At 72.4% G+C, this 56,156-nt stretch carries 52 protein-coding genes and 5 pseudogenes (2 of these 57 cut by a window edge); 38 read left to right on the top strand and 19 right to left on the bottom strand.

Going from position 1 to position 56,156, the window contains the following annotated elements; translation table 11 throughout:
• From R2740_RS08515 to R2740_RS08495, 5 genes are all read right to left on the bottom strand, one after another.
• On the bottom strand, nt 1-1,325 hold the 5' portion of the coding sequence (locus R2740_RS08515; protein ID WP_371302250.1) for a dihydrolipoamide acetyltransferase family protein. 115 nt of this gene lie to the left of the window's left edge; only the first 1,325 of its 1,440 coding nucleotides appear in the window; it begins with the start codon at nt 1,323-1,325; its stop codon lies beyond the left edge, outside the window.
• On the bottom strand, nt 1,325-2,308 hold the full coding sequence (locus R2740_RS08510; RefSeq protein WP_371302249.1) for an alpha-ketoacid dehydrogenase subunit beta: 984 nt from the start codon (nt 2,306-2,308) through the stop codon (nt 1,325-1,327). The genes R2740_RS08515 and R2740_RS08510 overlap by 1 nt, the downstream gene beginning before the upstream one ends.
• Nucleotides 2,305-3,426: a pyruvate dehydrogenase (acetyl-transferring) E1 component subunit alpha gene (gene pdhA / locus R2740_RS08505; protein ID WP_371302248.1), complete on the bottom strand. Its 1,122-nt coding sequence runs from the start codon at nt 3,424-3,426 to the stop codon at nt 2,305-2,307. Before pdhA ends, R2740_RS08510 begins: the two co-directional genes overlap by 4 nt.
• A gap of 191 nt (nt 3,427-3,617) precedes the next feature.
• Nucleotides 3,618-4,604 (bottom strand): glutathione S-transferase family protein, encoded by a 987-nt coding sequence (locus R2740_RS08500; protein ID WP_371302247.1) that lies wholly within the window; start codon nt 4,602-4,604, stop codon nt 3,618-3,620.
• A 585-nt stretch (nt 4,605-5,189) separates the two neighbouring features.
• Nucleotides 5,190-6,086: a dimethylarginine dimethylaminohydrolase family protein gene (locus R2740_RS08495; protein WP_371302246.1), complete on the bottom strand. Its 897-nt coding sequence runs from the start codon at nt 6,084-6,086 to the stop codon at nt 5,190-5,192.
• A gap of 186 nt (nt 6,087-6,272) precedes the next feature.
• Here R2740_RS08495 and R2740_RS08490 point away from each other — a divergent pair, with 186 nt between their 5' ends.
• Genes R2740_RS08490 through R2740_RS08470 form a run of 5 tightly spaced genes read left to right on the top strand, consistent with a single transcriptional unit; the run spans nt 6,273 to nt 9,324 of the window.
• Nucleotides 6,273-6,977 (top strand): GntR family transcriptional regulator, encoded by a 705-nt coding sequence (locus R2740_RS08490; RefSeq protein WP_371302245.1) that lies wholly within the window; start codon nt 6,273-6,275, stop codon nt 6,975-6,977.
• 10 nt (nt 6,978-6,987) lie between these two features.
• Entirely contained in the window at nt 6,988-7,479 is a 492-nt protein-coding gene (locus R2740_RS08485) for an NUDIX hydrolase (protein WP_371302244.1), read from the top strand.
• Between the two features lie 11 nt (nt 7,480-7,490).
• Nucleotides 7,491-7,883, top strand: coding sequence for a phage holin family protein (locus R2740_RS08480; RefSeq protein WP_371302243.1), 393 nt, complete (start codon nt 7,491-7,493; stop codon nt 7,881-7,883).
• A complete protein-coding gene (locus tag R2740_RS08475) occupies nt 7,880-8,449 on the top strand; it encodes a low molecular weight protein-tyrosine-phosphatase (RefSeq protein ID WP_371302242.1) in 570 nt (189 codons plus the stop codon). The genes R2740_RS08480 and R2740_RS08475 overlap by 4 nt, the downstream gene beginning before the upstream one ends.
• Nucleotides 8,446-9,324 (top strand): fructosamine kinase family protein, encoded by an 879-nt coding sequence (locus R2740_RS08470; protein WP_371302241.1) that lies wholly within the window; start codon nt 8,446-8,448, stop codon nt 9,322-9,324. Before R2740_RS08475 ends, R2740_RS08470 begins: the two co-directional genes overlap by 4 nt.
• Nucleotides 9,325-9,332: 8 nt before the next feature.
• On the opposite strand, the gene R2740_RS08465 is transcribed toward R2740_RS08470, so the two are convergent.
• A complete protein-coding gene (locus tag R2740_RS08465) occupies nt 9,333-11,210 on the bottom strand; it encodes a SulP family inorganic anion transporter (RefSeq protein WP_371302240.1) in 1,878 nt (625 codons plus the stop codon).
• Nucleotides 11,211-11,371: 161 nt separating this feature from the next.
• Here R2740_RS08465 and R2740_RS08460 point away from each other — a divergent pair, with 161 nt between their 5' ends.
• Together R2740_RS08460 and R2740_RS08455 are read left to right on the top strand one after the other, a co-directional pair.
• Nucleotides 11,372-12,073, top strand: a complete 702-nt coding sequence (locus R2740_RS08460; protein ID WP_371302239.1) for a response regulator transcription factor — start codon at nt 11,372-11,374, stop codon at nt 12,071-12,073.
• A gap of 3 nt (nt 12,074-12,076) precedes the next feature.
• Nucleotides 12,077-13,576, top strand: coding sequence for an ATP-binding protein (locus tag R2740_RS08455; protein WP_371302238.1), 1,500 nt, complete (start codon nt 12,077-12,079; stop codon nt 13,574-13,576).
• Here R2740_RS08455 and R2740_RS08450 read toward each other — a convergent pair.
• From R2740_RS08450 to R2740_RS08420, 7 genes are all read right to left on the bottom strand, one after another.
• A complete protein-coding gene (locus tag R2740_RS08450; RefSeq protein ID WP_371302237.1) occupies nt 13,494-14,756 on the bottom strand; it encodes an anthranilate synthase component I family protein in 1,263 nt (420 codons plus the stop codon). The genes R2740_RS08455 and R2740_RS08450 overlap by 83 nt on opposite strands.
• Nucleotides 14,753-15,343, bottom strand: coding sequence for an aminodeoxychorismate/anthranilate synthase component II (locus R2740_RS08445; protein ID WP_371302236.1), 591 nt, complete (start codon nt 15,341-15,343; stop codon nt 14,753-14,755). Before R2740_RS08445 ends, R2740_RS08450 begins: the two co-directional genes overlap by 4 nt.
• Before the next feature lie 92 nt (nt 15,344-15,435).
• Nucleotides 15,436-17,337, bottom strand: coding sequence for an anthranilate synthase family protein (locus R2740_RS08440; RefSeq protein ID WP_371302235.1), 1,902 nt, complete (start codon nt 17,335-17,337; stop codon nt 15,436-15,438).
• 180 nt (nt 17,338-17,517) lie between these two features.
• Entirely contained in the window at nt 17,518-19,683 is a 2,166-nt protein-coding gene (locus R2740_RS08435) for a UvrD-helicase domain-containing protein (protein ID WP_371302234.1), read from the bottom strand.
• A gap of 93 nt (nt 19,684-19,776) precedes the next feature.
• Nucleotides 19,777-21,093, bottom strand: coding sequence for a hypothetical protein (locus tag R2740_RS08430; RefSeq protein ID WP_371302233.1), 1,317 nt, complete (start codon nt 21,091-21,093; stop codon nt 19,777-19,779).
• Entirely contained in the window at nt 21,090-21,638 is a 549-nt protein-coding gene (locus R2740_RS08425; RefSeq protein WP_371302232.1) for a SigE family RNA polymerase sigma factor, read from the bottom strand. Before R2740_RS08425 ends, R2740_RS08430 begins: the two co-directional genes overlap by 4 nt.
• A 58-nt stretch (nt 21,639-21,696) precedes the next feature.
• Entirely contained in the window at nt 21,697-22,443 is a 747-nt protein-coding gene (locus R2740_RS08420) for an enoyl-CoA hydratase-related protein (RefSeq protein WP_371302231.1), read from the bottom strand.
• An 81-nt stretch (nt 22,444-22,524) separates the two neighbouring features.
• On the opposite strand from R2740_RS08420, the gene R2740_RS08415 reads away from it, so the two are divergent.
• From R2740_RS08415 to R2740_RS08370, 10 genes are all read left to right on the top strand, one after another.
• On the top strand, nt 22,525-24,045 hold the full coding sequence (locus R2740_RS08415) for a molybdopterin-dependent oxidoreductase (RefSeq protein ID WP_371302230.1): 1,521 nt from the start codon (nt 22,525-22,527) through the stop codon (nt 24,043-24,045).
• Nucleotides 24,046-24,187: 142 nt separating this feature from the next.
• Complete coding sequence (locus R2740_RS08410) at nt 24,188-24,841, top strand: fasciclin domain-containing protein (RefSeq protein WP_371302229.1); 654 nt, start codon at nt 24,188-24,190, stop codon at nt 24,839-24,841.
• A 43-nt stretch (nt 24,842-24,884) separates the two neighbouring features.
• Nucleotides 24,885-25,499, top strand: coding sequence for an ECF RNA polymerase sigma factor SigK (gene sigK / locus R2740_RS08405; RefSeq protein WP_371302228.1), 615 nt, complete (start codon nt 24,885-24,887; stop codon nt 25,497-25,499).
• Entirely contained in the window at nt 25,492-26,196 is a 705-nt protein-coding gene (locus R2740_RS08400) for an anti-sigma factor domain-containing protein (RefSeq protein ID WP_371302227.1), read from the top strand. The genes sigK and R2740_RS08400 overlap by 8 nt, the downstream gene beginning before the upstream one ends.
• 29 nt (nt 26,197-26,225) lie before the next feature.
• Nucleotides 26,226-28,247, top strand: a complete 2,022-nt coding sequence (locus R2740_RS08395) for an FAD-dependent oxidoreductase (RefSeq protein WP_371302226.1) — start codon at nt 26,226-26,228, stop codon at nt 28,245-28,247.
• Nucleotides 28,240-28,548, top strand: coding sequence for a hypothetical protein (locus R2740_RS08390; protein ID WP_371302225.1), 309 nt, complete (start codon nt 28,240-28,242; stop codon nt 28,546-28,548). The genes R2740_RS08395 and R2740_RS08390 overlap by 8 nt, the downstream gene beginning before the upstream one ends.
• Before the next feature lie 74 nt (nt 28,549-28,622).
• Nucleotides 28,623-29,525 carry a class I SAM-dependent methyltransferase gene (locus tag R2740_RS08385; protein ID WP_371302224.1) on the top strand — a complete coding sequence of 301 codons (903 nt, stop codon included), beginning with the start codon at nt 28,623-28,625 and terminating at the stop codon, nt 29,523-29,525.
• Complete coding sequence (locus R2740_RS08380) at nt 29,522-30,865, top strand: class I SAM-dependent methyltransferase (protein ID WP_371302223.1); 1,344 nt, start codon at nt 29,522-29,524, stop codon at nt 30,863-30,865. The genes R2740_RS08385 and R2740_RS08380 overlap by 4 nt, the downstream gene beginning before the upstream one ends.
• Complete coding sequence (locus R2740_RS08375; protein ID WP_371302222.1) at nt 30,859-31,668, top strand: DUF1295 domain-containing protein; 810 nt, start codon at nt 30,859-30,861, stop codon at nt 31,666-31,668. Before R2740_RS08380 ends, R2740_RS08375 begins: the two co-directional genes overlap by 7 nt.
• Nucleotides 31,669-31,688: 20 nt before the next feature.
• Complete coding sequence (locus tag R2740_RS08370) at nt 31,689-32,258, top strand: protein-L-isoaspartate O-methyltransferase (RefSeq protein WP_371302221.1); 570 nt, start codon at nt 31,689-31,691, stop codon at nt 32,256-32,258.
• A 15-nt stretch (nt 32,259-32,273) separates the two neighbouring features.
• Here R2740_RS08370 and R2740_RS08365 read toward each other — a convergent pair.
• The 3 genes and pseudogenes from R2740_RS08365 to R2740_RS08355 form a co-directional block, all read right to left on the bottom strand.
• Nucleotides 32,274-32,918, bottom strand: a pseudogene (locus R2740_RS08365) (DUF4386 domain-containing protein); the annotation flags it as partial.
• Complete coding sequence (locus R2740_RS08360) at nt 32,915-33,268, bottom strand: hypothetical protein (protein WP_371302220.1); 354 nt, start codon at nt 33,266-33,268, stop codon at nt 32,915-32,917. The gene R2740_RS08360 and the pseudogene R2740_RS08365, both read right to left, overlap by 4 nt.
• Before the next feature lie 344 nt (nt 33,269-33,612).
• Nucleotides 33,613-35,001 carry an HNH endonuclease signature motif containing protein gene (locus R2740_RS08355; RefSeq protein ID WP_371302219.1) on the bottom strand — a complete coding sequence of 463 codons (1,389 nt, stop codon included), beginning with the start codon at nt 34,999-35,001 and terminating at the stop codon, nt 33,613-33,615.
• Between the two features lie 350 nt (nt 35,002-35,351).
• Between R2740_RS08355 and R2740_RS08350 the strand changes: the two genes are divergently transcribed.
• From R2740_RS08350 to R2740_RS08295, 12 genes are all read left to right on the top strand, one after another.
• On the top strand, nt 35,352-36,065 hold the full coding sequence (locus tag R2740_RS08350) for a helix-turn-helix transcriptional regulator (protein WP_371302218.1): 714 nt from the start codon (nt 35,352-35,354) through the stop codon (nt 36,063-36,065).
• The gene (sufB, locus tag R2740_RS08345; protein ID WP_371302217.1) at nt 36,062-37,480 is read left to right on the top strand and encodes a Fe-S cluster assembly protein SufB; all 1,419 of its coding nucleotides are present in this window, start codon (nt 36,062-36,064) and stop codon (nt 37,478-37,480) included. The genes R2740_RS08350 and sufB overlap by 4 nt, the downstream gene beginning before the upstream one ends.
• A 141-nt stretch (nt 37,481-37,621) precedes the next feature.
• Entirely contained in the window at nt 37,622-38,761 is a 1,140-nt protein-coding gene (gene sufD, locus R2740_RS08340) for a Fe-S cluster assembly protein SufD (protein ID WP_371302320.1), read from the top strand.
• Nucleotides 38,761-39,096 (top strand): non-heme iron oxygenase ferredoxin subunit, encoded by a 336-nt coding sequence (locus R2740_RS08335; RefSeq protein ID WP_371302216.1) that lies wholly within the window; start codon nt 38,761-38,763, stop codon nt 39,094-39,096. Before sufD ends, R2740_RS08335 begins: the two co-directional genes overlap by 1 nt.
• 59 nt (nt 39,097-39,155) lie before the next feature.
• Nucleotides 39,156-39,914 (top strand): Fe-S cluster assembly ATPase SufC, encoded by a 759-nt coding sequence (sufC, locus tag R2740_RS08330; protein WP_371302215.1) that lies wholly within the window; start codon nt 39,156-39,158, stop codon nt 39,912-39,914.
• 2 nt (nt 39,915-39,916) lie between these two features.
• A complete protein-coding gene (locus R2740_RS08325) occupies nt 39,917-41,206 on the top strand; it encodes a cysteine desulfurase (protein WP_371302214.1) in 1,290 nt (429 codons plus the stop codon).
• Between the two features lie 14 nt (nt 41,207-41,220).
• Complete coding sequence (gene sufU / locus R2740_RS08320; RefSeq protein ID WP_371302213.1) at nt 41,221-41,679, top strand: Fe-S cluster assembly sulfur transfer protein SufU; 459 nt, start codon at nt 41,221-41,223, stop codon at nt 41,677-41,679.
• Nucleotides 41,676-42,044 (top strand): metal-sulfur cluster assembly factor, encoded by a 369-nt coding sequence (locus tag R2740_RS08315; protein WP_371302212.1) that lies wholly within the window; start codon nt 41,676-41,678, stop codon nt 42,042-42,044. The genes sufU and R2740_RS08315 overlap by 4 nt, the downstream gene beginning before the upstream one ends.
• A complete protein-coding gene (locus R2740_RS08310) occupies nt 41,948-42,658 on the top strand; it encodes a Vms1/Ankzf1 family peptidyl-tRNA hydrolase (RefSeq protein WP_371302211.1) in 711 nt (236 codons plus the stop codon). The genes R2740_RS08315 and R2740_RS08310 overlap by 97 nt, the downstream gene beginning before the upstream one ends.
• Before the next feature lie 25 nt (nt 42,659-42,683).
• Nucleotides 42,684-43,571: an ATP-binding cassette domain-containing protein gene (locus R2740_RS08305; protein WP_371302210.1), complete on the top strand. Its 888-nt coding sequence runs from the start codon at nt 42,684-42,686 to the stop codon at nt 43,569-43,571.
• Nucleotides 43,568-46,087 carry a hypothetical protein gene (locus R2740_RS08300; protein WP_371302209.1) on the top strand — a complete coding sequence of 840 codons (2,520 nt, stop codon included), beginning with the start codon at nt 43,568-43,570 and terminating at the stop codon, nt 46,085-46,087. Before R2740_RS08305 ends, R2740_RS08300 begins: the two co-directional genes overlap by 4 nt.
• A gap of 94 nt (nt 46,088-46,181) precedes the next feature.
• Nucleotides 46,182-46,493, top strand: coding sequence for a hypothetical protein (locus R2740_RS08295; protein ID WP_371302208.1), 312 nt, complete (start codon nt 46,182-46,184; stop codon nt 46,491-46,493).
• A gap of 379 nt (nt 46,494-46,872) precedes the next feature.
• Here R2740_RS08295 and R2740_RS08290 read toward each other — a convergent pair whose 3' ends face one another.
• Nucleotides 46,873-47,829, bottom strand: a complete 957-nt coding sequence (locus R2740_RS08290; protein ID WP_371302207.1) for a neutral zinc metallopeptidase — start codon at nt 47,827-47,829, stop codon at nt 46,873-46,875.
• A gap of 80 nt (nt 47,830-47,909) precedes the next feature.
• Here R2740_RS08290 and R2740_RS08285 point away from each other — a divergent pair.
• From R2740_RS08285 to R2740_RS08265, 5 genes and pseudogenes are all read left to right on the top strand, one after another.
• A pseudogene (locus R2740_RS08285) lies at nt 47,910-49,506 on the top strand (ABC-F family ATP-binding cassette domain-containing protein).
• A gap of 39 nt (nt 49,507-49,545) precedes the next feature.
• A pseudogene (locus R2740_RS08280) lies at nt 49,546-49,788 on the top strand (LLM class flavin-dependent oxidoreductase); the annotation flags it as partial.
• Nucleotides 49,789-49,867: 79 nt separating this feature from the next.
• Nucleotides 49,868-50,440 (top strand): annotated as a pseudogene (locus R2740_RS08275) (LLM class flavin-dependent oxidoreductase); the annotation flags it as partial.
• A 109-nt stretch (nt 50,441-50,549) separates the two neighbouring features.
• Nucleotides 50,550-51,884 (top strand): ABC transporter ATP-binding protein, encoded by a 1,335-nt coding sequence (locus R2740_RS08270; RefSeq protein WP_371302206.1) that lies wholly within the window; start codon nt 50,550-50,552, stop codon nt 51,882-51,884.
• Nucleotides 51,811-52,122, top strand: a pseudogene (locus R2740_RS08265) (ATP-binding cassette domain-containing protein); the annotation flags it as partial. The gene R2740_RS08270 and the pseudogene R2740_RS08265, both read left to right, overlap by 74 nt.
• 134 nt (nt 52,123-52,256) lie before the next feature.
• Here the strand turns inward: R2740_RS08265 and R2740_RS08260 are convergent.
• Nucleotides 52,257-53,234: an SURF1 family protein gene (locus tag R2740_RS08260; RefSeq protein WP_371302205.1), complete on the bottom strand. Its 978-nt coding sequence runs from the start codon at nt 53,232-53,234 to the stop codon at nt 52,257-52,259.
• A gap of 52 nt (nt 53,235-53,286) precedes the next feature.
• On the opposite strand from R2740_RS08260, the gene moaA reads away from it, so the two are divergent.
• Nucleotides 53,287-54,279 (top strand): GTP 3',8-cyclase MoaA, encoded by a 993-nt coding sequence (gene moaA / locus R2740_RS08255; protein ID WP_371302319.1) that lies wholly within the window; start codon nt 53,287-53,289, stop codon nt 54,277-54,279.
• Between the two features lie 136 nt (nt 54,280-54,415).
• On the opposite strand, the gene R2740_RS08250 is transcribed toward moaA, so the two are convergent.
• Complete coding sequence (locus R2740_RS08250; protein ID WP_371302204.1) at nt 54,416-54,727, bottom strand: DUF3099 domain-containing protein; 312 nt, start codon at nt 54,725-54,727, stop codon at nt 54,416-54,418.
• A gap of 62 nt (nt 54,728-54,789) precedes the next feature.
• Here R2740_RS08250 and R2740_RS08245 point away from each other — a divergent pair, with 62 nt between their 5' ends.
• The 3 genes in view from R2740_RS08245 to fabI are tightly spaced (at most 50 nt apart) and all read left to right on the top strand, a layout consistent with a single transcriptional unit that may run on beyond the window.
• Nucleotides 54,790-55,002: a dodecin gene (locus tag R2740_RS08245; protein WP_371302203.1), complete on the top strand. Its 213-nt coding sequence runs from the start codon at nt 54,790-54,792 to the stop codon at nt 55,000-55,002.
• 43 nt (nt 55,003-55,045) lie between these two features.
• On the top strand, nt 55,046-55,777 hold the full coding sequence (locus R2740_RS08240; protein ID WP_371302202.1) for a beta-ketoacyl-ACP reductase: 732 nt from the start codon (nt 55,046-55,048) through the stop codon (nt 55,775-55,777).
• Nucleotides 55,778-55,827: 50 nt separating this feature from the next.
• On the top strand, nt 55,828-56,156 hold the beginning of the coding sequence (fabI, locus tag R2740_RS08235) for an enoyl-ACP reductase FabI (protein ID WP_371302201.1). The gene runs 442 nt beyond the window's last position; the window shows 329 of its 771 coding nt (coding positions 1-329); the start codon lies at nt 55,828-55,830; its stop codon lies beyond the right edge, outside the window.

Raw genomic sequence — 56,156 nt, 5'->3', positions numbered from 1 at the left:
ACCTGGCGGGGCTCGATCACGTCGACACCGTCGCGGGTGACCACCCAGGGTTGCTTGCGGATCGCGCCGAAGGCCAGGATCGCGGACTCCCCCGGGTTGATGATCGGCGTGCCGGAGTCGATGCCGAAGACGCCGACGTTGGTGATCGTCAGGGTGCCGCCGGCCATCTCGGCCGGCTGGGTGCGGCCCTCGCGCGCCGTCGCCGTGAGGTCGGCGAGCGCCTGGGCGAGCTCCGGGAGCGACAGGTCCTGGGCGTCCTTGATGTTGGGGACGACCAGGCCGCGCGGGGTCGCCGCGGCGATGCCGAGGTTGACGTAGCGCTTGAAGACGATCTCCTGAGCGGCGGCGTCGAAGGTGGAGTTGACCTCGGGCGTACGACGGGCGGCCAGGATGACCGCGCGGGCGAGCACCAGCAGCGGGGAGACCTTGAGGTCGCGCAGCTCGGGCCGCTTCTTGAGCCGGGCGACCAGCTCCATCGTCGCGGTCGCGTCGACGGTGACCCACTCGGTGACGTGGGGCGCTGAGAACGCGGAGCCCACCATCGCCTCGGCCATCATCTTGCGGACGCCCTTGACCGGCTCGCGCCACTCGCGATCGGCCTGGTCGTGAGCCGGCGGCCGGGTGGCCGCGGCGATCGGCATCGCCGACGACGCTGCGGCCTCGACGTCGGCACGGGTGACCACCCCGTCCTTGCCGCTCGGGGCGACCGAGGACAGATCGACGCCGAGGTCCTTGGCGAGCTTGCGGACCGGTGGCTTGGCCAGGGCGCGGTGGCGCGACGACTGCCGCGCGGGCTCGTCGACCGCCGCCCCATCCCGGGCCGGCTCGTCGACCAGCAGCGCGCCGATCAGCTCCTGGGCCTTGTCGTGCTGGAGTCCGGCGCCGGCGTTGAAGGAGTCCTGGACGTCTGCGTGGGCGGTGATCTCCCCGGCCCGCTCGGCGCCGGGCTTGCGCCGCCGCCGGTGTACGCCGGCCTCACGGGGGCCGTAGCCGACCAGCGTGACGTTGCCCTCCGGCGGGACGTTGGTGTCGATCTCCGCGGGCGGGCCGTCGTCGGCCGGCGTCGCCGGAGCCTCGGCCGGCACCTCGCCCTCCTGGGCGATCGAGATGATCGGGCTGCCGACGGCGACGGTCTCGCCCTCGGGGGCCAGCAGCGCGGTGACCGTGCCGGCGTAGGGCGAGGGGAGCTCCACGATGCTCTTCGCGGTCTCGATGTCGCAGACCACGTCGTTGACGGCGATGACGTCGCCGACCTTGACCTTCCAGGCCACGATCTCGGCCTCGGTGAGACCCTCGCCCACGTCGGGCAGCAGATAGTCGGCCATCAGAACTCCAGCGCTCGGTCGACGGCGTCGAGGACCCGGTCGAGGTCGGGCAGCCACTCCTCCTCGACCCGCGACGGCGGGTAGGGGGTGTCGAAGCCGCCAACCCGGAGCACGGGTGCCTCGAGGGAGTAGAAGCACTGCTCGGTGATCCGGGCCGCGAGCTCGGCGCCCATGCCGAGGTTGACGTGGGCCTCGTGCACGACCACGGCCCGCCCGGTGCGCGAGACCGACTCCAGCACCGGACCCATGTCGAGCGGCGACAGGGTGCGCAGGTCGATCACCTCGAGGCTCTTGCCCTCGCCCGCGGCGGCCTCGGCCGCCCGCAGGCAGGTCTTCACGGTGGGGCCGTAGCCCAGCAACGTCAGGTCGCTGCCCCGCCGCGTCACCCGGGAGGCGAACAGCGGGTCAGGGGTGGCGGTGTCGTCGAGCTCGGCCTTGTCGGCGTGGTACTGCCGCTTGGGCTCGAGGAAGATCACCGGGTCGTCGGAGGCGATCGCCTGCTGGATCATCCAGTAGCCGTCGACCGGGTTGGAGCAGGAGACCACCTTGAGGCCCGGGGTGTGCGCGAACTGCGCCTCCGGGCTCTCGGAGTGGTGCTCGACCGCGCCGATGCCGCCGCCGAAGGGGATCCGGATGACCATCGGCATGGCCAGCCGTCCCTGGCTGCGGAAGTGCATCTTGGCGACCTGGCAGACGATCTGGTCGTAGGCGGGATAGACGAAGCCGTCGAACTGGATCTCCACGACCGGCCGGTAGCCGCGCAGCGCCAGACCCACCGCCGTGCCGACGATGCCGGACTCGGCGAGCGGGCTGTCGATCACCCGGTCCTCGCCGAAGTCCTTCTGCAGGCCGTCGGTGATCCGGAAGACGCCGCCGAGCTTGCCGACGTCCTCGCCCATGATCAGGACCTTGGGGTCGTCCTCCATCGCCTTGCGGAGCCCCGAGTTGAGCGCCTTGGCGAGCGTCACCTTCGAGGTGGTCATGCCGACACCCCCTCTCCCTCGAAGCTGGCGAGATAGGCGGCGAACTCGTCGCGCTGGGCCCGCAGCTCCTCGGGCATCTCGGCATAGACGTGGTCGAAGACGCTGGTCGGCGTCGGGTCGGGCATCGTGCGGCACCCGGCACGCAGGTGGGCGCCGAGGTCGTCGGCCTCGGCCTTGATCGAGTCGAGGTAGTCGGCGTCGGCCAGCCCGTTGCGCGTGAGGTAGGCCTCGACCCGGGCGATCGGGTCGCGCAGCTTCCACCGTTCGACGTCGTCGGAGAGGCGATAGCGGGTCGGGTCGTCGGTGGTGGTGTGGGCACCCATCCGGTAGGTGTAGGCCTCGACGAACGTGGGCCCCTGGCCCTCGCGGGCGTGGTCGAGCGCGGCCTGCGTGACGGCGTACGTCGCCAGCACGTCGTTGCCGTCGACCCGCATGCCCGGGAAGCCGAAGCCGAGGGCGCGCTGGAAGAGCGGGATCCGGGTCTGCCGCTCGATCGGCTCCGAGATCGCCCACTGGTTGTTCTGGCAGAAGAAGACGACCGGCGCGTTGTAGGACGCGGCGAAGATGAAGGCCTCGTTGACGTCGCCCTGCGAGGAGGCGCCGTCGCCGAAGTGGGCGAGCACGGCGGTGTCGCGGTCGGGGTCGTCGGTGCCGACCAGGCCGTCGCGCTGCACGCCCATGGCGTAGCCGGTGGCGTGCAGGGTCTGCGCGCCGATCACCACGGTGTAGAGGTGGAAGTTGCTCTCGTGGGGGTCCCAGCCGCCCTGGTCGACGCCGCGGAACAGCCCGAGCAGCTGGAGCGGGTCGATGCCGCGGCACCAGGCGACGCCGTGCTCGCGGTAGGTCGGGAAGACGAAGTCCTGGCGGCGGAGCGCACGGCCGGCGCCGATCTGCGCGGCCTCCTGCCCGAGCAGCTGCGCCCAGAGCCCGAGCTCGCCGTGTCGCTGCAGCGCGGTGGCCTCGGTGTCGATGCGCCGGGTCAGCACCATGTCGCGGTAGAAGCCGCGGATCTGCTCGGCCTCCTCCTCGGCGGTGAGGCCGGCGCCGAAGGAGTAGTCGGGGTGCTCGACCCGCTCTCCCTCGGGGGTGAGGAGCTGGATCAGGTCAGGGTCGGCCACAGGCCCTCCTTCGGGTCGCGCGGCGTGCGGGGTCTCCGCTGCCGATGCCGCTCGTCGAGGTGGCCACCGCGGGGGTGGTGCGGCGCCTGCCCGGCCGACGTGACCGGGCCCACACGAGCCACTCCCAACGTACCGCCGGGCCCCGCCCGCCCGCCAACCGGACCGGACCGCTCGGACGGCGTACGGCCTGCTCAGCCTGAGGCCAGTGACTCGCGGCCGTGGGGCGTGCGCCAGCCGCTCTCGTCGGGCCCGACGGGCACGATCCCCGTCGGGTTGATGTCGCCGTGGACGAGGTAGTAGTGCTGCTTGATCTGGTGGAAGTCGACGGTGTCGCCGAAGCCCGGCGTCTGGAACAGGTCGCGGGCATAGCCCCACAGCGCCGGCATCTCCGTCAGCTTGTTGCGGTTGCACTTGAAGTGGCCGTGATAGACGGCATCGAAGCGGACCAGCGTCGTGAACAGGCGTACGTCGGCCTCGGTGGGCTCGGCGCCCATCAGGAAGCGGCGGGTCGCCAGTCGCTCCTCGAGCCAGTCGAGCGCCGCGAACAGGCGTACGTAGGAGCGCTCGTAGGACGCCTGTGAGCCGGCGAAGCCGCAGCGGTAGACGCCATTGTTGACGTCGGTGTAGACCCGCCGCATCACCTCCTCCATCTCCTCGCGAACGTCGGCCGGCCACAGGTCGGGGGCGTCCTCTCGATGGAAGTCGGACCACTCGAAGAACAGGTCGTGGGTGATCTGCGGGAAGTCGTTGGTGACCACCTGGCCGCTCTCGATCTCGACCATGGCCGGCACCGTGATGCCCTTGTCGTAGTCGGGGTCGCGGGCGAGGTAGGCATCGCGCAGCCGGTGCACCCCCAGCACCGGGTCGAGGCCGTCGGGGTCGAGCCCGAAGGTCCAGCTGCGGGCGTCGTGGGTCGGCTCGGGGGTGCCGAGGGAGAGGACGTCGTGGAGCCCGAGCAGCTCGCGCACGATGATCGACCTGTTGGCCCACGGGCAGGCGCGCGCCGCGACCAGGCGGTAGCGGCCGGGCTCGACCGGCCAGGTGGCGGAGTCGACGGCGGCGCTCCGGTGCGGGTCGCGACTGCGGCCCGGCTCGGCGGTGATCCGGTCGGGGAGGTAGCGGGTGTCCCGGCGATACTCCTCACCGCCGGTGACGTACGTCGGGGCGTGCTCACCCACGGCGTCCCTCCTCCCTGACCTCACGGCCGGTGGTTGTCACCTCAACCATCCAGTGCCCCGCCGGGCACCTCGATAAACCCGCCCGCTCGTCGAGGGAGTCTCCGACGCCGATGCCCCGAAATTTTCACATCTCCATGCGAAAGTCGCGTCATGGGGGCCGCACGGGGCCGTCCCAGTGCATGGCGGGTGGCCCACGGCACGTGGGGACCCTCCGACGACCGGCCGCGGGCCCCACCCCCGGAGCCGGCTGGCGGAGGGTGTGCGGCCACCGGCCACGATGAGGGGCTCGACGGTCCTATCCCGAGTACGGGCCGTCGGGCCCCTCTTCGTCCCACGACATGCCGGAAATGGCCCCACGAGATGTCCCACCTGGCCCCGCGACATGCGCCAAATGGCGGGCCGACATGTCGGAAATGGTGACGCCAGGAGTCACGCCTAGGACCGGGGGCCTGACCCTGCGCGGACCGCGCCCGGCCCGGAGGCCGGGAGATCTCGCCGGGCCATTCCCCGCATCTCGCGGGACCATTCCCCGCATCTCGCGGGACCATTCCCTGCATCTCGCGGGACCATTCCGCGCATGTCGCGCTAGGGGAGGATGACCTCACCGCCGGGGACATGGGCCAGGTCGCGACCGATGCGCAGGTCGACCGGGTTGGTCATGCACCGGATCGAGCCGCCGCCCTTGTGGAACTCCGACACGTCGACGACCTCGACGGTGAAGCCCCACTCCTCGAGCTGGGCGCGCACCCGGTCGGGGCAGGCCGGCATCACCACGGTCGAGCCGATCACGATCGAGTTGGCGCAGAACGTCGAGAGTGCCTCCTCCTCACTGATCACCAGCGGGTCGGGCACCAGCGCCAGCAGCGCCGCGGCCGACTCGTCGTCGAAGGCGGCCGGGCAGACGATCGCCCGGGTCGGCGAGAGCGGGCAGAAGGCCAGGTCGAGGTGGTACATGCCCGGGTGGGTGATCCGGAAGCCGCGCACCCGGATGTCGAGGTCCTTGGCCAGGTGCTTGAGCCCGAGCTCCTCGGTGCGCGGGCCGTAGCCGACCAGCAGCGCGTCGCCGAAGGCGAAGGCGTCGCCGGCCTCGAAGTGGGCGCCGACCCCGTCGCGGCCGACGTACGACGTGGTGAAGCCGTTGTCGAGGAACCAGCGCTCCGCCGAGCCGGTCTCCATCCGGCGCTGCGGGTAGCGCATGTGCGACATCACCACGTGCGGGCGACCGTCGACGGTCTCGACGCCGAGCCCGAGGTTCATCGCGTAGACCATGTCGGGGGCGTCCTCGCGCTGCCCGAGCACGTCGACGCGGCCGCCGAGCCGCTCGATGGTCGCCACCAGCGCCTCCCACTGCTCCCGGGCGCGCGCGGGGTCGGGCTGGTCGGCGGGGTCCATGAACGGGTTGATCTGGTAGTCGACCCGGAAGTGGCTCGGCTCCACCTTGACGTAGCGGTAGCCCCACTGCAGCTGGTCCTGCTCGGTCATCTCGCCCCCTCTCACCCGGGGACGGCGTCGACCCGGCTCGGTTGTTCCCTGGTTGGTCCTTTGACTGATTGTCGGACAATCCGACCAGCAGTGTGCGGGTTTCGCCCACCTCGCGCAAGTCCCGGCGGCACCCGGTGGGGACCGCCCGCTCGGCGGCGGGCACCCGGGTGTGGGAAGAATGGAGCCATGCCCGCACCGGAGCCAGCGACCGACCCGACGCCGTTCGCCGGGCTGACGCTGACCCACTCCTCCACCGTCGACCGGGTGGCCGAGGAGTTGCGCCGAGCGGTCTTCGACGGCGAGCTCGAGTCCGGAACGCCGCTGCGGGAGGTGGCGCTGGCCGACTCGCTCGGCGTCGCCCGGTCCACCGTGCGCGAGGCGCTCGGCCTGCTGGTCGCCGAGGGCATCGCGATCCGCGAGCCCAACCGGGGCGTCTCGGTCGCCTCCCCCGACCCCGAGGCGATCACCGACGTGGTCCGGGCCCGGGCGGTGCTGGAGATCGCCGGCGTACGCCGCTGGGCCGAGGCCTCCGACGAGGCCCGCGACGCGGTCCGCGCCGCGCTGCGTGAGTACGCCGCCGCGGTGGCCGCCGACGCGTCCTACCAGGAGCTCAACGAGCGGCACCTGACGCTGCACCTGTCCTTCGTCGGGCTGCAGGAGTCGCCACGCCTGGTGGCGATGGCCGAGACGCTGATCGCCGAGCTCAAGGTCGCGCTGGCGCAGATCGACCGGATCCGCCGCAACGCCCACGACCAGGCCGGCTCGCACACGCACCTGCTGGAGCTGCTGGAGGCCGGCGAGGTGGCCGCCGCCACCGCCGACCTCGAGGCACACCTCGCCGACGCCGAGGTGGCGATCCGCGAGGCGCTGTTCCAGGCTCCGCCGGAGTGACGGGGCCCCGGTGAGCGACGACCAGGTCCCGACCACCGAGCCGGGGTCGACCGACCCCTCGCAGGTCCGGGTCAAGGCGCTCGCCGTCGTCCTCGACGCCGATCGCTCCCGGCACCTGGTGTTCCGGGCCCGCAACCAGGCGGGTCAGGACTTCCACCGTCCGCTCGGCGGCGGTGTCGAGCCGGGCGAGCGCGCCGCCGAGGCCGTCGTCCGCGAGATCGCCGAGGAGCTGGGCGCGACGTTCCGGCCGGAGGCCATGCTCGGCGTGGTGGAGAACATCTTCGAGCTCGACGGCCAGCTCGGTCACGAGGTCGTCTTCCTGTTCACGGGGACGCTCGCGGAGGCCGACATCGTGCCCGCGGAGGGACGGGTCTTCCACGACAACGGCGACCCCGGCTGGGCCGAGTGGCGGCCGGTGCACGGCGACGAGGACGCGTGTCCCCTCTATCCCGACGAGCTCCAGCGGCTGCTCGACGACTGGCTCGCCCGGCCCACCGTCTAGGCTCGACGACCGTGAAGCTCGTGATCTGGCTGCTGACCAACGCCGTCGCGCTGGCCGTGGCGGCCTGGCTCATCCCGGGGATCCGCTTCGACGGCCCCAGCTCCGGCCAGGCCGAGTGGCAGGAGAAGATCGTGCCGCTGCTGATCGTGGCGCTGATCATGGGGCTGGTGTCGGCCGTGGTGGAGCCGGTGGTCAAGCTGCTCAGCCTGCCGGTCATCATCCTGACGCTCGGCCTGTTCCTGCTGGTCATCAACGCGCTGATGCTCATGCTCACCGGCTGGATCGCCGGCCAGGCCGACCTGGGCTTCCACGTCGACGGCTTCTGGCCGGCGCTGGGCGGCGGCATCGTGATCACCCTGGTCACCGGGTTCATCAACATCCTCGTCGACGACGACGACCGATGACCGGGCCCGGGGGGACCGCGGCCGGCGACCGGCAGCCGACGCTGCCCCCACCCAGGACCGCCGGGCGCTACCGCGTCACCATCGTGTGCACCGGCAACATCTGCCGCTCCCCCACGGCCGACGTGGTGCTCGGCTCGATGCTCGCCGAGGCCGGACTCGAGCACGCGGTCGCCGTCGACAGCTATGGCCTCGGCGGCTGGCACGTCGGCGACGGCATGGACCGACGGTCGGCGAGCACCCTGGCGGCGGCGGGCTACCACCCGCACGACCACCGCGCCCGCCAGCTGCCGCGCTCCTGGGTCGACGGCTACGACCTGGTGCTCGCGATGGACGACGGCCACCTGCGCGACCTCCGCGCCCAGGCCCGCGCGGCCGGCGACCCTGCCGAGCACGTGCTGCTCTTCGGGGACTTCGACCCGGTGCACCCCGGCGGCAACGTCGAGGACCCGTACTACGGTGGGCCTGACGGGTTCGAGGAGGTGTTGGCCGTGGTCGAGCGCACCAGCGAGGCGATCGTGGCCGCGCTGCGCCGCTCCGTGTCCGCCGAGGAGCCCGACCCGCGATGACCCGGCAGCCGGTCATCGCCCGCCGCGCGGAGGCACTCCTCGACAGCGCGGTGATCGCGACGGCGCCCGTGGCCGGCGGCGACATCGCCACCGCCACCAAGCTGCGGCTCTCCGACGGCACCACGGCGCTGATGAAGACGCACCCACGGCCGCCCGAGGGCTTCTTCGCCGCGGAGATGCGCGGGCTGCGCTGGCTGGGCGCCGTCGAGGCCGGCGTACCCGTGCCGGAGGTGCTGGCCGGCGACGACGAGTGCGTGATCCTGCGCTGGGTCGAGCAGGGCAAGCCGGGCGCCGAGGCCGCGACCGCGTTCGGCACCGCGCTGGCCGCCACCCACGCCGCCGGGGCACCCGGCTACGGCGCCGTCGACGACGCCGGCGCCCACACCGACGGCTTCATCGGCCGGCTGCCGCTGGCCAACCGGGGCGCCGACTCCTGGGCGGAGTTCTACGCCGAGCGGCGGGTGCTGCCCTACCTGCGCCTGGGCCGCGACCGGGGGTCGGTGACCGAGGATCAGGTGTCGGTGATCGAGTCGGTGCTCCCGCGCCTGGCCGAGCTGGTGCCCGAGGAGGGCCCGGCACGGGTCCACGGCGACCTCTGGAACGGCAACGTCCTGTGGGGCCACGACGGCCACGCCCACATCATCGACCCCGCGGCCCACGGCGGGCACCGCGAGACCGACCTGGCGATGCTGTCGCTGTTCGGTCTGCCGCAGCTCGCCAAGGTGCTCGACGCCTACGACGCCACCGCGCCGCTCGGCGACGGCTGGCGCGACCGCGTCGGGCTGCACCAGCTGCACCCGCTGCTGGTGCACGCCTGCCTCTTCGGCGGCGGGTACGCCGCCCGCGCGGCGGCCGTCGTGTCGGCGTTCGCCTGAGCGGGCCGTCAGTCCCCGTCGTAGGGCGCGGCCTCGTCGGCCGCCCACGAGGCGTCGGCATCGTCGGAGGCGACCCGCACCGTCGACCGCTGCACCGCCGGGTCGCGCGCCTCGCCGTTGGGCAGGGCGACGCGACACTGCGGGAACACCTGCGCGGTGCAGGTGCGGCAGATGTCGGAGTCGAGCCGGGGGTAGACCGTGTCGATCGGGTGGGTCTTCGTGGGGAAGAGGTTCTCCTCGCCGATCTCGTGGAGGTACTCCCCCTTCTCGAGCAGCTCCACCACCGACGGCTGCGGCCGGTAGATGTAGAGCCCACCGCCGAGCTCCCGGCGCCGGGCGGCCTCCTGCGCCAGCATCTCGGCGCCGGCGATGTCGACGAAGTTGACCGTGGTCGCCGCGAGCATGACGTGCTTGTGGCCGGGGTTGATCTCGTCGATGCGGCGCAGCACCCGCTGCACGTGGTTGACGGCGCCGAAGAAGAGCGAGCCCTGGACCCGGACCATCTTGTACTGGGGGCACTCGGGCGCCCCGTCGACGGGCACGTAGTAGTAGCCGGAGGGGTCGGAGTCGGGCAGCACCGAGATCACCTGGGGCCGCGAGGTGCGGTAGAGGTAGAACAGCAGCGACAGCGCGATGCCGACGAGGATGCCCTTGTCGAGGCTGATCAGGGTGCCCACGAACGTCACCACCAGGATCACGCCCTCGCGCCGGCTGGTGCTCAGGATCGAGCGGATGTGGTGGCCGTCGATGAGCCCGTAGGCGACCAGGAACAGGATGCCGGCCATCGCCGCGGTCGGGAGGTAGGCCGCCAGCGGCGAGACCGCCAGCAGGATCGCGAGCAGGAAGAACGACGAGAACACCGACGCGAGGGGCGTCTTCGCCCCGGCGGCGAAGTTGACGCCGCTGCGGTTGAAGGAGCCGCTGGCGGCGTAGGAGGAGAAGAAGCTGCCGAAGATGTTGGCCAGGCCCTGACCCATGAACTCCTGGTTGCCGTCGATCGACTGCCCGGACTTGAGGGCCAGCGAGCGCGAGATCGACACGGCCTCGGTCAGCGCCAGCAGGGTGACCACCATGGCGGGCACGATCAGCTCGCCGATGGTCCCGGAGGAGAAGTCGGGCAGGCTCAGCGGCGGCAGGCCCGACTGGAGGGCGCCCACCGTGGCGATGTCCTGGCCGGGACCGTCGAGGGGGTCCAGAAGGATGGCCGCGATGCTGCCGACCACCAGCGCGATGATCATGTGCAGCTGCTTGAGGCGCTTGCGGAGGAGGATGCCGGTCAGCAGCGTGGCCGCGCCGACGGCGACGACGTACCAGTCGATCTGGTCGGCCTTCTCGACCGCCTGACGCAGCGTCTCCCACAGGGACAGGCCGCGCGGCATGTCGAGGCCGAGGAAGTTCTTGATCTGGGCGGCAGCGATCAGCACCGCGGCGCCCGCGGTGAAGCCGACCACCACGGTGTGCGAGATGAAGTTGACCAGCGCGCCCATCCGCGCCAGCCCGAGCACCAGCTGGAACAGGCCGGTGAGCAGGGTCAGCGTGAGGACGACCTCGATGAACTTGTCGGTGCCCGGCTCGGCCAGCGGCGAGACCGCCTCGAACACGACGATCGAGATGGCCGTCGTCGGGCCGGTCACCAGGTGCCAGCTCGACCCCCAGAGCGCGGCGATGATCGCGGGCACCATCGCGGAGTAGAGGCCGTACTCCGGCGGCAGGCCGGCGATGGTCGCGAAGGCCACCCCCTGCGGGAGCACCAGCAGCGCGCCGGTCAGGCCGGCGACCATGTCGGCACGCGTGTGGGCGCGGGTCACCCGGTGGCGCCAGGCCAGGAACGGCAACAGCCGCAGGGCCGGGCTGGTGGCGCCGCGACCCGTGGTCGGGGTGATCATCCGGCGTACCCTCCCTGCAATTGACCGGACATTTCCGGTCACGATATCGCCCCGCGGTCGAGATTCACAACCGAACGTATCCTCCCCCGACCGTCACGGCACGCCGCCGACGGCGGCGCACCTCTCAGGCGTCGTTCAGAGATCCGTGACACGCTGACCCGGTGAGCTCTGCCGCTGCGCGCCCCCGGGTGCTGGTCGTCGACGACGACCAGGCCGTGCGGGAGTCGTTGCGCCGCTCGCTGGAGTTCAACGGCTACGACGTGACGATGGCCGCCGACGGCGCCCAGGCCCTGGCCGGGGTCGGGACGGCCAACCCCGACGTCGTGGTGATGGACGTGATGATGCCGACGCTCGACGGCATCGCGGCGACCAAGGCGCTGCGCGCCGCGGGCAATGACGTGCCCATCCTGGTGCTGACCGCCCGCGACGCCGTCGGCGACCGGGTGGAGGGCCTCGACGCGGGCGCCGACGACTACCTCACCAAGCCGTTCGCGCTGGCCGAGCTGCTCGCCCGGCTGCGCGCCCTGCTGCGCCGGGTCGTCCCAGCCGAGGGCGACGACGACGAGGTGCTGTCCTTCGCCGACCTGTCGATGGACCTCGCGACCCGCGAGGTACGCCGGGGCACCCGGCTGATCGAGCTCACCCGCACCGAGTTCACCCTGCTCGAGATGTTCCTGCGCCGGCCGCGCCGGGTGCTCGAGCGCGCGTTCATCCTCGACGAGGTGTGGGGCTACGACTTCCCGACCACCGCCAACTCGCTGGAGGTCTACGTCGGCTACCTGCGCCGCAAGACCGAGGCCGAGTCGGAGCCGCGGCTGATCCACACCGTGCGCGGCGTGGGCTACGTCCTCAAGGAGACCTGAGCCGTGGGCTGGCACTACCGCCGGTCGCTGGCCAGCCGGGTCACCCTGCTCGCGACCATCGCCGTGGGCGCCTCGTTGGCCTTCGTCGCCCTGGGCGCCTACGTCGCGGTGCGGATGCAGATGCAGTCGTCGTTCGACGACTCGCTGACCCGCCGGGCCGAGAAGGTCGTCGAGGGCGGCGAGCTCGACCGGATCACCGGCACCCGCTACGAGGTGCCGTCATGGGCTCTGGGTGCCGCCGATGTCCGGATCATCTTCATCGACACGTTGGGCAACTCGCGGTCCGCCGACCGGGGTCCGACCCTCAACCTCGGCCCGGAGGAGCTGCAGGTCGCCGCCGGCACCCGCGACCAGATGATCCGCACCGTGGTCGCCAACGGCACCCACTTCCGGGTCGTCACGGTGCCGTCCGGCAACGGCGAGGCACTCGTGCTCGCCCAGTCCCAGGAGCCGCAGCTGAAGGTGCTCCGGCAGCTCGGGCTGGTCACGCTGCTGTTCGGGCTGGCCGGCGTGCTGGCCTCGACGCTCGCCGGCTGGGCGGTGGCCCGCAACGGGCTGCGGCCGGTGCGCCGACTGACCCGCTCCGTCGAGGACAGCGCCCGCACCGGCGAGCTCGCCCCGTTGGCCGTCGAGGGCGACGACGAGGTGGCCCGCCTGGCCACCGCCTTCAACCAGCTGCTCGTCGCGCTGGGTGCGGCCCGCGACCGCGAACGGCGACTGGTCGCCGACGCCAGCCACGAGCTGCGCACCCCGCTCACCTCGCTGCGCACCAACCTCGACCTGCTCGCCCAGGCCGACGACCCCGCCACCGCCGGCGCGCTCCCCGAGGGGGCCCGCGCCGAGCTGCTGGCCGACGTGCGTGCGCAGATCGAGGAGCTCTCGACGCTCGTGGGCGACCTGATGGAGCTGGCGCGCGACGAGCGGCCCGCGATGCCCGACGAGCAGGTCGAGCTGAGCGAGGTCGTGGAGCGCGCCCTGGCGCGAGTACGCCGGCGCGCGCCGGCCTCGCCGGCGGGGGCGTTGCACTTCGCCGTCGACCTCCGTCCGTGGGGGGTCGAGGGTGACAGCGGGACGCTCGAGCGCGCGGTGACCAACCTGCTCGACAACGCGGTGAAGTGGAGCCCGCCCGGCGGGACGGTCACGGTCGGGCTCACCCCCGGTGACGGGCTGGCCACGCTGGTCGTGGAGGACCAGGGACCGGGCATCGCGGCGGCCGACCTGCCGCACGTCTTCGAGCGGTTCTACCGCGCCGACGAGTCTCGGTCGATGCCCGGCTCGGGGCTCGGTCTGGCGATCGTCCGCCAGGTGGCCGAGCGGCACGGCGGGTCGGTGACCGCGTCCCGCGCCGACGGCGGCGGGGCCCGGCTGTCGCTGGAGCTGCCCGGCCGCTCGTGGCCCGAGGCCCCCGAGCTGGCCGACGCTATGGCGCAAACACCGCGAGCAGCCGCTCCGCCTTCCAGCGCGACTCGTCGTACTCTTCGGCCGCGTCGGAGCGGACCGTGATCCCGCCGCCGGTGCCGAGCCGCCAGAGGCCGTCGCCGGCCGTGGTCAGGCTGCGGATCACCACGCCCAGGTCGGCGCGGCCGTCGGCGCCGACCCACCCGAACGCGCCGGCGTAGACCCCGCGCGGGGTGGCCTCGACGGCGTCGATCACCTGCATCGTGCGCAGCTTGGGAGCGCCGGTCATCGACCCGGCCGGGAACAGCGCGCGCAGCGCCCCCACCGGGGTGACGACGTCGCTGAGCCGGCCGCGGATCGTGGACACCAGCTGGTGCACCGAGGCGTAGGACTCGACCTCCATCAGGCTCGGCACCTCGACCGTGCCGGGCTCGGCGACCATCGCCACGTCGTTGCGCAGCAGGTCGGTGATCATCAGGTTCTCGGCGCGGAACTTCGGGTCGCTGGCCAGGTGTGCCCGCAGTCGCTCGTCGTCCTCCGGCGTCGCGCCGCGCGGCGTGGTGCCCTTGATGGGTTTCGTCTCGAGCAGCCGGTCCGCGGTGATCAGGGCATAGCGCTCGGGCGAGGAGCTGAGCAGCCAGGCCCGGGCACCCTCGACGTCGTGCTGGAGGTAGCCGGCATAGGGGGCCGGGTTGAGCGCGCGCAGCCGGAGGTAGGCCTCGGGCGGGGGCAGCGCGCTGGCGGTCTCGACCCGGTACGTCAGGTTGACCTCGTAGCTGTTGCCGGCGCGCAGCTGTTCCTGGACCTCGGCGAACGCGGCGGCATAGTCGCCGGGCGGTGGGGCGGTCGCGGCCTGCGGACTCGGGGTCGCCGGGCGCGGCGGCAGGTCGTGCTGGAAGAACTGCAGCTCGTCGGCGCGCATCCACACCGCGTCGGGCAGGTGCGGGTCGGGCCGGGCCGGGAGGTCCGGGCGCGCGGCATAGCCGAAGTAGCCGACCCAGTGCGCGTCCGGCGGGCCCGCCTTCAGCTCCGACTCGAGGGCCGCGAACGGGTCATCGCCCACGACGTCGCGACTGCCGGCGTGGTGCCGGGTGACCTCGCCGCGCGCCCCGTCGTACGTCAGGGAGAGGCCGTCGTCGGCGACGTACCCGATCATCGAGCGGCGGCCCGACCAGGCCCGCGCGCCGCCGCCGTCGAGCCAGAAGCAGCGGCGGTGCCGGGCGGTCAGGTCGCGGAAGTAGGCCGCCCAGTCGGCGCTGTCGTCCTCGACCGGGTCGCCGCTCATCGCGCACCGGCCAGGAAGTTGGTCACCATCGCGGCGCCGTGCTCGGACAGGATCGACTCGGGGTGGAACTGCACGCCCTCCAGCGGGAGGGTCGTGTGCCGCACGCCCATCACCACCCAGGGGCCGTCGTCCCGCGGCCCGGGGCAGGCGGCGGTCGCCTCGATCTCCCCGGGCAGCGCGAGCGCGGCCAGCGAGTGGTAGCGCACCGCCTGGAAGTGCTGCGGGAGGCCGGTGAAGACGCCGCGGCCGTCGTGGTTGATCCGGGCGATCTCCCCGTGGGCCGGCACCTCGCGCTCGACCGTGCCGCCGTACGCCGTGACCAGGCCCTGCATGCCCAGGCAGACGCCGAGCACCGGCCGGGTGCCGGCGAGCAGCACGTCGCGGCCGACGGCGAAGTCGCGCCCGTCGGCGGGGTGGCCCGGGCCGGGCGAGAGGACGACGTGGGAGTGCCGCAGCACCTCCTGGGCGTCGACCCGGTCGTGCTCCACCACCCTCGGCAGCCGCCCGGTGACCTCCGCGATCAGGTGCACGAGGTTCCAGGTGTAGGAGTCGTAGTGGTCGACCACCACCACGTCCGGCGTCTGCACCGGGTCAACCTATCGCCCGCCACCTTCGATAGTCCGGCGCGAAAAGCACGCGTGAGCCGCCGAGCACGGTGCCTTTCGCGCCGGACTATCGCTCAGGCGAGCAGGCCCCGGACGAGGGAGTGCAGCAGCTCCAGGCCGTGCTGGGTGAGGATCGACTCGGCGTGGAACTGGATGCCGCGGTAGTGCGGGCCGGCGAGCAGGTGGATGTCGCCGGTCTCCGGATCGGCCTCGACGAGTACGCCGTCCGGTGCGGGCGCGGCGCCGAGCCGACCGACGAAGGTGTTGTAGAACCCGACCCGTTCGGTCCGCCCGTCGATCGCGACCGGCGACTGGGTGCCCTGGAAGACGATGTCCTTGAAGGTCAGCGGGATGCCGAGGTGGTGGCAGAGCGCCTGATGACCCAGGCACACCGCGAGGAAGGGCTGCTGCCGCTCCATCAGCCGGTCGACGGCCGCCCGCAGCCGCTGCATCTTCACGTCGTCGCCGTCGCGCGGGTCGCCGGGACCGGGACCGACGATGACCAGGTCGGCGTCGTCGAGCACCCCGTCGGCGTACTCCTCGTGGCGGACCACCTCCGACGTCATGCCGAGCACACCCAGCACGTGCCGCAGCATGTTGACGAAGTCGTCCTCGCCGTCGAGGATCACCACCCGCTTGCCGGCGAGCACCGGGTCGGCCGCGGCGCCGCTCTGGTCGGTGAGCCAGAACGTCGAGAGCCGCTGGTTGCGCGAGTTGAGGGCGATCAGCACGTCCTCGTCGTTGACCAGCTCGGCGAGGTTGACGTCCGGCGCGGGCGCGGCCGGGACCAGCCCGAAGGCGCTGAGGATGCCGCCGGCCTTGGCGTGCGTCTCGGCGACCTCGTGGGCCGGGTCGGAGTCACGCACCAGCGTCGCGCCGGCCGTGACGGTGAGGCGGCCGTCCAGCGAGACGTCGGCGGTGCGGATCACGATCGGGCTGTCGACCATCGGGCCGCCCTGCTCGTCGCGACCGAGGATCGCCAGCGCCGCGGCGTAGTAGCCGCGACCCTCGGGCTCGTACTTGGCGATCAGGCGGCAGGCGTTCTCGACCGGGCTGCCGGTGACCGTGGCGGCGTACATCGAGTCGCGGAGGATCGCGCGCGGGTCGCGGGAGGTGCGGCCGGCCAGGAGGTACTCCGTGTGCACGAGGTGGCTCATCGGCTTGAGGAACGGCCCGAGCACCTGGCCGCCCTCGTGGCAGATGTCGCACATCATCTTGAGCTCCTCGTCGACCACCATGAAGAGCTCGTAGATCTCCTTCTCGTCACGCAGGAACCGCATCAGCGGACCCTTCACGTCGCCCTCGCGCGGGATCCGGAAGGTGCCGGAGATCGGGTTCATCCGCACGTCGCCGTCGTGGATCGTGACGTGCCGCTCCGGGGTCGCGCCGATGAGGTAGCGGTCGCCGGTGAAGAAGCAGTAGGTCCAGTAGGCGCCGCGCTCGCGCTCCAGCAGCCGCCGTAGGACCGCGAGCGCCTTGTCGTGGCCCCAGTCGGCGAGGGTCGCTCGGTAGTGCCGGCCGATCACCAGGTTGGCGCCCTCGCCCTGGCCGATCTCGTCGTCGATGACGGCGCGCACCAGCTTGGCGTACTCGTCGTCGTCGATGTCGAAGCCGCCGCGGTCGGCGAACTCCACCGGCACCTCGTCGATCGCGTCGATGATCTCGGCGACGGTGAACTCGCGCTCGGACTGGACGTCGACCACGACCAGCGGCGTCCCGTCGTCGTGGGCCACGAAGCCCCGCTCACGGACCTGACGGAACGGGATCGCCAGCAGCCGGTCGGCGATGTGGCCGGCCTGGGGGATGCCGTCGGCCAGCGGTACGTCGAGGATCGACGCCACCTCGCTGCGGGTGCCGCCCACCAGCCCGACCGTGTCCCGGTCACCGGCCCGGGTCGATCGCCGGATCACCGCCCACGCCTCGTGCTCCAGCAGCGCGTCGAGGGCGGCGCGGGCGGGCGTGGTCTGCTCGGACATGGGCAAACCCTACGGCGCTGCCCGGCGCCCCTCGCTGCCCGTCCAGGTCGACCCGGCAGAAGTTCAGGTTGACCCGGCGGAAGTTCAGGCCGGGAACCCCGAGCTTCTGCCGGGTCAACCGAGGTTCGGACGGGTCAACCGAGGTTCGGACGGGTCAACCGAGGTTCTGCCGGGTCAACCTCAGCGGAGGAGGGTGAGCAGCTGGGTGGCGCGGGTGAGGACGACGTAGAGGGTGGCCCGGCCGGTGGCGGACTCGGTCTCGATCTCGTCGGGGGCGACGACCACGATGCCGTCGAACTCCAGGCCCTTGGTGTCGAGTCCGGTGAGGACGACGAGGCGGTCCTCGCCCGACGGAGCGTCTCCCCGCGCGGCCTCGACGGCGCCGGGGGCCTCGGCGGCGAGCTCCGGCCAGGAGGCCAGCCAGCCGTTGACCTCGGCCCTCCGGGCCACGGGTACGACGACCGCGACGGTGCCCGACACCGCCCCCGCCATCGCCACCAGCTCCTCGCGGAGCGCGGCCTCCAGGTCACCGACCCCCGTCCGCTCGACCGGCTGGACGCCGGTCGCGCGGACGGCGGTCGGCAGGTCGGCGTCGAGGCCGACGCGGCGGGCGTAGGCGGCGGCGTAGTCGTAGATCTCCGCGGAGTTGCGGTAGTTGGTCGACAGGTGGAACTCGTGCAGCACCTTCCCGTCGAGCGCCTCGGCGCGCGCGGCCGACGCCTCGGCGGGTTGCGGCCACGACGACTGGGCCGGGTCGCCGACGACGGTCCAGGTGGCGGCGCGGCCCCGGCGGCCGACCATCCGCCACTGCATCGGCGTGAGGTCCTGAGCCTCGTCGACGAGCACGTGGGCATAGCCGTCGTCCTCGATCTTGTGGGTCGGCGGCGCCCAGGGCCGGCCGGCGGGGGCGTACTCCCGGTCGGCGGCCGTCGTCAGCTCCTGGAGGTCGCCGCCGACGTGGTCGTCGAGCTCGTGGTCGTCGTCGCGCCGGTCGGGCACGTCACCCAGGGCGTAGCGGAGCTCGTCGAGCAGCGGGACGTCCTCCACCGACGGAGCGGCACCGTCGGCCCACGACTTGGTGAGCAGCGCCTGGTCGGCGGCCGAGACCACGCCCTCGCCCACGCGCGCCAGCAGCTCCGGGTCGGCCAGCCACCCGAGCACGGTCGGCGCATCGAGCGGGGGCCACCAGGCCAGCGCGAAGTCGACGAACCTCTGGTCGGAGAGCATCTCGTCCTCGAACGCCTCCCGGCCGCGCTCGAGACCGCGCTCGCCCTTCACCTGGCGCCACATCGCGTCGAGCAGCGCCGACGCGACCCGCGGCAGCTGCCGGTTGCGTTGCCCGTGGGACATCAGCGACCGGCGGATCTGGCCCAGCTGGCGGGCAGCCAGGGTGATCACGTCGTCGCGCCAGAAGGTGCGGAACTCGGCCGGGCTGCCCGGTGCCTGCTGGCGCGCCGTGCGCCGCATCAGCTCGGCCATCCGGCCGGCGCCCTTGACGTCGGCGACCGCCGGCTCGTCGTGTCGCACGGCACGGACGCCGTCGACGACCTCACCCAGCGACCGCAGCGCCACCGCGGTCTCGCCGAGCGAGGGCAGCACCCGCTCGATGTAGCGCATGAAGACGCCGGACGGACCGACCACCAGCACGCCGCCGCCCTCGTAGCGGCGCCGGTCGGTGTAGAGGAGGTACGCCGCCCGGTGCAGCGCGACGACAGTCTTGCCGGTGCCGGGACCGCCCGAGATCGACACCACGCCCTTCGCGGGTGCGCGGATCGCGCGGTCCTGCTCGGCCTGGATGGTGGCCACGATCGAGTGCATCGAGCGGTCGCGGGCCCGGGAGAGCTGGGCCATCAGCGCGCCCTCACCGACGATCGGCAGATCGGTCTCGGCCTCCGCGTCGAGCAGCTCGTCCTCCACGCCGACGACCGTGTCGCCGGAGCAGCGCAGCACCCGCCGGCGTACGACGTCGGCCGGGGTGGCCGCGGTGGCCTGGTAGAACACCGCCGCGGCGGGCGCCCGCCAGTCGACCAGGAGCGAGTCGCGGTCGTCGTCGCGCAGCCCGATCCGGCCGATGTAGCGCGGCTCCGGGTCGAGCTCGGGGCGCAGGTCGAGGCGGCCGAAGACCAGGCCCTCATGGGCGGCGTCGAGCTGGGCGATCCGGCGGGCCGCCTGGAAGACCATGGCGTCGCGCTCGACCAGACCGCCCTCGTGGCCGAGCGCACCACGGCCGTGGCCCTCGCGGGCCAGCGCCTGAGCGGCGGCCGCGGACCTCTCCAGCTGCACGTAGACGCGGTCCACGAACTCCTGCTCGGCCGCGATCTCGCGTGCGACCAGCTCGTCTGCCACTCTCGGCCCGTCCTTCTCCTGCTGTGCCTGCCGCCGTTTCCGGCGAGTGGACAAGCCTACCGTCGAGGTGGCGGCGACGCGTCAGGAGTCCCGTCAGTCGATCCGCTCGAAGTAGCGCGCGCGCACCGGTTCGTCGGGCAGCGTGCCCGACGCGAGGCGCAGCTCGACACGGCGGGACTGCCCAGGCTCGATCGTCGAGATGGTGAGCGACACCGCCTCCCCGAGGCCGTTCTCGAAGGTGTGGTCAAGGTCGCCGTCGACCCAGATCTCCCAGGTCTGGAAGCCGTCTGCCGGCACCGTCACGACGGGGATGACCGGCACCGACACGTCCGGGACGTCGATCGTGATCGTGGCACCGGAGACGACCGGCCGTGGCCCCGCGATCCGCTGGTAGACGTGGCCGCCCTGCTCCCGCCGGTTGTTGCCGTCGGCGAGGCTGTAGAACGCGAAGCCCAGTCGGGCCTGCGGGTCGTCGACGAGCTGTGCGTCTCCTGGCTCCGTCACCAGTCGCGCGGTGACCGTGACGGTGTCCCCCGCCTCGTACCGGTGCTTGCCGAGCCTGATCCCGCCCCCGGGGGAGTACTGGACGCCGGAGTACAGGTCGTAGTCGTGATCGGGCCCGTTGCAGGACTCGCTGCCGTAGAAGACCTTGCCGTCGATGAACCATTCGACGTTGGGCGCCAGCCCGTGCGCGACCTTGATCTGCTGCGCCGAGCAGAAGCTGTCGAAGCCGATCCGGCCCTCGGGCAGGGTCACCCGAAGGCTCACCTCGGTTTGACCCTGGTCGCCGATGGCGGCGGCGATCAGCGACCCATCGGGCGTTTCCTGTCGATAGGTCATCCCGTCCTTCGTGACTCCGGGCGGCACCTGGTCGAGCGTGTAGACCGCGAGCGCGACGTCGCCGGACTTGGCTCGGGCGTCGATCCAGCCCCGCTGACCGGGGAGCACCAGGCTCCATTCGCTGAAGTCGCTGGCGCCGGCCTTGCTGGACAGCGACGGGTCGCCGTCGGTCGCAAGGTTGGTGCGTAGCCTCAGGCCGTCTCCCGACGCCGCCCACGACACGATCAGCGGGCCGTCGGACGCGTCGACCCGGACCCGGCGCTGCCCCTCGCCCTCGTAGCCCCGCTCGAAGCGGAACGTGTAGCCCAGCGAGTCGATCGTCTCAGGCGCGGTCTGCCCGGCGAGCTGCCGGTCGGCGGCGGGATCGGGCGTCTCGCGAGCGGGCAGCAACGCGACCCCTCCCACCACGGCGAGCACCGCGGCCACGGCGCCGGCCACGGCGGCCCGCCGCCGCCGGCGGGAGACGGCCACCCGCTGGCGCACCCCCGCCGCCCGCGCAGGGAAGGCGTCGTGCTCGATCTCGTCGGCGTGCCCGTGCAGGGTCGCGCGCAGGTCCTCGATGGTGTTCATGCCCGGCCCTCCTCGATGGCCGTGTCGCGCTGGTCGTCCCTCGCCAGCGCCGGGTCGATCCGCAGCTTCGCGAACGCCTTGCTCGCCTGGCTCTTCACGGTGCCGACCGAGCAGCCCAGCAGCTCGGCGGTCTGCGCCTCGGTCAGGTCCTCGAAGTAGCGGAGGACCACCACCGCGCGCTGCCGGCGCGGCAGCCGGCCCAGCGCCTGCCACAGGTCGTGGGTCGCGTCGCTGTCGGGCCCGGAGGCGCCGTCGTCGGGCAGCTCCCCGGTGGGCAGCTCACCGCGCCACTTGCGGCGCCACCACGAGGCGTAGGTGTTGACCACGATCCGGCGGACGTAGGCCTCCGGCTCGCCCTCGATCCGGTCCCACGCGAACCAGGCCTTCGCCAGCGACGTCTGCAGCAGGTCCTCGGCCAGGTCCCGGTCGCGGGTCAGCAGGTACGCCGTCCGCAGCAGCGCGGTGGAGCGCGCGGCGACGAAGTCCTCGAAGTCCGCCGGCCGGGTCACGAGCTCCCCCGCCTCCCCCACAGTCGAGATGGTCACACCCTGTCGCACCGGCTGGGCCGGGTGTTCGGTTGCCCGACTCCCGGAGAAATCTCCGCTACGTCCGGCGGGCCAGGAAGGCCGCCATCGCCTCGCGCGCCTCCGCCGAGCCGAACAGCTCCGTGCTGAGGAGCGCCAGCTCCTCGCCGTGGGCGTCGATCCGGGCCAGCAGGTCGCGGTTGAGCACCCGCTTGGACTCGCGCATCCCCTGCGCGCTACCGGTCGCCAGCGACGCACAGACCGCGGAGACCTCGTCGCCGAGCGACGCGGCGGGCACCGACCTGGTCGCCAGGCCGTAGGCCGCCGCCTCGGCACCGCCGAACACCTCACCGCCCAGGGTGGTGAGGGCGGCCGCTCGCGGAGACATCCGGTGGTGCACGGTCAGCGAGATGATCGCGGCCGCCAGGCCGAGCTTGACCTCGGTCAGGGCGAAGGTCGCCTCGTCGGCCACGATCGCCACGTCGCACGCCGCGACCAGCCCGATGCCACCCGCGCGGACCGGACCGGCGACCTCGACGACGTACGCCTTGGCGCTGGCGACGATCGCCCGCTGCAGCGCCACGATGGCGCGGGTGCCTTCCTCCATCCCGCCCGCGGACGCCTCCGACAGGTCGGCCCCGGAGCAGAACACCCGGCCCGAGGAGCGCAGCAGCACCACCAGCACCGCCGGGTCGGCCTCGGCAGCCGCGAGCCGCTCACCGAGCTCGGTGACCAGCTGACGCGACAGCGCGTTGCGGTTCTGGGGGGAGTCGAGGGTGACGGTGGCGACGGCTCCCTCGACGGCGTAGTGCACCAGCTCGCTCATGGCCGCCATCCTGCCGCACACCGGCGTGGGCGGCCCCCGCCTCGCCCCATCCGGGGCGACGCACCGCAACGAACCCCGTCCATGCCCACCTCAACCGTCGTCTCACGCCCGTTCGCAGCCTCCGCCGGAGCGGCGTCGGCGCTGCTCGGCGCCGCGGCAGGGCACCTGGTCGCCGGCGCCACCGACCCGGCGACCTCGCCGGTGCTGGCGATCGGCTCCACGGTGATCGACCTGACGCCGACGCCGGTCAAGGAGTGGGCGGTCGGCACCTTCGGGACGAAGGACAAGCCGCTGCTGATCGGCAGCGTGCTGCTGGGCGCACTCGTGCTGGCGGCCGTGGCCGGCCTGGTGGCGCGGACACGCCTCCGCGCCGGGGCGGGCATGCTCGCGGGGCTCGCGGCGGCGACGGGGGCCGCCGCGCTCTCCCGGCCGTCGGCGCGGCCACTCGATCTGCTCCCCGCCCTGGTGACCGCGGCCGTCGGCGTGACGGCACTCGTCCTCCTGGTCCGCCCTGGCGACCGGCGGCACGGTGGGGTGCTGCCGGACGCCGGGGCCTCACGGCGCGGCTTCCTGGCCGCCGTGGCGCTGGGTGCCGCGGCGCTGGCGGGGACCGGCGAGTGGCTGGCCCGGGCGCGCACGGGACCCGGCTCGCTCACCCTTCCGCCGGCCGCCGACCCAGCGCCGCCCCTGGCAACGGGCCTGGAGGGCGCCCACCCCGGGATCTCGCCGCTGCGCACGCCCACCGCGGAGTTCTACCGTGTGGACACCCGGCTGGCGCTCCCCACCATCGACGTCGACTCCTGGCGGCTGACGATCGACGGCGATGTCGGCCGCACGGTCAGCCTCGGCCTCGACGACCTCCTCGCGATGGACCTGGTCGAGAGGGACATCACCCTCACCTGCGTCTCCAACGAGGTCGGCGGCGCCTACGTGGGCTCGGCCCGGTGGCTCGGCGTACCGATCGGCGACCTGCTCGACCTGGCCGGCATCGCGGACACCCGGGCCGACCAGCTCTTCTCGACCGATGTCGACGGCTTCACCGTCAGCACCCCGCTGGAGGTGGCGCTCGACGGCCGCGACACGCTGGTGGCCGTCGGCATGAACGGCGCCCCGCTGCCCGTCCAGCACGGCTTCCCGGCCCGGCTGGTGACTCCCGGGCTCTACGGCTTCGTCGGCGCCACCAAGTGGCTGAGCCGCCTCACGCTCACGACGTACGACGAGGCGCAGGCCTACTGGACCCGGCGGGACTGGGCGACCGACGCCCCGATCAAGGTCGCCGCTCGCATCGACACCCCACGACCGCTCTCCACGAGCAAGGCGGGGCGACTGGTGATCGGCGGAGTCGCCTGGGCGCAGCACCGCGGCATCGCCCGCGTGGAGGTCCAGGTCGACGGGGGTGCGTGGCGGGAGGCGACGCTGGGACCCGACGTCGGCGTCGACTACTGGCGGCAGTGGTTCCTCCCCTGGGACGCCACACCGGGCAGCCACGAGCTCGCGGCCCGCGCGACCACCCTCGACGGCGAGGTGCAGACCGCCGTACGGACGACACCCTTCCCCGACGGCGCCAGCGGCATCCAGCAGATCGTCGTGTCGGTGGCCTAGCCCACCGACGCCCTCCGAGATCCGCACCCATCCGCTCCCAGCCCGGCTCCGAACCACTCGTGCACACCGGGGAGATCCCCCGACGCACCACCAGACCACCGACCGCCGGACCACCCGGCGGCAACGGAAAGGCAGAACGACCATGACCAAGCTGCACCGCACCACCGGGCTCGCGGCCCTGGCGCTGACCCTCTCCCTGGGCGTGGCCGCCTGCGGGAGCGACGACAACGGGTCCACCGTGAGCGACGCGACCAGCACCCCCGCCGCCTCGACCCCGGCCGAGTCGCCCACGACGGACACCAGCACGGAGGCGGCCGACGCCGGCGCCCAGACCTTCGGGCCCGGCTGCGCACTCATCCCCGCGGACGGCGCCGGCTCCTTCAACGGCATGGCCACCGAGCCGGTCGCCACCGCGGCCAGCGCCAACCCGCTGCTGACCACGCTGGTCACCGCCGTCGGCAAGGCCGGCCTGGTCGACACGCTGAACTCCGCGGACGGCATCACCGTCTTCGCACCGACCGACGACGCGTTCGCCAAGATCCCGGCGAAGGACCTCAAGGCCGTGCTCAAGGACAAGAAGACGCTGACCTCGATCCTCACCCACCACGTGGTCGCGGGTCAGCTCTCCCCCGACCAGCTCGCGGGCGAGCACGAGACCCTCAACGGCGACACGATCACCGTCAAGGGCTCTGGTGAGGACTTCACCGTCGGCGCCGAGAACGCCGCCGTCCTGTGCGGGAACATCCCCACCGCCAACGCGACGGTCTACGTCATCGACACGGTCCTGATGCCCTGATCCGGTTCCACCACCGGACAGAAGACGCAAGGATCATCCTGACGTGAACCAGATCCAGCCGACTCCCTCCGGCGGCCCGCACGGGTCGCCGGAGGGGTCTGCCCCCGACCTGGCCCAGCTGCTCCGTCGCTCCGCTCGGGGCGACCAGCAGGCGTTCGCCGAGCTGTACGACGCCACCGCCGCTCGCGCCTACGGGCTCGCCCTGCGGGTGGTGCGCGACCCGGCGCAGGCCGAGGAGGTCACCCAGGAGGCGTACCTCGACCTGTGGCGCACCGCCAGCCGGTTCGACCCCGCACGCGGCAGCGCGATCTCCTGGGTGTTCACCCTGGTCCATCGCAAGGCGGTCGACCGGGTCCGCTCGGCGGAGGCGGCGACCCGGCGCGACACGGCGTTCCAGAGCCGGCAGACCGACGTCGCCCACGACGCCACCGCCGAGACGGCCCACTCCTCGCTGGAGGCGAGACGGGTCCGGGCCGCGCTGGACCAGCTGACGCCGGTGCAACGAGAGGCGATCGAGCTCAGCTACCTCGGGGGCTACACCCACACCGAGGTGGCGACCCTGCTCGACCTGCCGCTCGGCACGGCCAAGACCCGGATCAGGGATGGTCTGATCCGACTACGAGACTTCATGGGAGTAGGAGGGCCCTGGCATGAGTGACCTGCATGCGCTCTCCGGCGCCTACGCGGTCGATGCGCTCGACGACGTCGAGCGGGCACGCTTCGAGCGACACCTCGCCGAGTGCGAGGACTGCCGAGCCGAGGTGCAGAGCCTGCGCGAGGCCGCCGCCCTGCTGGCCGACGACACCGCGGCCGCGCCGCCTCCGGGACTGCGCGACCGGGTGCTGGCCGACATCGCGACGGTGCGCCCGCTGCCCCCCGTGGTGCCGCACGGCGCCTCGCGCCTTCGCCGGCGCTGGCTGCCCCTCCTGGTGGCCGCCGCGGTGCTGGCGGTCCTGGGAGTCGGGCTCGCGGCCTGGCAGCCGTGGACCAGCTCGGCGCCGACGCTGACCGCGGCCGACCGGGTGCTCAGCGCGGGCGACGCCCAGGCGGTGCGCCTGTCGTTCCCCGATGGCTCGACGGCGACCCTCACCCGCTCGGTCTCCGAAGGACGTGCGGTGATCACCACGACCGACATGGCGCCTCCCCCCGCCGGCAAGGTCTACGAGCTCTGGCTGCAGCATCCCGACGGCCACATGGCGCCGGCCGGGCTGATGCCGGTGCGCCCCGACCAGACGGTGCTGCTCGATGGCGATGCGTCCGCGGCCGTCGGCGCGGGCATCACGGTCGAGCCCGCCGGGGGTTCACCCGAGCCCACCAGCGAGCCGATCGCACTCTTCGACCTCCAGCAGGCATGACTCCGGCACGGAAGGGAACCGCATCGGGGATGACACCCACCCCGAAGGGTGAGGGGACCCCCTCCCCCTCACCCGGACACGTGGCCGTCATCGGCTCCGGCGTCGCCGGGCTGGTGGCGGCTCACGTGGTGGCGCGCACCGCCCGGGTCACGCTGATCGAGGCCGACGGCCGGCTCGGTGGGCATGCCGACACCCATCGGGTCGTCGAGCGCGGCCGCGAGCTCGCCATCGACACGGGCTTCATCGTGCACAACGAGCGCACCTACCCGGTGCTGCTGCGGCTGTTCCGGGAGCTGGGCATCCGGACCCAGGACTCCGAGATGTCGATGTCGGTGTCCGACCGGGCCTCCGGCCTGGAGTACGCCGGCGCGCTGGGGTGGCGAGGCCTGTTCCCGACGGCGGCCCACCTGCTCCGGCCGGCGTACCTCCGGATGCTGGGGGAGGTGCCGCGCTTCCACCGGCGCGCCCGCCGGCTCCTGGCCCGCACCGGCGACGACCGGACCTTCGGCGAGTTCCTCGAGGCCGGTCGCTTCTCCGCGACCTTCCGGCGGCAGTTCGCCGAGCCGCTGGTGGCCGCCGTGTGGTCGTGCGACCCGGCCCTCGCGCTGGACTACCCGGCCCGCTACCTGTTCCGCTTCCTCGACCACCACGGGATGTTGGGTGTCTTCGGCTCGCCGCAGTGGAAGACGGTGACCGGCGGCTCCCACGAGTACGTCGACCGGGTCGCCGCGGGGCTGCACGAGGTGCGGCTCGGCACGAAGGTGACGTCGGTGGCCGAGACCGCCGACGGGGTGGAGGTCACCGACGGCAACGGCGAGACGAGGCGCTACGACGCGGTGGTGGTCGCCACCCACCCCGACCAGGCGCTGGCGCTGCTCGCCGACCCCAGCCCCGCCCAGCGGGAGGTGCTGGGGGCGATCCCCTACTCCCGCAACACCGCCCACCTCCACACCGACACCTCGTTGCTCCCCTCGGCCCGGCGGGCGCGGGCGTCCTGGAACTTCCTGCGGCCGCCGACGGACGAGGGACGGGTCACCGTCACCTACGACCTCACCCGGCTGATGCGGCTCCCGACCGACGTCCGCTACCTGGTCACCCTCGGCGGCGGCGACCGCGTCGACCCCGACACGATCCTCGCGACCCGGGAGTACGCCCACCCGCTCTACACCCCCGCCTCGGTGGCGGCTCAAGCCCGGCTGCCGGAGATCGACACCCCTCGGGTGGTCTTCGCCGGGGCCTACCACGGGTGGGGGTTCCACGAGGACGGCGCGCGCTCCGGGCTGGCGGCCGCCGAGAGGCTCGGCTTCCGCTGGGAGGAGGCGGCCACGCCGCCGCCCACGCCTGCGCTCTACGACACGACGGTCACGCACACCCGGCGTACGCCGTTCCGTCGCACGTTCACCCACCGCACCCACACCTGGCTGGTCGACCTCGACGCGCTCCCCGACCACGGCGTCCTCGGCCGCTTCGAGGCCCGCGACCACCTCGGCGACCCGGGCCGGTCGATCAAGGACAACGTGGTGGCGTTCCTGCGGGCCAGGGGCGTCGACCTGACCGACGGCCGGGTGCTGATGGCGGCCCATGCCCGGGCCCTGGGCTACTGCTTCAACCCGATCAGCGTGCACTGGTGCCTGGACCGGCGCGATCAGCTCGCCGCCGTCGTCGTCGAGGTGCACAACACCTACGGCGACCGGCACGCCTATCTCGTGCATCCCGACGCGCAGGGTCGCGCCACCACCGACAAGCGGATGTACGTCTCGCCCTTCCACGGCACCGACGGTCACTACCGGCTGGCCGTGCCGCTGCCGGGCGAGGAGCTGCGCGTGGCGGTGACCCTGCGCAGCGACCGCGACGACACCGGGCGCGAGGCCGTGTTCTCCGCCTCGCTCACGGGGCGCGCAGGAGGCGTCCCGTCGCGTGGCCGTCTGCTGCGCGCCGCCCCCGCCGCGCTGACCGGCTCGCTGCTCATCCGCGCGCACGGCGTCCGGCTGTGGGCCCGCCGCCTCCCCATCCGTCCGCGCCCGGACCATTCCCGACAGGAGGGTGTCTGATGACCCAGCTCGACGACCGCCGGCAGGACGCCGACGAGCGCTGGCCGGGCCTGTTCACCGCGCCGTCCGGCCCCGGACCAGGGTCTCCGCCGCGGTCACGCGCCGGCTCTTCGACGCCGTCGCGCGCCGCTTCGACCTGTGCGTGGTCACCAAGGACCCGGCGGACGCGACGCCTCGGCCGACCATCGTGCTGCACCGGCCGCAGGAGTTCTACGCGCGGATCGGGCGCGACGGGCTGATCGGCTTCGGCGAGGGCTACCTGACCGGCGCCTGGGACTCCCCGACCTGCCGCGCCTGCTGACCGTCCTCGCCGCGGAGATCGGGACGCTGGTGCCGGCGCGGCTGCAACGGCTGCGCGGTTGGTACACCGACCGGATGCCGCACCACCACCGCAACTCGGTCGACAACTCCCGGGCCAACATCGCCCACCACTACGACCTGTCCAACGAGCTGTTCGCAACGTTCCTGGACGAGACGATGACCTACTCCTCGGCGTTGTTCGACACCTCGGTGAGCGGGCCGAGCCTCGCCCAGGTCGCCGCCGCCCCCGACCACCAGCGGCCCGAGGACCTCGCCGACGCGCAGCGGCGCAAGATCGACCGGCTGCTCGACGTCACCGGCGTGGGCCCGGGCACCCGGCTGCTGGAGATCGGCACCGGGTGGGGCGAGCTGGCCCTGCGGGCCGCCGTCCGTGGTGCCCGCGTGCACAGCGTCACCCTCTCCCGCGAGCAGCAGACCCTGGCACGGGCGCGGATCGCCGCCGCCGGGCTGGCCGACCGGGTCGAGGTGGAGCTGGTCGACTATCGCCTGGTCGAGGGCGAGTACGACGCCGTCTGCTCCGTGGAGATGATCGAGGCGGTCGGCCATGAGTACCTGTCGGAGTACTTCCGGACCCTCCGGCGACGGCTCGCGCCGGGCGGCCGGGCCGGCATCCAGGCGATCCTGATGCCCCACGACCGGATGCTCGCGACGCTGGGGACCTACACCTGGATCCACAAGTACATCTTCCCGGGCGGCTTCCTCCCGTCCGCGGAGCTGGTCGAGGCGCTGGCCCGCGAGGCCGGCCTCACGCCGACCGACCGGCTGTCGTTCGGGCTGCACTATGCCGAGACGCTGCAGCGCTGGGACGAGGCGTTCGTGGACGCCGACACGGCGGCGCTCGGCTTCGACGAGACCTTCCGGCGGATGTGGCACTTCTACCTGACCTACTGCCGGGCCGGCTTCGCCTCGGGCTACCTCGACGTGCAACAGCTGGTGCTCACCACGGAGGCGCGATGACCACGACCCAGCCCGGACCCGTGGCCGCGGCGCCGGCGGCGACGACGACCGGGATCGCCGCCCTCCTGGCCGAGGCGCTGCACCCCTGGCTCGGCGGCGAGCTGCCGGTGCGGCTGCTCGCCTGGGACGGGTCGACGACCGGCCCCGCCGACGGCCCCCGGGTGGAGGTGCGCTCCCCGGACGCGCTCCGCCGGCTGCTGCGGCACCCGGGCGAGCTCGGCGCCGCGCAGGCCTACGTCACCGGCGAGCTCGACGTGGTCCCCGGTGACTGTGCCGGGCTGCGCGACGCCCTGGAGACCGCCTGGCGGGTCGCCGACGAGCGGAGCCTCTCGTCGCCGCGACCGACCCCCGGCACCGCCGCCGCGCTGCTGCGCTCGGCCCGGCTGCTGTCCGGCACCGGGGTGCTCGGCCGCCCACCCGCTGCCCCGCGCACGCAGGCGCGGCTGGGCGGACGCCTGCACTCGCTGGGTCGCGACCGCGAGGCCATCGCCCACCACTACGACCTGTCCAACGAGTTCTACGCGCTGCTGCTCGACGACTCCATGGCCTACTCCTGTGGCTACTGGACCGGCGACGGGCCGTCGTACACGTTGGCGGACGCGCAGCGCGACAAGCTCGACCTGGTCTGCCGCAAGCTCGGGCTGGAGCCGGGGATGCGGATGCTCGACGTCGGCTGCGGCTGGGGCTCGCTGTCGCTGTTCGCCGCCGCGGAGTACGGCGTCCGGGTGACGGGGGTGACCATCGCGGCGGAGCAGAAGCGCTTCATCGACCGCCGGGTCGCCGAGCGCGGCCTCGCCGACCTGGTCGAGATCCGGCTGCAGGACTACCGGGCCGTGCCCGAGCGCGACCACTACGACGCCGTCGCCTCGATCGAGATGGGCGAGCACGTCGGTGAGGGCAACTACCCCACCTACGCCAGGTCGCTGCGCGACGCGGTGCGGCCGGGCGGCCGGGTGCTCGTGCAGCAGATGTCGCGGCCCGGGCGGCGCGGCGGCCGGCACCCCGGCGGCGGCCCGTTCATCGAGTCGTTCATCGCACCCGACATGCACATGCGGCCGGTGGGCGAGACCGCCGCGCACCTCGAGGACGGGGGTCTGGAGGTGCGCGACGTGCACGCGCTGCGCGAGCACTACGTGCGCACCGTCGACGCCTGGATCGAGCGGTTCGAGGCCAACCTCGACGCGCTGCGGGCGCTGGTCGGGGAGGAGATGGTCCGGGTCTGGCGGCTCTATCTCGTCGGCGGTCGGATGACCTTCGCCGACGGGCGGATGGGTGTCGACCAGCTGCTGTGCGTGCGCCCCGGCGCGGCCCACTCGTTGCTGGCGGAGCGCGGATGGTGACCGACTGGCTGGTCGTCTCGTCGGTCTCGTTGGCCGCGGTGGCGGTCGCGATGGCGGCGACGGCACTGGTGGCCCGGCGGCTCGGGCGGGTCTCCGTCATCGACGTCACCTGGGGGTTGGGCTTCGTGCTCGTCGCGGTCGTCTCGGCCGCGGTCGGCATGGCGCTCGAGGCCGGGCAGGGCTGGCGAGACCTGATCGTGGTCATCGTCGTCTCGGTGTGGGGCGGGCGGTTGGCGTGGCACATCGCGCGACGCTCCCGCGGCCACGGCGAGGACCCGCGCTACGCGGAGATCCTCGGGGTCGGCGTCGACGATCCGGGCTGGACCGGGCGCGCGGTGCGCAAGGCGTTCGTGCCGCAGGCCCTGGCCATCTGGCTGGTCTCCCTGCCGCTGCAGGTCTCGGCCGTGGCCGAGGTGCGGCTGGGCTGGGCGGTCTGGGCGGGCCTGCTCGTCTGGGCCGGCGGGCTGACGTTCGAGGCGGTGGGCGACGCGCAGCTGGCGGCCTACCGCGCGCAGCCACGGGACTCCCGTCCCCGGGTGCTCGAGACCGGGCTGTGGGGCTGGACCCGGCACCCCAACTATTTCGGCGACGCCTGCGTCTGGTGGGGCATCTGGCTGCTCGCCGGGCTCGCGTCGGGCTGGCTGCCCGGGCTGCTGACGCTGGCCGCGCCGGTCGTGATGACCCACGTGCTGCGCAACGTCACCGGCGCCAGGCTGCTGGAGCGGACCATGTCGCAGCGCCCGGGCTGGGAGGAGTACGCCGCCCGGGTGCCGCTGTTCTTCCCGCGTCCGCCGCGCTCCTGAACCGGCGTACCCTGCCGCTCATGGACGCCGTGGCCGAGGCCCTCACCGCCCTGGCCCGCGAGCATTTCCTGCCCGACGCCGAGCGCGGACAGGCGGCCTACGACGGCCCGCTCCCGATCGGCCACGGCCAGACCAACTCCCAGCCGCGCACGGTCGCCGACATGCTCCGGCTGCTGGACGTGCGGCCGGGACAGCGGGTGCTCGACGTCGGCTCCGGCTCGGGCTGGACCACCGCGCTGCTGGGTCGGCTGGTGGGCCCGACCGGCACGGTCATCGGAGTCGAGCGGGTGCCGGAGCTGGTGGCCTTCGGCGCCGCCAACCTGGTGTCCACCGACCAGCCCTGGACGCGCATCGAGCAGGCGCTGGACGGCACGTTCGGCTGGCCCGAGGAGGCGCCGTACGACCGGATCCTGGTCTCCGCCGAGGCCACCGTCCTGCCCCGCTCACTCGTGGAGCAGCTCGTCGCCGATCAGGAGTCGCCGGGCCGGCTGGTGATCCCCGTCGCCGGCGAGATGGTGCTGGTGGAGCGGACCGGCTCCGCCGAGCGGGTCACCCGACACGGGCGCTACCGGTTCGTGCCGCTGCTGTGAGGTGCCCCTGACGACGAGCCAGAGCGCGAAGCCGACCTCGGCGATGAAGCCGATGGCCCATGAGGGGTAGCTCAGCTTCGGATGCTCCGGCAGCAGAAAGGCTTGGAGGAACCAGAACAGGACCGCCAGGCCATCCAGGAGGAGGAGCCAGCCCAGGGCGCGGGGCAGGAACCCCGAGCGCAGGACCAGCCATCCCAACGGAAACAGCCACGCGGAGAAGAAGACCTGGGCGGTCACGAATCCGGCGTGATGGGTGGCGATCAGGTCCATCGCCACCCCGTCGAGCTGAGCCTCGCCCAACCCGTGGGCGCCACCACGGCCGAGCAACGCGAGGAGAGGGAGGTAGCTGGCACACTGCACCGCCACCCCTACCGCATTGAGAACGAGCAGGAGCAGGGCGAGCTGCTCGTTCACTCCTCGCAGCAGGACATAAACGCTCCATGCCGTGAGCACGAACAACAGCGCCGACCCGGTCGCGGCCACCAGGCCCAGCCGGAACGCCAACTCGTGGTCTGTGACGGCCGCCAGCAGCGCGGCATCGTCGCTGAGGCCGATCCGTCCCACCCGGCTGGCGAGGACGTTGGCCACGACGTATGCCAGATAGAGCCCTCCAGCCCATCGTGCGACCTCGGTCCTGGGCCACGTCACCACCGTGCTCATGGCAGCTCGCCCTCCGCTCTCCGCTGAACCTCAGGGCGTGACCGCGGCCCATCCCGACCGAGGACAAGACCGATCGCCACACCGAGGGCCCAGAGTCGGATCACGTTGAACACCGTCGCCACCAACAACCAGTGAGTGGGGTCCGCCACGCCCGAGCCCAGCTTCGACGGGACCTCGACCACCAGGGTGACCAGAACGAGGGCGATCCCGCTCAACATCAGCGCCCGATGCATGGGACTCAGTCCCCGAGGGCGGCCCGATAACCGCATCGCCACGGCGCTCACGCCGGTCGCGACGAGCAGCCCGCCCGCGGCTGCCTCCACGAGCATCGGGAGGTAGCCGATGGACATCGCGGACCGGTACGCCGCTGCCACTGGCGTCAGCGAAATCGCGAGGTTGGCACACCAGAACGCGGCCGCCCCCGTCACAGCCGGTCGCCACCAGCCAGCCCGGGTCGCGCTCGCGGACTTCCCGCCACGGGGACCCTGGGACGAGGTCTCGACGACATTCATCTCGCGCTCCGGGGACCGGATCCGACGCCGGCCCGCTCCCATCGTCGCGCGCACGCGGTGGGGGGGCCATGGTTTGACTGCATCCTCACACCTCCTCGGCAACCGTGACGTCCCCTTCGGCCCAGTGGCGCGCCGATGTCCCCGCCGGTGCCCGAGTGCGGCGGGGTGTCGGGGCGGGGTGGCTACTGGTCGGGTGGGACCCCGTCGCTGTTGTCGTCGTCAACAAGGTGGAGGCAACTGGCCGTCATGGGCAGACCCTCGGGACTGACGTCGCGGGTGCCGGCGGCGTCGACGAGCACGCGGTAGCCGTGTGGGGTCGACCAGAGATACGTCCCGGGTTCGATCACGGCGTAGCGCCACGGGGTGTGGGTCTTCAACCGGTGATGGCTCCGGCAGAGCGGGGCGATGTTGCACGAGCAGGTCGGCCCCCGGTCGGGGTCGGCCTCGTCGAACGGGACCACGTGGTCGTGGTCGCAGCCCCGGGCTGGTCTGGTGCACCACGGGAACACGCAGTGGCCGTCGCGGTGGTCGACCAGGGTCTTGAGCCGGTCGGGGACCTCGTACTGATCGACCCGGACATGCCCGGCCAGGTCCAGGACCGGCTTGACGGTCACCGTCGCGTCGGGGTGGCCACACCACGCCCGGATCGTGTCGGCGTCGATCGGGGTGCGGGTGTTCTCACACCGCCCCACCCGGCCACCGGCCTCGCCGGTGAGCGCCTGCTCGGAGAGGTGCAGGAACAACGTCACCGGCCGCTGCGGGCCAGCGGTCGGACCCTCGGGATCACTGTCGTAGGAGAGGGCGAGCTGGGTCCGGGACATCTCACCCAACGCGGTCGCCCGCCGGGCATCCAGCGACTCGGTCGACCCGGCGAGCCTCAGCTGCTCCGCCCCCGCCGCCAGCGCCTGGTCCAAGTGGAGGGCGTCGGCCAGGTCCAGCTCACCGGTGACGGCGACGGTGCCGGTGAAGGACACCTGATCGGTGTGCACCTGCACGTGGCGGGTGTCGGGCACGTCGGGGTGGGGGTTCTCCGGGTCCTCCCGCTCCACCCCCTCACAACGGATCTTCGCTTCCAGGACCAGCGCGTCCAGCTGGGAGACCGACACCCGACCGACCACGGCGGCGACCTGACGGTCCACGAACCCCGCCCCCGCCCGGGACAGCGTCATCGTGGCCTCGGCGACCCGGCGGGCCCGCCACACCGGCACCCGGCCCTCCTGCACCAGCCCCCACAACCCCGGCAGACGGTGCGCGAGCTCGAGGGCATGCCCGATCAACCGCCGCCCGGCATCGGTGGACAGCCCCAGGGCGGTGGCGAACTCCGCCACCGCGAACTCCGCGATCTCCGGGGCACCCGCCCCGGCCAGCGGCAGCACCTGGCCGGCCTCCCACCACGACGCCGCCTCACCCAGATCGGTGGGCTCATGCATCGAGGCCCACTCCACCGCCGAGGCCAGCAGCCCGGCCTCACCCCACACCACCGCCCGCTGGTGGTTGCGGGCAGCCGACAACACCGCATCCGGCGACCCCGGTGTCGGGACCCCCGCGCGGTGATCGGCTGACTGGCTCATGACAACAACCCAACCAGGCGCCACCGACAATCACGCCTGCTCAGACCCCCGTCCGTCCCACTGGTTGAGACGATATCCAAAGAAACTTTCGACCCGATCCAAACCCCGGGATCCACCGCCGGATCCACGCCTCGCCCGGGGCCCCGGAGCAGACCCGGAAGCCGCCGAACCCGCCGCAACCCCAGCGGCGCTCCCGCTCGTCACCGCCAAGAACCGCAAGCCCAGCAGACCCGGCAGCCGCCGCACGCCAGTGACCACACGATCGCGCTGGGCGACCTCCTGCCGCCACCACCGCCCACTTAGGCGACCCTTACTTGAATCGCTCCAGGCAATAACGTCACACTGGTGTTGTGGAATTCGGCGTCGCGACCCCTCAGGGTGCCCAGGCACCTCACCCGGAGGACGCGCCGACCCGCGAGCGGGTGGCCCGCTCGATCCTCGAGAACGGTCCCAGCTCGGCGGCCGACCTGGCCGAGCGGCTGGGCCTGACCGCGGCCGCCGTACGCCGACACCTCGACCACCTGGCCGCCGAGGGCACCGTCGAGGCGCAGCAGCCGAAGGCGCAGGCCAGCCGGGGGAGGGGCCGACCGGCTCGGGTCTTCGCGCTGACCGAGGCCGGTCGCGACCGCTTCGACCAGCAGTACGACGACCTCGCGGCGCAGGCCCTCCGCTTCCTGGCGGAGACCGCCGGCCACGACGCGGTCGTCGAGTTCGCCCGGCGCCGGGTGGCGTTCATCGAGCGCGACTACGCCCGGGTCGCCGAGACCCACCCCGACCTGAGCCCGGCCGAGGCGCTGGCCCGGGTCTTCACCGACGAGGGCTATGCCGCGAGCGCCCGCGGGCTGCCGGTGATCGGCGACCAGCTGTGCCAGCAGCACTGCCCGGTCTCCCACGTGGCCCACGAGTTCCCCGAGCTGTGCGAGGCCGAGACCGAGGCGATCAGCCGGGCCCTCGGCACCCACGTCGCTCGACTGGCGACCATCGCCCATGGCGACGGCGTCTGCACCACCTGCATCCCCAGCGCTCACCACACCGACGACCACCGGAAGGGGACGTCCGCATGACCTCCATCGAAGAGCTCAACCCGGGACTCGAGGGGATCGGCCGCTACGAGTTCGGCTGGCACGACACCGACGTCGCCGGCGCGAGCGCGCAGCGCGGCCTCAACGAGGCCGTGGTCCGTGACATCTCCGGCAAGAAGAACGAGCCGCAGTGGATGCTCGACCTGCGCCTGAAGGGCCTCAAGCTCTTCGACAAGAAGCCGATGCCCACCTGGGGTGCCGAGCTCGGCGGCATCGACTTCGACAACATCAAGTACTTTGTCCGGTCCAGCGAGAAGCAGGCGCAGACCTGGGAGGACCTCCCCGAGGACATCAAGAACACCTACGACAAGCTGGGCATCCCCGAGGCCGAGAAGCAGCGGCTGGTGGCCGGCGTGGCCGCACAGTACGAGTCGGAGGTCGTCTACCACTCGATCCGCGAGGACCTCGAGGAGCAGGGCGTCATCTTCCTCGACACCGACACCGGGCTGCGCGAGCACGAGGAGCTCTTCAAGGAGTACTTCAACACCGTGATCCCGGTCGGCGACAACAAGTTCGCCGCGCTCAACACCAGCGTCTGGTCGGGCGGCTCGTTCATCTACGTGCCCCCGGGCGTGCACGTCGACATCCCGCTGCAGGCCTACTTCCGGATCAACACCGAGAACATGGGCCAGTTCGAGCGGACGCTGATCATCGTCGACGAGGGTGCCTACGTGCACTACGTCGAGGGCTGCACGGCCCCGATCTACTCCTCCGACTCGCTGCACTCCGCGGTGGTGGAGATCATCGTGAAGAAGGGTGGTCGCTGCCGCTACACCACCATCCAGAACTGGTCCAACAACGTCTACAACCTCGTCACCAAGCGCGCGGTCTGCGAGGCCGGCGCCACCATGGAGTGGGTCGACGGCAACATCGGCTCCAAGGTGACGATGAAGTACCCCGCGGTCTACCTCATGGGCGAGCACGCCAAGGGCGAGACGCTGTCGATCGCGTTCGCCGGCGAGGGCCAGCACCAGGACGCCGGCGCCAAGATGGTGCACGCCGCGCCGCACACGTCGAGCTCGATCCTGTCCAAGTCGGTGGCCCGCGGTGGCGGGCGGACGTCGTACCGCGGGCTGATCCAGGTCAACGAGGGCGCCCACGGCTCGAAGTCCAACGTGCTGTGCGACGCGCTGCTGGTCGACCAGGTCTCCCGATCCGACACCTACCCCTACGTCGACATCCGCGAGGACGACGTGTCCATGGGTCACGAGGCGAGCGTGTCGAAGGTCAGCGAGGACCAGCTGTTCTACCTCATGTCCCGAGGCATGGAGCAGGACGAGGCGATGGCGATGATCGTGCGCGGCTTCGTCGAGCCGATCGCCAAGGAGCTCCCGATGGAGTACGCCCTCGAGCTCAACCGGCTCATCGAGCTTCAAATGGAGGGCGCCGTGGGCTAGGGCGGCAAGCCGCCCGGAGCCCACGCCGCCCGGCTCCGCGAGGCACAGCCTCGCGTCGTGTGGTTGCGGTGGAGATCCCCTAGACGAGATGGAAAGAGCACAGGAGTGACTGTCACTGATTCGGTGCGATCCGCGCTCGAGATGGAGCGCGTGGAGTCCCACCTGCACCCGGAGGGGTCGTTCGCGGTCGCGGACCACCCCGTGCCGACCGGCCGCGAGGAGGTCTGGCGGTTCACGCCGCTCAAGCGGCTGCGCGGGCTGCACGCCGACGCCCCGCTCGACGGCACCGACCTCGAGGTCACCGCGCAGGTCGGCCCGGGCGTCACCGCCGGCTCCGTGGCCGTCGACCACGACGCCCGCGGCTCGTCCGGCCTGGTGCCCACCGACCGGGTCAGCGCCCGCGCGTGGGAGGCCGCCACCGCCGTCTACCTCGTCGACATCCCGCAGGAGGCCGAGGTCGCCGAGCCGACCGTCGTGACCCTGCGCGGCCTGTCGGCGGCGCGAGCGGCCGCCGGTCACCTGGTCATCCGCGCCGGGGCCTTCTCCCGCGCCACCGTGGTGGTCCGCTTCGAGGGCTCCGCGACGTTCGCCGAGAACGTCGAGGTCGTCGTCGGCGACGGCGCCTCGCTGACCGTGGTGTCTCTGCAGGACTGGGCCGACGACGCGGTCCACCACTCCACCCAGCACGCCAAGGTCGGCCGGGACGCGACGCTCAAGCACGTCGCGGTCTCCTTCGGCGGCGACGTCGTGCGTCATGACTTCACCGCCGAGTACGCCGGCCCCGGCGGCGCCGTGGAGGCCCTCGGCCTCTACTTCGCCGACGCGGGCCAGCACATCGAGCACCGCCTCTTCGTGGACCACACCGCCCCCAAGACCCGCAGCCACGTGGTCTACAAGGGCGCGCTGCAGGGCGAGAAGGCCCATGCCGTGTGGATCGGCAACGTGCTGATCCGCAAGGTCGCGGAGGGCATCGAGACCTACGAGGAGAACCGCAACCTGGTGCTCACCGACGGCTGCCAGGCCGACTCGGTGCCCAACCTCGAGATCGAGACGGGCGAGATCGAGGGCGCGGGCCACGCGTCGGCGACCGGCCGGTTCGACGACGAGCAGCTGTTCTATCTCCGCTCCCGCGGCATCGACGAGACCGAGGCTCGCCGGCTGGTGATCCACGGCTTCTTCCACGACCTGATCCGCAGGATCGACGTGCCCGCACTGGAGGACCAGCTGGTCGCGACCGTCGAGGACGAGCTGGCCAAGACCGTCGGCGGAGGTGATGTCTGATGGCCTTCGAGCGCGCCTGCTCCCTGAGCGACCTGGTCGACGGTCGGCCGCACGCCGTGACGGTCGACGACCAGGACCTGGCCGTGGCCGCCGAGGCCGGCGAGGTCTTCGCGGTCGAGGACCTCTGCTCGCACGCCTCGGTCGCGCTCAGTGAGGGCGAGGTGGCCGACTGCACCATCGAGTGCTGGCTGCACGGCTCCACCTTCGACCTGCGCACGGGCAAGCCCACGGTGCTGCCCGCGACCGAGCCGGTGGCGACCTTCCCGGTGGAGGTCCGCGACGGCGAGGTCTATGTCGACGTGACCCGCACCCTCAACGGGGTGACCCCCGGCTGAGGCCGGCGTACCTCCCCACGACATCGAGACACCCGAGAAGAGACGAGAGAACACACCTGATGAGCACGCTGGAGATCAAGGACCTGCGCGTCTCGGTCGACACCGAGGACGGCGCCAAGGAGATCCTCAAGGGCGTCACGCTGACCATCCGCGACGGCGAGACCCACGCGATCATGGGCCCCAACGGGTCCGGCAAGTCGACGCTGGCCTACTCCATCGCCGGCCACCCGAAGTACACCGTCACCGACGGCACCGTCACCCTCGACGGGCAGGACGTGCTGGCGATGACCGTCGACGAGCGCGCCCGGGCCGGGCTGTTCCTCGCGATGCAGTACCCCGTCGAGGTGCCGGGCGTCTCGGTCGCCAACTTCCTGCGCACCGCCAAGACCGCGATCGACGGCGAGGCGCCCAAGCTGCGCACCTGGGTCAAGGACGTCAACGCCGCCATGGAGCAGGCCGGTCTCGACCAGACCTTCAGCCAGCGCAGCGTCAACGAGGGCTTCTCTGGTGGCGAGAAGAAGCGCCACGAGATCGCCCAGCTCGAGCTGCTCGACCCGAAGGTCGCGGTGCTCGACGAGACCGACTCCGGCCTCGACATCGACGCGCTCAAGGTGGTGTCCGCCGGTGTCAACCGGTTCGCCGAGGACGGTGACAAGGCGGTGCTGCTGATCACCCACTACACGCGCATCCTGCGCTACATCAAGCCCGACTTCGTCCATGTGTTCGTGGCCGGCCGGATCGCCGAGGAGGGCGGTCCCGAGCTCGCCGACCAGCTCGAGGCCGAGGGCTACGACAAGTACACGAAGGCTGCAGTCTGACCATGTCGACCGCTGGGCCCCTCGCCGGGCTGCTCCCCGATCTGGAGGTCATCCGCAAGGACTTCCCGATCCTCCACCGCACGCTCGCGGGCGGGCAGCCGCTGGTCTACCTCGACAGCGCCAACACCTCCCAGAAGCCGCAGGTCGTCATCGACACGATGGTCGACCACCTGGAGCGTCACAACGCCAACATCGCGCGGGCCATGCACCAGCTGGGCGCCGAGTCGACGGAGGCGTTCGAGCACGCGCGCGACCGGGTGGCGGCCTTCTTCGGCGCCCCGTCGCGTGACGAGGTGATCTTCACCAAGAACGCCTCCGAGGCGCTCAACCTGGTCGCCAACACGCTGGCCTGGGCGCGCGGCGACTGGTCGGCGCGCGTGGGGTCGTTGGGACCCGGCGACGAGGTGCTGATCACCGAGATGGAGCACCACTCCAACATCGTGCCGTGGCAGCTGCTCACCGAGCGCACCGGCGCGACGCTGCGGTGGATCGGGCTGACCGACGACGGCCGGCTCGACCTCGACGCGCTCGACGAGCTGCTCACCGAGCGCACCCGGGTGGTGTCGCTCACCTGGGTCTCCAACATGCTCGGCACCGTCAACCCGGTCGCCGAGATCGCCCGCCGGGCCCACGAGGTGGGCGCCCTGGTCGTGGTCGACGCCTCGCAGGCGGTGCCGCAGCTGCCCGTCGACGTCACCGAGTCGGGCGCCGACCTGCTGGTCTTCACCGGCCACAAGTGCGTCGGCCCGACCGGGATCGGCGTCCTCTGGGGCCGCCGCGACGTGCTCGACCAGCTGCCGCCCTTCCTCGGCGGCGGCGAGATGATCGAGACCGTCACGATGGAGCGGTCGACGTACGCCCCGATCCCGCACAAGTTCGAGGCCGGCACCCCTCCGATCGTGGAGGCCGTCGGGCTCGGAGCCGCCCTCGACTACCTCGGCCACATCGGCATGGAGGACATCCATCGCCACGAGCAGGCGATCACGGGCTACGCCCTGGACGGGCTGGCGACCGTGCCGGGGCTCCGGATCCTCGGTCCGCTCGACGCGGCCTCGCGAGGCGGAGCGATCAGCTTCGAGCTCGCCGGCGCCCATCCCCACGACGTGGCCACCGTGCTCGACACCCGCGGCATCGCGGTGCGCGCCGGCCACCACTGCGCCAAGCCGGCCCATGCCCGCTTCGGCGTGCAGGCCTCCACCCGGATGTCGTCGTACCTCTACACGACGCCGGCCGAGATCGACGCGCTGATCGAGGGCCTCCACTACACCCGCGACTACTTCAAGCTGACCTGAGGACGACCACCGAGATGACCGCCGAGCTCGACGCTCTCTACCAGGAGATCATCCTGGACCACTACAAGCATCCCCATCACGCGGGGCTGCGCGAGCCCTTCGAGGCGCAGGTGCACCACGTCAACCCGACCTGCGGTGACGAGGTGACGCTGCGCGTCCACCTGGCCGGGGAGACCGTCGAGGACGTGTCCTACGACGCCATCGGCTGCTCGATCTCGCAGGCCGCTGCCAGCGTGATGACCGACCTGGTGATCGGGAAGTCCCTCGACGAGGCGGTCGAGGTGCACGAGAGCTTCTTGGCCCTGATGCAGGGCAAGGGCCAGGTCGAGCCGGACGAGGACGTCCTCGAGGACGGCGTCGCCTTCGCGGGGGTGGCGAAGTTCCCGGCTCGGGTCAAGTGCGCACTGTTGCCCTGGATGGCCTGGAAGGACGCCACGGCCGCCGCCCTGGAGACCGAAGGAGACCCCGCATGAGCACCGCTCACGACGACCTGCCCGAGGTCGACACCGAGGCGATCGGCGCCGGTGTCTCGACGCTGACCGAGGACGACGTCACCGAGGCGATGAAGGACGTCGTCGACCCCGAGCTCGGCATCAACGTGGTCGACCTCGGCCTGCTCTACGGCGTCCACATCGAGGAGGACCACCACGTGGTGCTCGACATGACGCTGACCTCGGCGGCCTGCCCGCTCACCGACGTGATCCAGGACCAGACCCTCAACGCGTTGGAGGATGGTCAAGGATGTCGTCATCAACTGGGTCTGATGCCGCCCTGGGGGCCCGACAAGATCACCGACGACGGCCGCGACCAGCTGCGCGCGCTCGGCTTCAACCTCTGACCCGGACGGCCCGGGTGCCCGAGGTCCTGGTGCCCGCCTCCCGGTGGGAGCGTTGGCTGGCGAACTTCCGGGACCGGCACGGCGAGACCCACCTGGAGGTGGCCGGCGGTGCGCTTCGGGGTCGGCGGTCGACGGTTCGACGTTCGTCGCCCGCCTGCCCTTCGCGCGGTCGTACGCCGGCCCGGCCGAGGGTTTCGCCCGTCGGACCCGCCGGCCGACTGGGGCGTTCTCCTGGTCCGCAGGGGCGGCTTCGCGGTGGCCCGGATGGCCGGCGCGACGATGACCGTCCACAAGGTCGGCCGGCGTCACGCAGGGTCGCACCAAGGCCGGCGGGCAGAGCCAACAGCGGTTCGGCGCGGCGCCGCGCCAACCAGGCCCGACAGGCGTTCGACGCGGCTGCCGAGCACGCCGTCCGGCTGCTCGGCGAGGCGGCCGAGCTCCCGGTCGTGGTGGGAGGCGACCGCGACGCGATCGAGCAGGTCCTCGGGGAGCGCGGGCTGACCGTGCTCCGTCCCGTGGGGCCGTGGCTGGCGGTCCCCGACCCTCGCCGGGCCGTGCTCGACCAAGCCGTCCTCGACGCGCAGGCGTTGGTGGTGGAGGTGCACAACGCCTGAGCGCGGCCGGGACTAGGGTCGAGATGTGAACCCTGTCGAGACCCGCGGCCTGGTGAAGACGTTCGGGGCGACCCGAGCGCTCGACGGCCTCGACCTCACGGTGGCGGCGGGGGAGGTGCATGGCTTCCTCGGCCCCAACGGCGCCGGCAAGTCCACCACCATCCGCGCGTTGCTCGGGCTGCTGCGCACCCAGGCCGGCACGGCGACCGTGTTCGGCCTCGATCCCTGGCAGGACGGCGTGGCCATCCACCGGAGGGTGGCCTACGTGCCCGGTGACGTGAGCCTGTGGCCCAACCTCACCGGCGGCGAGACCATCGACCTGCTGCTGCGCATGCGCGAGGTCACCCCCGACCCGGCGGTGCGGGCCGACCTGCTCAAGCGCTTCGAGCTCGACCCCACCAAGAAGGGCCGCGCCTACTCCAAGGGCAACCGGCAGAAGGTCGCACTGGTGGCTGCCTTCGCGGCGCCGACCGACCTGCTGATCCTCGATGAGCCGACCTCGGGGCTGGACCCGCTGATGGAGCAGGTGTTCAACCGGTGCCTCGCCGAGCGCAAGGCCGAGGGCACCACCGTGCTGCTCTCGAGCCACATCCTCAGCGAGGTGGAGCAGCTCGCCGACCGGGTGACGATCATCCGCGAGGGCAGGACGGTGGAGAGTGGCAGCCTCGCCGAGCTGCGCCACCTGCGACGCACCAAGGTGCAGGCCGAGGTCACCGGTGAGCCACCCACGCTGACCGGGCTGGCCGGGCTGCACGACGTGGTCGTCGACGGTGACTCCGTGACCTGCCTGGTCGAGCCCGAGGGCCTGGTGCCGCTGCTGGAGGCCCTCGCCGCGGCCGGCGTACGCTCCCTGACGAGTACGCCGCCCACGCTGGAGGAGCTGTTCCTCGACCTCTACCGGGGCACGTCATGAGCGCCACCCTGACCGGCGCCTGGGGGATGACCAGGTTCTCGCTGCGTCGCGACCGGGTGCTGGTGCCGGTGTGGCTGTTCCTGCTGGTCGTGGTGGTCTACGCCTCGGCCGCCGCCACCGGCTCGCTCTATCCCACGCTTGCCGACCGGGTCGCCGCCGGGGAGCTGATCAACGCCAGTCCCGCGGCCGTCGCGCTCTACGGACCGATCCTCGACGTGACCAGTCTCGGCGAGCTGGCGATGACCAAGACCACGGTGCTCTACGCGATGTTCGTGATGGGGCTCGGCGTGGTCCTGGTCCGGCGGCACACGCGCACCGAGGAGGAGACCGGCCGCCAGGAGCTCCTGGCGGCCACCGCGGTCGGCCGGCACGCACCCCTGGTGTCCGGGGTGCGGGAGGCGACCCTGGTGATGACGGTGCTGGCCGTGCTCGCGTTCGCGGCCAACGTCGGCGGCGGCCTGCCCGCCGGTGGCTCGCTGCTGTTCGCGCTGTCCTGGTGGGGCTGCGGCATCGTGGGGGTCGGCCTGGCGGCCATCGCCGTCCAGCTGAGCGCCAGCGCCCGCACCTGCGGCCTGGCGGCGACGGCGGCCATCGGCGTCCTCTACCTGCTCCGCGCGGCCGGCGACGGGGGCCCGCAGTGGCTGAGCTGGCTCAGCCCCCTCGGCTGGAACACCCAGCTGCGCGCCTGGTCCGACCCTCGGCCGTGGGTGCTGCTGCTCTATCCCGCGCTGGCCGCCGTGCTGCTCACGACGGCTGCGGTGCTGCGTGGACACCGCGATCTCGGCGGAGGGCTGTTGGCCGAGCGCCCCGGTCCGGCCACCGGCAGCCCGCGGCTGCGCGACGTGCTGGCGCTCACCCTGAAGGTGCATGCCCACGCGCTGGTGGCGTGGACCATCGGCGCAGCCGTGCTCGGAGCGGTGTTCGGGTCGCTGGTGCCCAACCTCGGCTCGATCTTCGACTCCGCGAGCGGGCGCCAGATGCTCGAGCGGCTCGGCGGCACCGGGCCGGTCGAGGACGCCATGCTGGCCGGCATCACCTCGGTCGTGGCCATGGTGCTCACCGGCTTCGCCCTCGCCGTGGTCGCTCATGGTGGCGTGGACGAGAACGACGGCCGCACCGAGCAGGTGCTGGCCACCGCCACCCTCGCGGGGATGGCCTTCGCCTCGATGCTCGCGGTCGCGCTGGTCGGCACCACCTGGCTGCTGCTGGTGACGGGCCTCGCGACCGGGCTCGGCTACGGCGCCCAGGCCGGGCTCGCCGGACCGCTGGGCCGGTCGCTCGGCGCCGCGCTGGCACCTGCCGCCGGCGGCCTGGCTGGTGGGTGCGCCCGCGATGTTCTGTCTGAGCCTCGGGAGTCGATGGGCCCCGGTCGGCTGGGCGCTGCTGGTGGGGTTCGTGACCGTCGGGCTGGTCGGGGAGCTGCTCTCGCTGCCCGGCTGGGTCGTCGGCCTCTCGCCCTACCAGCACATCGCGCCCGTGCCGAGCGAGCCGGTCGACTGGGCCGCCGAGCTGACCCTGACCGGGCTGGCGGTCCTGGTCTGCGTCGCCGCGTGGTTCGCCTATCGGCGGCGCGACATCGGCTAGGGTCCGTGCCGACCTCAGGAGGCCGCCCATGTGGAGTCCGGAGCCGGGGTGGCAGCCGCTGCCCGGTGGCGCGGGCCCGCTCGACCTACGGCGTGTGGCTGGCCACCGAGGGCGGCCGCCGGTCGGTCGTGAAGCGGCTGGTGCCACCCGGGCCGGGTGAGCCCACCGAGCTGCTCGACCCGGGACACTTCGCCTACTGGCGCCGAGAGGCCGACGTGGCACTCGGCCGTGTCGTCGAGGCCACGCCCGGCCTGCGCATGCCGCCGGCCCCGTCGAGGGAGCGAGGACCCCGACGGCGTGACGCTGCGGTCGCCGTACGGTCTCCGACGCGGCCAGCTCCGGGCCGTTCCTCGCCTGGCGCTGCCCGCTTCGCGGGCGCCGAGCTGCTGGAGGGCTGGCCTCGCCCGGAGCCAGCTGCGGGAGAGGCTCCGGGCGTGGAACGGCGCGGCGGCTGGCCCACGCTGGCGCGCACCACCGTGGCCGACGTGGCCGACCACCTGTGGCGACACCGGCGAGTCGCATCTGCCGCGCTCGACGCGCTCCCGAGGTGCCGCTGCACGGCGACCCCACGCGTGCAGAACATCCCGGGCCGCGACGGCGACGACGCGCTGGGGGTCGACTGGGGCTCGCTCGGGCGCGGTCCCGTCGGCGGCGACCTCGGCTACCTCGCGCTCTCGACCCGGGAGGAGCTCGACCCGCTGCTGGACGCCCATCTCGCCGCCCTGCCGGTCGGTCTGGCCGACCGCGACCAGGTGCTGCTCGGGGCTCGGGTCACCGTCGTCTACACCGCGCTCTCCCGCGCGGAGTGGGTGCTGGCGCGCGCGGCCGAGGGCGAGGGGGCGCTGGCGGGCAAGTTCCGGCATCCGTCCGTGGCGCCGTACCTGCTGTCGCTGCAGCGCCAGTTCCCACACCTGGAAGCCCTGCTCGGCTGATTCCCCGGTTCCGCCACGACGGGTGGTCCAGACGGGCTAGCCTGCCGGGGCCGCGGCGGGCCGTCGCGGCGACCTCACGGGGAGGGACTGACCGGTGTCGAGGATTCGGGGACTCGCGCTCGCCGGCCTGCTGGCCGGCTCGCTGCTGGTGGCCGGCTGTGCCACCTCGCCGGCCGACAAGCTGAGCGACGACGTGCCGCAGGCAGTGAAGAAGCCGAACGCCGCTCAGCTGATGCGCTTGGGCCGGCGGTCCCTGGCCGCCTCCAAGAGCGTTCACATCGAGTTCACCGCCGGCACCGGTGCCCACGAGAAGTACATCAAGATGGAGGGCGACAGGCCAGCGTCGGCGCACCCACGGGGAGATCAGCCTTCCGGGAGGCACGGTGGAGTACATCGTGGTCGGTGACCGCGCCTGGGTGACGGGCTCCGGTGACGCGCCGGCGGTCATGCGGCGGTAGGCGGTGTGGCACCGCGGAGCGATGGCTCCGGGCTACGCCGCCGCCACCAAGCTGTTCTCGGAGTGGAGCGTCGACAAGACGGTCGAGGACACCTCAAGGACTGGCCACGCGTTCCCCGCAGCCGCCGTGTGCAGGAGATCTTCACGACGACGGGCCGGCTTTCGGGTGATGGTCCGACACGGCGAACCGTGGGTGTTCTCAGCGGATGGTCACTGGAACGTGCTCCAGGTCGGCACTATCACGGGACCCGGCCGTGCGTCTCTCAGCAGGTGGAACAGGGTCCGGACGGTTGAACCGCCCCGGGCGGGTTGACGCGGGGCTGACGGTTCAGGGAGTGTCGACCGCCCAGGTGTCGCAGGCACGCAGGTCGCCACCGGAGGCGTAGCCCGTCTCGAACCACTTCATGCGTGAGGCCGCCGAGCCGTGCGTCCACGACTCCTCGGTGACCTGGCCCTGCGTCTTCTCCTGGATCCGGTCGTCGCCCACGGCCTGCGCCGCGGCGATGGCCTCCTGGACGTCCTGCCGGGTGAGGTCCTCGACCAGCGGCACGCCGTTGGCGTCCTGGGTGCTGGTGGCGGCCTGCGCCCAGACCCCGGCGTAGCAGTCGGCCTGCAGCTCGAGCCGGACCGCGTCGCTCCGGGGGCCTTGCTGGGTCTTGACCCGGCTCATCGTGCCGAGCAGGTTCTGGATGTGGTGGCCGTACTCGTGGCCGATGACATACGGCTCCACGAAGCCGCCGTCCGGCCCGCCGAGCTGGTCCTGGAGCACCTGCTGGAAGAACGTCGTGTCGAGATAGATCGTCTGGTCGACCGGACAGTAGAACGGCCCCACCTGGGAGGTGGCCTGGCCGCACCCGGTGTTCGTCGACCCGCTGAACGTCTGCATCGTGGCCGCCGCGAACTGGACGCCGTACGTCGGCATGGTGTTGCTCCAGAAGTCGTAGAGCGAGTTCTCCACGGCGATCCGCTTGCAGTCCTCGGAGGCGTTGGCGTCGGCGCCGGTGGTGCAGTCGGCGTAGCGCTCGGTGTCGTCCGGCGCCACTCGGCTGGTGTCGGCGGGGAAGCCGCTGGCGCTCGGACCGCCGCCGCCGCTGAGGTCGATGCCGCCGCACTGGGAGATGACCAGGAACAGGATCACGATGATCACCGCACCCACGCCGCCCCCGGCCATGTTGCCGCCGGGGATCGGGATCTGCATGCCGCCGCCGCTCATGCCGCCGCCGGCGCCACGGCCGGAGTCGTGGACCCGGCTGGTGTCGAGCTTGGCCTTCGGGTTGAAGCGCATCTCGTCGCCTTTCTGAACGGCTAGAGGCACCGTGCCCGAAGCGGGACTTCGGCATGCCCGCAGGTAGAGTAGTCGCCGCGATGATCACCGCCCAACACCTGGAGGTTCGGGCCGGGGCGCGACTGCTGATGGGCGACGTCAGCTTCCGGGTGGGGGCGGGTGACCGCGTCGGCCTGGTCGGGCGCAACGGTGCCGGCAAGACCACCCTCACCCGCATCCTCGCTGGTGAGGGACTGCCTGCTGCCGGAACGGTGCAGACGAGCGGGTCCGTCGGCTACCTGCCGCAGGACCCTCGCTCGGGCGATCCGGAGCAGCTGGCCCGCGAGCGCATCCTGTCGGCGCGCGGCCTCGACGACGTCGTACGCCGGCTCCGCGAGGCGGAGACGCAGATGGCCAGCGACGACCCCGACGTGCGGGAGCGGGCGATGCGCCGCTATGCGCGTGCCGACGCCGACCTGCACGCGGGTGGCGGCTACGCCGCGGACTCCGAGGCGGCCCGGATCGCGGCCTCCCTGGGCATCGAGGACCGGGTGCTGCACCAGCCGCTGCGCACCCTGTCCGGCGGTCAGCGACGCCGGGTCGAGCTGGCCAGGATCCTGTTCTCCGGGGCCGAGACGCTGCTGCTCGACGAGCCCACCAACCACCTCGACGCCGACTCCATCGTCTGGCTGCGCGAGTCCTCAAGGCCCACAAGGGCGGGCTGGTGGTGATCAGCCACGACACCGGGCTGCTCCACGAGACCGTCAACCGGGTGTTCCACCTCGACGCCAACCGGGCCGAGGTCGACGTCTACAACATGGGCTGGACGGCCTACCTCGCCCAGCGCGAGGCCGACGAGCGACGCCGCAAGCGGGAGCGCAGCAATGCCGAGCGCAAGGCCTCCGCACTCCTCGAGCAGGCCGGCAAGATGCGCGCCAAGGCGACCAAGGCGTCGGCCGCGCAGTCGATGATGAAGCGCGCCGAGCGGCTGCTCGAGGGCGTGGAGGCGGAGCGGCAGGCCGACCGGGTGGCCCGGATCGCGTTCCCCGCTCCGGCCCCGTGCGGCAAGACCCGCTGACGGCCGCGGAGCTCTCCAAGAGCTATGGGTCGCTCGAGGTCTTCACCGACGTCGACCTGGCCGTGGACCGTGGGTCCCGGGTCGTGGTCCTTGGCCTGAACGGTGCCGGCAAGACCACCCTGCTGCGGATCCTCGGCGGCCTCGATCGCCCCGACACGGGCGAGGTCTCGCCCGGACACGGCCTCAAGCTGGGCTACTACGCCCAGGAGCACGAGACCCTCGACACCTCGCGCACGGTCCTGCAGAACCTGCACGCCAACGCCCCGCAGCTCACCGACACCGAGGCGCGTTCGGTGCTCGGGTCCTTCCTGTTCTCCGGCGACGACGCCGACAAGCCGGCCGGCGTGCTGTCCGGCGGGGAGAAGACCCGGCTCGCCCTGGCCATCCTGGTCGTCTCGTCGGCCAACGTCCTGCTCCTCGACGAGCCCACCAACAACCTCGACCCCGCCTCCCGCGAGGAGGTGCTCGGCGCGATCCGGGCGTATGCCGGCGCGATCGTCCTGGTCACCCACGACGAGGGTGCGGTGCACGCCCTCCAGCCCGACCGGGTGCTGATCCTGCCCGACGGCGTCGAGGACCTCTGGACCGAGGACTACGCCGAGCTGGTGGCGCTGGCCTAGCTCGCCCGGCGCCTCCGTCCCCGACACTAGGGTGGGTCCATGACCCGCCCGTGCAGGATCGGCGTGCAGCTCCCCCAGGTCGAACGGTTCGTCCCGTGGCCGGACTACCTCGACCTGGCGCGTCAGGTCGAGGAGGCGGGCTTCGACTCGATCTGGGTGGGCGACCACCTGGTCTACGACCTTCCCGACGGCGCGACCCGCGGGCCCTACGAGGCGTGGACCACGCTGGCGGCCATCGCGGCCGTGACGGAGCGGGTGGAGCTGGGACCGCTGGTGGCCTCGACGAGCTTCCACGCGCCCGCGATGCTGGCGAAGCAGGCGGCCACGGTCGACGCGATCTCCAGGGCAGGCTCGTCGTCGGGCTGGGAGCGGGTGGAACCGTCGCGAGTACGACGCGTTCGGCTTCCCCTACGACCGACGCGTGTCGCGCTTCGAGGAGGCGCTGGGGATCATCGTCCCGTTGCTGCGGGAGGGGCGGACGTCGTACCACGGGAGGTTCTACGACGTGGACGACTGCGTGCTGGATCCGGCTCCGTTCCGGGAGGGTGGGCCGCCGATCATGCTGGGCTCGACGGGACCTCGGATGCTGCGGATCGGCCTGCCGGTCGTGGACTCCTGGAACGTGTGGTGGAGCGACTACGACAACTCCGTCGACGGCTTCGCCGCCACCAAGGCGAGCGTCGACGCCGTGATGCCCGAGGGGCGCCGGGTGGAGGCGACCGCGGCCGTGTTGGTGACGCTTCCCGGCGGCCGGGGGCGGCTGATGGGGGAGTCCTACGACGCCGAGGTCCAGCAGGTCACCCCCGACTCGCTGGTCGACCACGTCCGGGGCCTGGCCGCCGTCGGTGCCAGCCACCTCCAGCTGGTGCTGGACCCGATCACGGCGGAGTCCGTCGCGCTGGTCGGCGCAGCGCTGGTCGACCTCGACCGATGAGTCGCGGGGGCCGGGCCATGGACGGGAACAATCCCGCCACCGCGGGAGTTGCAGGCGGGGTGGCGGGCGTCGGACGGCGCGCGGTCCGGGAGGAGTCGGCTTGTCGGGAATGACCGGGATGGGACCGGCGTGGCGGCACCTGCGGTCCGACCGCAGCGCCGCGACGACCAGGCTCGACCGAGGCACCCTGCGGCGGGTGATCCGGTTCGCGCAGCCGCACCGGCGGCTGATCTCGGTGTTCCTGGCCCTGACGGTCGTCGACGCGGGTCTGGTCGTCGTCACGCCTCTGTTGGTGCAGCGCATCGTCGACGACGGCATCCTGAAGGGCGACACCCGGCTGGTCACGCTGCTGGCCCTGGCGATGGCCGCTACCGCCGTGCTGAGCGCCATCCTGACGGTGGTGACCGGCTACCTCTCCTCGCGGATCGGCGAGGGGCTGATCTTCGACCTGCGCACCCAGGTGTTCGGGCACGTGCAGCGGCAGTCGCTGGCGTTCTTCACCCGCACCCAGACCGGAGCGCTGGTCTCGCGGCTCAACAACGACGTCATCGGCGCCCAGCGCGCCTTCACCTCGACGCTGTCCAGCACGGTCTCCAACGCCATCTCCGTCGGCGTGGTCGGGGTCACCATGCTGGCGCTGAGCTGGCAGGTCACGTTGCTCTGCCTGGCCCTCTTCCCCGTCGCGTTCGGGATGTCGCGGTGGGTGAGCAACCGGCTGGCGGGCCTCACCCGGGAGCAGATGGACGGCAACGCCGACATGGGCAACGTGATGACCGAGCGGTTCAACGTCGGTGGCGCGATGCTCCTCAAGCTGTTCGGTCGGCGTGAGGAGGAGGACGACCTGTTCGCCGAGAAGGCCGGACGGGTCCGCGACCTGGGCGTGCGGATCTCGCTGATCACCCGGCTCTTCGTGGCCACCATGATGGCGGTGCCGGCGTTGGCGACGGCACTGGTCTACGGCGTCGGCGGGCGCCTCGCGATCAGCGGCGCCCTCACGGTCGGCACCCTGCTCGCGTTGGCCACGCTGCTGCTGCGGCTGCTCGGCCCGCTGCAGGGCCTCTCCAACGTGCGGATCGACGTGATGACGGCGTTGGTGAGCTTCGAGCGGGTCTTCGAGGTGCTCGACCTGCCGTCGATGATCCAGGAGCGTCCGGAGGCTGCCGAGCTGTCGTCCGACAGCGCCCGGCTGGAGTTCGACCACGTCGGCTTCGCCTACCCCCGCGCCGACGAGATCTCGCTGGCCTCCCTCGAGGTCGTCGCCCGCACCGACTCCCGTGACACCGGTCCCGTGCTCACCGACATCTCGTTCACCGCCGAGCCCGGTCAGATGGTGGCGCTGGTCGGGCCCTCAAGGGGCGGGCAAGACCACGATGACCCACCTGGTCGCCCGGCTCTACGACGTCCGCGAGGGCGCCGTCCTGGTGGGCGGCAAGGACGTGCGTGAGGTGACGCTCCAGTCGCTGGAGGACACCGTCGGCTACGTCACCCAGGACGCCCACCTGTTCCACGACACCATCCGAGCCAACCTGCTCTACGCCCGCCCCGGCGCCTCCGACGAGGAGATCTGGACGGCGCTGGAGGCCGGCCAGATCGCGACCCTCATCCGGTCGCTCCCCGACGGGCTGGACACGGTCGTGGGCGACCGCGGCTACCGCCTCTCCGGCGGCGAGCGGCAGCGCCTGGCCATCGCCCGGCTGCTGCTCAAGGCGCCGTCGGTGGTGGTCCTCGACGAGGCGACCGCCCACCTCGACAGCGAGTCCGAGGCGGCCGTGCAGCGGAGCCCTCGACGCCGCGCTGGCCGGGCGCACGTCCCTGGTCATCGCCCACCGGCTCTCGACGGTGCGAGGAGCCGACCTGATCCTCGTGCTCGACGGCGGCCGGATCGTCGAGCGCGGCACGCTACGCCGAGCTGCTCGCGGCCGGCGGGCTGTACGCCGACCTCTATCGCACCCAGTTCGCGGAGGAGCACCGCGGACAGCCGGCGGCAGGGCAGCTCAGCGGTCCCGCGACGGAGGAGCGAGCGGCTCCGCCTGAGGCGCTCGCGGGCGGTGGGCCGCCGGGCGTCGGGGTGACGCCGGCGCCACCACTCGTCGTAGGCGAGGTAGACGTAGCCGGCCACGGCCAGCAGGGCGAAGAACCACCATTGCAGGCCGTAGAAGAAGTGGCCCGTTGCCGAGGTCGGGAGCTCGGCGCCGAGCAGCGGCGTGTCGGGCGCCGGGTCCTCGGCCTTGAGGTCCAGGAACCCGCCGAGGACCGGTCGGTCCAGGGCGTCGCCGATCGCCTCGCTGGAGATCGCGCGGGTGCTGTGGTCGGTGACCCGGGTCGAGTCACCCTCGGCGTCGGCGCGCACCCAGCCGGTCACCGTGACCTGGCCGGCCGGTGGCGCGGGGACCTCCGGCGTGGCGGTGGCCACGTTGTCGCTCAGCAGCCAGCCACGGTCGACCAGGACCGCCGTACCGTCGGACAGGACGAGGGGGACCACCACGTCGACGCCGGACTCGCCCTTGCGGGTGCGGTAGCGGACGATGACCGTGTCGTCGGTGTCGTACTCGCCGACGGCGGTGACCAGGCGCCACTCATCCGCGGGGGACACGGCTCGGCCGGGTGCGAGCACGTCGGTCACGGGCACCGGTGCGGCGTCCTCGTTGCGCAGCGTGGTGGCGTTGCGCTCCTTGCGGTCCTCGAGGCGGCGGAACTGCCAGTCGCCCAGCTGCCAGGCCAGCGTGGAGAGCACGACGACCGCCAGGGCGAGCAGGATCCACCGGCGGGTGAGCAGGAACGCCAGGGATCGCACGGCGTCGAGGCTAGCCCGGTGGGGGCGACCGCCTAGACTCGGCCGGGTGACGATGCGTGAGCTCGCTGACCGCTACGGCCGGATCGCGACCGACCTCCGGGTGTCCCTGACCGACCGGTGCAACCTGCGTTGCTCCTACTGCATGCCTGCGGAGGGCCTCGACTGGCTGCCCGACGAGACGGTGCTCACCGACGACGAGGTGGTCCGGCTCATCGACATCGGCGTCCGGCTGCTCGGCATCCGCGAGGTGCGGTTCACCGGTGGGGAGCCCCTGGTGCGCCGTGGCCTGGTCGACATCGTGGCGCGCACCCGCGAGGTGGGTCCCGACCTGGAGATCTCGCTGACGACGAACGCTCTGGGCCTGGCCCGCACGGCCGACGCGCTCAAGGTCGCCGGCCTCGACCGCGTCAACGTGAGCCTCGACAGCATCAGGCCCGAGACGTTCGCCGAGATCACCCGCCGCGACCGGGTACACGACGTGCTGGCCGGGCTGGCCGCGGCGCGCGAGGCCGGTCTGGGGCCGGTGAAGGTCAACGCGGTGCTGTTGCGGGGCCTCAACGACGACCAGGGCCCCGAGCTGCTGCGCTGGGCGATCTCCGAGGGATATGACCTCCGTTTCATCGAGCAGATGCCGCTCGACGCCCAGCACCACTGGCGTCGCACCGAGATGATCGTCGCCGAGGAGATCCTCGGCGCGCTCCAGCGGGAGTTCACCCTCGAGCCGGCCCGCGAGCCGCGCGGCAGCGCCCCCGCGGAGCTGTTCCTCGTCGACGGCGGCCCGGCCACGGTCGGGGTGATCGCCTCGGTGACCCGCCCCTTCTGCGGTGACTGCGACCGGGTGCGGCTGACCGCCGACGGTCAGGTGCGCAACTGCCTGTTCGCCCGCGAGGAGTCCGACCTGCGCACGCCGCTGCGCGAGGGGGCCAGCGACGAGGAGATCGCGGACCGCTGGGTGGTCGCGATGCTCGGCAAGCGCCCCGGCCACGGCATCGACGACCCGACGTTCCTGCAGCCCGACCGGCCGATGTCGGCGATCGGCGGCTGACCGGCCAGCTGCCGGCGGTCCATCACCAGCACGAAGAAAGGTGCCGGACAGCCACGGGGGGAGCCGTCCGGCACCTCTTGCGAACCCAGACGGGGGAGACCGGGCTCACACAGTTGATTGTTGCACGACCTCGCGGTCAGGACAATCGGTCCTGGTCCGGCGCGCCCGGGAGCTGACGGCCCACCGGGTTCGGACCCAGCAGCTCGTGGGCCTCCGAGCGCCGGTCGACGGCGTTGGCGGCCACCACGGCGAGCTGGGGGATGACCACGGCACCCGCGACCAGCACCCAGCGCAGCCAGCCCGGGCCGATGACGACGGCGCCGATCACGCACAGGGTGCGCACGCCCATGGACAGCAGGTAGCGACGCTGGCGGGCGGCCGTGTCGGCAGCCGCACTCCGGGCGGCCGTGGTGATCCGCACAGCGTCGTCACCGCGGCGGGAGGGCATGTCGGCCATCGTACGTCGCTAGCATCAAGGCCCACCCTCGACCACAGCGCCCGGGAGACCCGATGTCCAACCGCACCTACCGCGTCACCGAGATCGTCGGCACCAGCCCCGACGGCGTCGACCAGGCCATCCGCAACGGCCTGGACCGCGCCGGCAAGACGCTGCGCCACCTCGACTGGTTCGAGGTCACCCAGATCCGCGGCCAGGTCAAGGACGGCGAGGTCGAGCACTTCCAGGTCGGCATCAAGGTCGGCTTCCGTCTCGAAGACGAGTGAGTCGCTTTCGCCTACCGCCCGGTAGTCGATAGCGTCGAGCCTCGTGAGCGACGAGAACAGCGGGACGGAGCAGGGCAGGTCGGTGCTGGTCACCGGCGGCAACCGCGGTATCGGCCGTGCCATCGCCGAGGCGTTCCTCGCCCAGGGCGACCGGGTGGCCGTGACCACCCGCAACGGCGGTGCGCCCGAGGGCGCGCTCGACGTGCGCTGCGACATGACCGACCAGGACTCGATCGACGCGGCGTTCGCCGCCGTCGAGGAGGCCCACGGTCCCGTCGAGGTGCTGGTCGCCAACGCCGGCATCACCAAGGACACCCTGCTGCTGCGGATGTCCGACGACGACTGGCAGTCGGTGGTCGACACCAACCTCACCGGGGCCTTCCGGGTGGCCCGGCGAGCGGCCAAGGGGATGCTCCGGCTGCGCCGCGGACGGATCGTGTTCATCTCCTCGGTGGTCGGCCTGCTCGGCTCGGCCGGCCAGGTCAACTACGCCGCCTCGAAGGCCGGGCTGGTCGGCATGGCCAGGTCGATGGCCCGTGAGCTCGGTTCCCGGTCGATCACCGCCAACGTCGTGGCCCCGGGCTTCGTGGAGACCGACATGACGGGGGTCCTCACCGACGACCAGAAGGCCACCATCAAGCAGCAGGTGCCGCTGGGCCGCTACGCCAGCCCCGACGAGATCGCCGGTGCGGTCACCTGGCTCGCCTCGCCCGGCGCGGCCTATGTCACCGGAGCCGTCATCCCGGTCGACGGCGGCCTCGGCATGGGTCACTGACCCCGAACCTCGGTACGACGACCACCCAGCACACGAAACGGAGCGCACGGATGGGCATCCTCGACGGCAAGCGGATCCTGGTGGCGGGCGTCACCATGGACTCCTCGATCGGCTTCGCGACCGCGCGGGTCGCCCAGGAGCAGGGCGCCACGGTGCTCATCTCCAACTTCGGGCGCGCGCTCAACATCACCAAGCGGATCGCCAAGCGGCTGCCCGAGGAGCCGCCGGTGCTCGAGCTCGACGTCACCGACCCCGAGCACCTCGAGCGGCTGCCCGACCTGGTGCGCGAGCACGTCGACGGGCTCGACGGCGTCGTCCACTCCATCGCCTACGGCAACCCCGAGACGCTGCTCGGCGGGAAGTTCCTCGACGGCCCCTG

Origin of the sequence: Nocardioides sp. (assembly GCF_041393715.1) — a bacterium.
In the GTDB taxonomy this organism is placed as follows: Bacteria; Actinomycetota; Actinomycetes; order Propionibacteriales; family Nocardioidaceae; genus Nocardioides.
This window is presented reverse-complemented; position numbering and strand designations above follow the sequence as displayed.

Coding starts and splice junctions, on each gene's coding strand:
- R2740_RS08315 (WP_371302212.1), top strand. CDS start 41,676: ATGAGCACCGCTCACGACGACCTGCCCGAGGTCGACACCGAGGCGATC.
- R2740_RS08415 (WP_371302230.1), top strand. CDS start 22,525: ATGCCCACCTCAACCGTCGTCTCACGCCCGTTCGCAGCCTCCGCCGGA.
- R2740_RS08355 (WP_371302219.1), bottom strand. CDS start 35,001: ATGAGCCAGTCAGCCGATCACCGCGCGGGGGTCCCGACACCGGGGTCG.
- R2740_RS08375 (WP_371302222.1), top strand. CDS start 30,859: ATGGTGACCGACTGGCTGGTCGTCTCGTCGGTCTCGTTGGCCGCGGTG.
- R2740_RS08270 (WP_371302206.1), top strand. CDS start 50,550: ATGACCGGGATGGGACCGGCGTGGCGGCACCTGCGGTCCGACCGCAGC.
- R2740_RS08440 (WP_371302235.1), bottom strand. CDS start 17,337: ATGTCCGAGCAGACCACGCCCGCCCGCGCCGCCCTCGACGCGCTGCTG.
- R2740_RS08360 (WP_371302220.1), bottom strand. CDS start 33,268: ATGTCCATCGGCTACCTCCCGATGCTCGTGGAGGCAGCCGCGGGCGGG.
- R2740_RS08325 (WP_371302214.1), top strand. CDS start 39,917: ATGTCGACCGCTGGGCCCCTCGCCGGGCTGCTCCCCGATCTGGAGGTC.
- R2740_RS08495 (WP_371302246.1), bottom strand. CDS start 6,086: ATGACCGAGCAGGACCAGCTGCAGTGGGGCTACCGCTACGTCAAGGTG.
- R2740_RS08400 (WP_371302227.1), top strand. CDS start 25,492: ATGAGTGACCTGCATGCGCTCTCCGGCGCCTACGCGGTCGATGCGCTC.
- R2740_RS08510 (WP_371302249.1), bottom strand. CDS start 2,308: ATGACCACCTCGAAGGTGACGCTCGCCAAGGCGCTCAACTCGGGGCTC.
- R2740_RS08290 (WP_371302207.1), bottom strand. CDS start 47,829: ATGCGCTTCAACCCGAAGGCCAAGCTCGACACCAGCCGGGTCCACGAC.
- R2740_RS08465 (WP_371302240.1), bottom strand. CDS start 11,210: ATGATCACCCCGACCACGGGTCGCGGCGCCACCAGCCCGGCCCTGCGG.
- R2740_RS08250 (WP_371302204.1), bottom strand. CDS start 54,727: ATGCCCTCCCGCCGCGGTGACGACGCTGTGCGGATCACCACGGCCGCC.
- R2740_RS08310 (WP_371302211.1), top strand. CDS start 41,948: ATGTCGTCATCAACTGGGTCTGATGCCGCCCTGGGGGCCCGACAAGAT.
- R2740_RS08410 (WP_371302229.1), top strand. CDS start 24,188: ATGACCAAGCTGCACCGCACCACCGGGCTCGCGGCCCTGGCGCTGACC.
- R2740_RS08385 (WP_371302224.1), top strand. CDS start 28,623: ATGCCGCACCACCACCGCAACTCGGTCGACAACTCCCGGGCCAACATC.
- R2740_RS08470 (WP_371302241.1), top strand. CDS start 8,446: ATGACCCGGCAGCCGGTCATCGCCCGCCGCGCGGAGGCACTCCTCGAC.
- R2740_RS08395 (WP_371302226.1), top strand. CDS start 26,226: ATGACACCCACCCCGAAGGGTGAGGGGACCCCCTCCCCCTCACCCGGA.
- R2740_RS08300 (WP_371302209.1), top strand. CDS start 43,568: ATGAGCGCCACCCTGACCGGCGCCTGGGGGATGACCAGGTTCTCGCTG.
- R2740_RS08420 (WP_371302231.1), bottom strand. CDS start 22,443: ATGAGCGAGCTGGTGCACTACGCCGTCGAGGGAGCCGTCGCCACCGTC.
- sufU (WP_371302213.1), top strand. CDS start 41,221: ATGACCGCCGAGCTCGACGCTCTCTACCAGGAGATCATCCTGGACCAC.
- R2740_RS08475 (WP_371302242.1), top strand. CDS start 7,880: ATGACCGGGCCCGGGGGGACCGCGGCCGGCGACCGGCAGCCGACGCTG.
- R2740_RS08490 (WP_371302245.1), top strand. CDS start 6,273: ATGCCCGCACCGGAGCCAGCGACCGACCCGACGCCGTTCGCCGGGCTG.
- moaA (WP_371302319.1), top strand. CDS start 53,287: ATGCGTGAGCTCGCTGACCGCTACGGCCGGATCGCGACCGACCTCCGG.
- R2740_RS08450 (WP_371302237.1), bottom strand. CDS start 14,756: ATGAGCGGCGACCCGGTCGAGGACGACAGCGCCGACTGGGCGGCCTAC.
- sufB (WP_371302217.1), top strand. CDS start 36,062: ATGACCTCCATCGAAGAGCTCAACCCGGGACTCGAGGGGATCGGCCGC.
- sufC (WP_371302215.1), top strand. CDS start 39,156: ATGAGCACGCTGGAGATCAAGGACCTGCGCGTCTCGGTCGACACCGAG.
- R2740_RS08430 (WP_371302233.1), bottom strand. CDS start 21,093: ATGAACACCATCGAGGACCTGCGCGCGACCCTGCACGGGCACGCCGAC.
- R2740_RS08335 (WP_371302216.1), top strand. CDS start 38,761: ATGGCCTTCGAGCGCGCCTGCTCCCTGAGCGACCTGGTCGACGGTCGG.
- R2740_RS08370 (WP_371302221.1), top strand. CDS start 31,689: ATGGACGCCGTGGCCGAGGCCCTCACCGCCCTGGCCCGCGAGCATTTC.
- R2740_RS08245 (WP_371302203.1), top strand. CDS start 54,790: ATGTCCAACCGCACCTACCGCGTCACCGAGATCGTCGGCACCAGCCCC.
- R2740_RS08380 (WP_371302223.1), top strand. CDS start 29,522: ATGACCACGACCCAGCCCGGACCCGTGGCCGCGGCGCCGGCGGCGACG.
- sufD (WP_371302320.1), top strand. CDS start 37,622: ATGGAGCGCGTGGAGTCCCACCTGCACCCGGAGGGGTCGTTCGCGGTC.